We start from the raw sequence: 57671 nt of genomic DNA, 5'->3' as shown, positions 1-57671 counted from the left end.
TAATTAAAGATAGATTTTATGGAAGTGAAATCTTGTAAATTTATTCAACAAGGGGTTTTGGTAATGAAGGAACACGACATGCAAATCACGCTTAGTACAACAAAGAAAGAAAAACCACAGGCGGACCAGCTTGAGTTCGGTAAGCAGTTTACCGATCATATGTTTATTATGGATTACACACAAGGGCAAGGGTGGCATGATCCAAGAATTGTTCCTTATCAACCGCTCTCACTAGAGCCGTCAGCTATGATTTTCCACTATGGTCAATCTGTTTTTGAAGGATTAAAAGCATATGCAACACCAGAAGATGAAATAATCTTATTCCGTCCGGAAAAGAATTTCCAACGCTTAAATAGTTCAAATAGCCGATTGTGCATACCGGATATCGACGTTGATTTTGCATTGAAGGCCTTAAAAACTTTAATTAGCGTTGATAAGGATTGGGTTCCTCAGGCAGAAGGTACATCCTTATATATCAGGCCATTCATAATAGCTACTGAGCCTTACCTTGGAGTTTCTCCATCAGAAAAATATCAGTTCATCATCATCATGTCACCTGTAGGTTCTTATTATAAAGAAGGCATTCATCCAGTTAAAATAGCTGTGGAGTCAGCTTTCACACGTGCAGTTAATGGTGGTACAGGAGAAGCTAAAACAGGCGGGAATTATGCATCGAGCCTTAAAGCCCAGGAAGTATCCGAAAAGATGGGTTATGCCCAAGTTCTTTGGTTAGACGGGGTAGAGAAAAAATATATTGAAGAAGTTGGAAGCATGAATGTTTTCTTCAAAATTAATGGTGAAATTATCACTCCTGCTTTAAATGGAAGTATCCTTCCGGGTATTACCCGTGATTCCATTATAGAATTGCTTAAACATTGGAATCTTCCCGTGACGGAAAGACGTATTTCCATGGAGGAAGTCAAAGAAGCATATAAATCAGGTCATCTGGAAGAGGCCTTCGGAACGGGTACAGCCGCGGTTATATCGCCAATTGGTGAATTTTTATGGAATGGTGAAGAAATGATCGTTCAAAGCGGGGAAACTGGGGAACTATCTAAAAAGCTTTATGATACACTGACAGGTGTCCAAACAGGTAAAATTTCAGACGAGTTAAATTGGACTGCGAAAGTTGAAGAAAAAGTGACTCAATGATACTTAAACAAAAAAACCTTCTTTGAAGGTTTTTTTGTTTTCACATAATCATTTTGTGCCTTATTGCAACAGCCACGGCCTCAGTCCGGTGATTCACCCCTAATTTCCTGATTGCAGAAGAAATATGATCTCTGACAGTAAATTCACTAACGCTCATTTTTGATGCCATTTGCTTTAATCCTAAACCATTGGCTAAATATTGAAGGACCTCCGTTTCACGTTTACTTAGAAGGTAAGTGGGAGGAGCCGAATCCAATGTTGAACTGACAGCCAGTTTCAAATAATGGGACAGCTTCATTAAATCATTCTTGGTAACTGGCTCGTTTGCCTGAATGGGGTCAACCAAAACAAAACCGATGACCATGTCATTTACAATTATCGGTATGATTGCCAATGATGAGATGGAACATTTTTTAACGTATTTTGCAGGAATGGAGGATTGCGCATGTTGAATGGTTAAGTATATGGGTTTGTTATGGATGACAGCTTGGTGGATAGGGTATATATCATGAATGTTTTCTTTAATATTATGTAATGAAAAAGTATCTTCACCAGTACATGCGCATATTCCTTCACCCACTCCTGTTAAACATGAGTAACTGAATAAAGATGCACGTTGAAAAGAAAAAAAATTCACACAGCCCTTTACAATCATTTGTGATTTATTTGCCATATCCTTTTGTTGGGAAATCTTTTTTACATGATTCATCAGGGTTTCCTCAAGCATTCGACTTTATTCCTCCCTACATTTTCAGTGCTAGGATAAATGCTAGTAATATCTTACAATATAATGAAAACTCTTACAAATTAAATAATTCCTTATGGATTCAGAAGTTTTCAAATCATATTTCAAGGAGGCATTTACATGAAAAGAAAGAATTTAACGACCACCAGCCGGAGTTTTAGAGAAGATACCCTACCATTTAAACTTTATCAAAAGGCAAAGAAATTCGGTATATGGAATCCCCGTGACATTGATTTCAGCCAAGATAAAGAAGATTGGAAGTCATTTACTGATAATGAAAGGGAAGTATTATTACGGATCATCTCCCTTTTTCAGGGCGGAGAAGAAGCCGTGACTTTGGATTTGCTCCCCCTCATTATGACGATAGCCAAAGAAGGTAGAATCGAGGAAGAAATGTACTTAACGACATTTTTATTCGAGGAAGCGAAGCATATGGAGTTCTTTCGACATACATTAGATCAAGTTGGTGAAAAGGGAGATTTGTCGGTTTATCACTCAGACATTTATAAATCCATTTTTTATGAAATATTGCCGGAAGCGATGGGGAAACTTTTATCAGACCAATCCCCTGAAGCATTGGCAGAAGCGGCCACTGTTTATAATATGTTTACAGAGGGCGTTCTTGCAGAAACTGGATATTTCGGGTTCTATCAGACTCTCGAAGCTAGTAAAATGATGCCTGGTTTATTAAAGGGCGTGGGTCTTTTGAAAAAAGATGAATCACGCCATATTGCTTATGGGACTTTCCTGCTGCAGAGAATCATCAGTGAACATCCACATATCTTTAAACAAGTTGAAAAGAGGATGGAGGAACTTTCACCATTGGCCATCGCGCTAAATACAGAGGGATATGATCGGTTAGGCAATCCATTTGGTAATGACAAACAAGCTGTTTTCGATTTTACCATGAAACAATTATCAGTACGGATGGAGATCTTGGCAAGGGCAAAAGGAAAGGGAATTGAAGAAATCTATCAAAGTAACGTAAAGGAATATGGGGTTTTGTGAAGCCGATACAGGTTACTATGCTGCATTTCTGATTTTGGATGCTAAAGAAGGATTCCACAATGAATGGACACCAGGAACATGGAAGCTCGAATTGAAAAATCTTAATCGTAAATAAAGACAATTTTATCTAAGGTGAATGGAAATCCTAGTTTCTGGTTAATGCCTTAGATTTACAGTGGTCCCAATACTCGTTCAATCATTCCGGACGTAGTCAATGTTCATGGGGCCCATAGGATTATTCGCGTGAGTGATGTGGGTTTGGATAATGCAGGTGTCGTTAAAAGTTCCGAAATTTTTGAGCAGACTTTAGGCACCAAAGCTGAAATAGTTGGGCAGTTTCTCGATGTTACACAAGATGCAGCAAGTGAATGTGTGAAATATGCACACGAAGTGAATGCCAATGCCATACATGCTATTGGCGGAGTGTCATTGATACCGCATTGAAATTCGGATTATTTAAAGGGATTACAGATATAAATGATGCGATATCAGGAGGTTATCTGTATGAGGGTTTTCCAAAAGCCCCACATATGGGCACACCACATATCCCCATGGCCACAACAGCAGGCACCGGTTCGGAAGTATCCCTAATAACAGTCATATATAATGAGCATAAAAAAAGTTAAATGAATACATGCAATGTTTTCGTAAGTTCGGATGTGGCCATTCTAAATCCCGAGTTAAAAGTCGGGCTTCCGCCTGATATTACGGCGTTTACTGGTGCAGATGCATTGACAAGTGCAATTGAAGCGATCGTTCCACCTACAAAGACATCAATAACTGTTGCTCATGCATTTCAGGCGATTTGGGTTATTGGGAAAAATTACCGAGAGCAGTGAAGGATGGAAAAAGATTAAGGCAAGAATGGAAATGTTGAGTGGAAGCATGATGGGAATCACTGCATTTTGAAGTGCGCTGAATGCGATTCCGGTTCATAAAGGCATATGGAGCGGTATGACGTATTCCGAATGGTTTGGCCAATGCGGTGTTATAACCGGTTGTCATGGAGTAAATTCCCGAAGTAATACCTGCCATAGACCCATTGAGAGCCAAAGCCTTTAAAGTGAAAATACATGATGAAGATTCAAAAGGGATCTTAGCGAAAGTGGTAGAAAAGCTCCGGGTTTCCTATTTGATCTTGGGCATCCTCTGACTTCAGTGATATGGAATTAGCCAGACACATATGGAGAGAATGCTGACTGCAATATTGAGGGATACAGCTGCTACTAACTATCCGAAGTCGTCGGAATTAATAAGCTCAGAAATTTCAAGAGTTTTACCCATGACCATCATTAATTTTTAAAAAAAGCCGCCCAAGAAGGGTAGCTTTTTTGCGAGTGCAATAACTGCCCTCCATCATGATAAGTCCCAAAATATTCGTTTTGTCAGTTTTCGATGATATGCCTACTGAAGCGAGCGTAACATTTTGGATTGAAAGGTTAATGTTTTTTTCCTAAGTTTTCCTGTGCCATCTTTATAAGTTCCTTGACCATGCCGCCTCCTAACTTTCCGCCTATTTTTCCATTCTGCTTGGATGTCAGCTCACCGTTATAGTCTTTTTTCAGCGGTACGCCAATATCTTTTGCTACTTCAAACTTGGCCTCTTCAGGATTCTTTGTACCAGCAACTTTGGCTTTTAAATCATCGAGTCCTTTTCGCGCTTCAGCTACCAGAATTTTTTTTCTCCTTGCCATCAAACATCACTCCTTGTTTTTTGTTAGGTTAACCTAAAGGAAAGAAAATGATTATCATGCGGAGTCAATTGTTTTTTTGCTGAACCGGTATTATATTTCTTGAGTGGGAATTGGAATCACAATGGAACGGGGAGGCACTTATCAAATCTTAAATAAAGAAGAATTTACATGAGGTGTACCTGATTGTGGTGATTGGCAGTTCGAGAGATGTTTTAGTTTATTTATAGCGGGTATCATTTAGTAAAACGATTTAAGGAGAACAATGATGCTGACTGTTAATTCAAATTTGTTAACGAAAGAAGATATGACAAATCCCGATCGAGTGCCGCAATGGCTAATTAAAGAATATCAAACTTTCCATAATACAGTGACGGATAAAACGTTTCCTTGTTATTTTGGTATGAAAGCTGAAAATAAAGGGGAACTTCGTTATGCTTATATCACACAGGAAGATTGGTCCAATCTTCCAAAAGCAGTGGAAAGCTTTCTAGATTTATTTCAAGAACCACCATATATCAGGCATGGCCTGTTTGTCTTTATGGAGCCTGAACAAATAGAGGGAGATATAGGACTGTACCGAAAAAAGTTTTGGGATATCCTGCAATACCTACATAAAGAGGATAAAAAACCTTGGCCAATTAAAAAGCCGAAAGATCCCGAGCATTATTTATGGGACTATCATTTTGCAGGTGAACCAATCTTCGTCTTTGGCAATGCACCTGCTTATAAACAGCGAAAAACCCGTGATTTAGGAAATAGCCTTGTTCTTGGATTTCAACCCCGGATGATTTTTGAAGGATTAGAAGGAACGGAAAAAGGCGGGATTATGTCACGTGAAAAAGTTCGTGAACGAGTAGAGGAATGGGATAACCTGCCTAAACATCCTGATATCAGTCATTTTGGTGATGTAGATCATAATGAATGGAAACAATTTTTCATCGGGGATGATATAGAGCCGATAAAAGGGAAATGTCCCTTCCATCATAAAGAGTTAACTTAACCGAGGGCAAATTGCTCTCGGTTTATTATGACTTTAGGGTTGTAAAAAAACCAAGAGAAAATTCCTGAAATGCCCATTTTAATATAAAAAACATATTTCTTGCCTTCTTGGATTATCAGTCTTATAATGTGAATGTAGTAATTGCAGTTAATTCGAGATATATGGATTGAATATTTATTTTGAAACTGTACTATTTTTTCATGGCAAATATATAAAAATTAACTATTGGGGGAACTGACAATGTCTAAAGTATTATTTGTTAAATCAAATGACCGTCCAGCGGATCAAGCCATTAGCGTGAAAATGTATGAAGCTTTTTTGAACACATACAAGGAAGCGAATAGTAACGATGAAGTAACTGAATTGGACTTATTTAAACTGAACTTACCATACTATGGAAATACAGCAATTACTGCCCTTTATAAACGCAGCCAAGGTATGGATTTGACTGAGGAAGAAGTGGAGATTGCTGATATCGTGCAACAATACTTGAATCAATTCCTTGCTGCCGACAAAGTGGTATTTGCCTTCCCACTTTGGAACGCAACTGTACCAGCTCCACTTGTAACATATATTTCTTATCTTGCCCAAGCGGGTACAACTTTTAAATACACTGCTGAAGGCCCAGTTGGTCTTATTCCTGAGAAAAAAGTGGCTGTACTTAATGCTCGCGGATCGGATTATGCTTTACCTGGAATGGAAGCTGCTGAAATGGCAGTGAAATACGTAACGATGAATTTAAAATTATGGGGCATAACGAACCCGGAAACAGTTGTTATCGAGGGACATAATCAATATCCAGACCGTACACAGGATATCGTTGCAGAAGGATTGGCAAAGGTTGCTGAAACTGCAGCAAAATTCTAATTGATAAAAAGGAAAACCAGTATGTATTTTTAGCATACTGGTTTTTCTATGCAGATTTTTCTGAAAGTCGATTATAATAAAGGGTAAGCCTATAAGCCTGAAAGGAAGTGTCATATGCAAACGTTTAAATCACGTGATGAAATCAAAGAAGAAGAAACATGGAACTTAAAGGATATTTACGATGATCAGGCCAATTGGGAAAAAGATTATCAAGAAGTCCTTAGGATGACAGAAAAATTAAAAACTTATGATGGGCATATTCAGTCTGCTAAAGATTTGTTCGAGTATTTACGATTAAGTGAGGAACTCGGCTACATTTATAACAAGCTATATGTATATGCCATGCTGCAAACAGATTTGGATACACGGGTTACCTCATCGCAGGCATTACAAGATAGAGCAGGTCAGTTAGGGCAAAAAATTAGTAATGCATCTGCCTTTTTCATGCCATTTCTTTTGAGTCTTGAAGAACAAACATTAAAAGGGTACATAAAAGAAATCGAGGGCTTAAAATATTTTGAAGAAGATCTACTGGATTCCTATCGCTATAAATCCCATGTGTTAACGAAAGAACAAGAAGAGGTCCTTTCTCAAGTAGGCGAAGCCTTTTCAGCACCACAAAAAACGTTCGGGATGATCAACAATGCTGATATTAAATTTGGGGAAGTCACGAATGAAGACGGCGAAAGGGTTGAGCTTACACGAGGAATGTATTCCAAATTGATTGAACACGATGATCGTGATAAGAGAAAAGAGGCGTATATCGCATATTATCAGCCATATGTACAGTTGAAAAATACCATCGCTTCCACACTTTCTACGGCAATCAAGAATAATGTGAATCTTTCAAAACTAAGAAATTATCCATCTGCCTTGGAAAAATCCTTATTCGGAGATCAGGTTCCAAAAGAAGTATATGATAATTTGATTATGTCTACTAAACAAAATATTGGACCCATGCATAAATACATCAATTTAAGAAAAAAATTGCTCGGGGTAGAAGAACTACGTGCATATGATTTAAGTATACCATTGGTCGAAGGTGCTAAAGAGGAGATTTCTTACGATGATGGATTTGCTTTGATGATGGAAGCATTGAAACCTCTTGGCGAAGAATATATCACAATTCTGAAAACCTTTAAGGAAAAAAGATACATCGACGTCAGGGAAACACCTGGAAAACGTTCAGGCGCTTATAATTTAGGACTTTATGGTGTTCATCCTTTCATCTTATTAAATCACCGTGATGATTTAGACAGTGTATTTACACTTGCACATGAATCCGGACATGGCATGCATTCATACTATAGCTCAAAGTACCAGCCGCAAATAAGTGCAGGGTATTCCATTTTTGTTGCTGAAGTTGCGTCCACAGTGAATGAAATCCTGCTGATTCGCCATTTAATTAAAACAACAAAAGACGTCAAAAAGAAAAAACACTTACTCAACCATTTCATAGATAGTTTTAAAGGAACATTCTTCACACAGGTGATGTTTGCGGAATTTGAAAAGATCGTACATGAAAAAGCTGAAAATGATGAGCCTCTAAATGCCGAGGTTTTTAACACAGCTTATGAATCGATATTCCGTGCTTATAATGGAGACGAGATAATTTTTGATGAAGAAGTGAAGTTTGGCTGGTCACGCATCCCACACTTTTATCGTCCGTTTTACGTCTACAAATATGCCACTGGTTACGTTTCAGCAATTACAATCGCAGATAGGATCCTTTCTGGGGACCAAAAAACTCTTGAAAGTTATTTGACCTTCTTGAAAAGCGGGAGTTCCGATTTCCCATTGGAGCTGCTTAAGAAAACAGGCGTAGATTTGACTAAACCTGATCCAATCGAAAACGCAATGAGGATTTTCAGTGATCTTGTCGACGAATTCACAGAGTTGTCAGAGGGCTAATCTAAACCATTTCTTCCAAAAGAGCCCATGGTATGTCTGCTATAAAAATGCTATAGTTACACTATTGGCGTATGAGAGGCCCAATCCTTTGATTGGGCCTTCTTTTATATGGTAGAAAAACAGGTGCCTTTGTAAACAAGGCCATATGGACAGTAAATTATTTTACATCAGAGCCTAGCCACTGGGCCAGCTTCTTAATACTTCAATGGCATATTTTGTGAGGAAAGTGAAAAAATGAATTCAACAGTTAATTTTATAAAAGAATGGCAGCAGGCACTTCAGCTTGAAATCCTGCATTTAAAAAAATATGGCAGCACAAAATACCTGGTTTCGAACGGTCATCTGCTTACAAGTGACGGTTCTTTCAGCTATTATTTTGAAACAGGTTCATCGATAAAAGTTCCTGTCGGTTCCGTCGTTCGACTTGAATGGGGAGGAATTAAACAGGATGGCAGGATTCTCTCATCGGAAGGGAAAAGTATAATCATTGTTTTTGATCGCTCGTTAGGCGATATGATCGGCGAAGCCTTTTTATACCATGATCCATGGGAATTGCTTGAACAATTGATTATCCGCTTGGACGAAATCAAGAGAAGCAAAAAGAAAAGGCTTCGGATCAAACGCCTGATGGATCCGTCCATGCCGCAAAAACATCCTGTAAATGAAAAACTAAGCAGTGTGAAAGAATTATATGCCCGCTCGAAGTTCAATCCTGTCACATTTGTCTGGGGTCCACCTGGAACAGGAAAAACCTATACATTGGCACGTACGGTAGCCAATCATTATTTACAAGATAAAAAAGTGCTGGTCTTGTCCCATAGCAACCAGGCTGTCGATGTTTTGATGGCTGAAATTTCTTCATTCATTAAAAAGAAAGATCTTTTCAAAGAAGGCGATGTGCTTCGCTATGGGTCTCAAATCGGTGAATCCCTTGCCATCCATGATGATATTGTTACGGGGCAACTATTAGGTAAACATGAACCGGCATTAATTAACGAAAAAGAACAGCTAGCTGAAGAGAAACGTTTATTAAAACATGACTTGGCTGGCTCCTTCAGCAAAAGGGATACGGATCAATTAATCGAGATAGAGAAAAAACTGGCAAAAGTTTTGGAGAAAATACGCCATAAAGAGATGCAATTCGTAAAAGAAGCAAAAATCATCGGAACGACCTTGGCAAAGGCCGCAAATGATGAAACGGTTTATCAAAAGGAGTATGATCTAGTAATTTTGGACGAAGCGAGCATGGCTTACGTACCACAGGTGGCTTTCGCTGCAGCGTTATCCAAACATATTATCGTTTGTGGTGATTTCAAACAATTGCCGCCCATTGCTTCCGCTCGTGATTCCCTTGTGAAACTTTGGCTAAAGGAAGACATCTTTCATCGGGCGGGTGTTGCTCAGTCTGTGGAGGAAGGGGAACTTCATCCTCATTTATTCCTACTAAAAGAACAGCGCCGCATGCATCCGGATATTTCAGCATTCACTAATCGTGTCGTCTATAACAATTTTGTAGGTGATCATGAAAGTGTTGCCACAAGCAGGGAGAGCATAATGCTGGCGGAACCATTTGCCAATAAGGCGGCGGCACTTGTAGATACTAGCTTATCAGGGGAATATTGCATCACGGAACGCACTTCCCACTCGAGAATGAATATATGGCAATTACTTTTATCTTTTCAACTGATTCATGAAGCTTATGTGGGAGGGACAAGGTCAATTGGTTATGTCGCTCCGTATCGTGCTCAGGCAGACTTGATGGAAAAACTATTGGATGATTTATATGCCAAAGAACGGCAAACGGCCGATATCATCGCTGCAACTGTACATCGTTTCCAGGGAAGCGAACGGGAGATGATGATTTTTGACACAGTTGATAGTTATCCGCAAAACAGGGCAGGAATGTTATTGACCGGAAGAGAAAGTGAAAGGCTCATTAACGTTGCAATAACAAGGACTAAGGGTAAGTTCGTACATGTTAGTGACACTTCATTTGTTAACAAACATGTTTATCGCAGCAAAACACTTCGTCAACTTGTCGATCATCAAATTCAAAATGATCAGATCGTGTCAAAGAAAGACATTGGAAAATGGGTTAAACACCAGCACCCGAAATTAAAATGGATGCATGCCCGTAAGTTAGGCGATTTTCTGGAAGATATTGAATCAACAAAACAAGAGTTGGTAATGGCAGTCCCAGATTTGAACAGTTTGTCGGAAGAATGGCAAGAGTTTTTAATGAAACGAAACCCTGCAGTGAAATTGACGATCATATCAGCAAAAAGGAACCCTGATATCATCTCTGATCATTTTATTTGTTCACCAGTTTCCTTTTCCTTTATCATCTTTGATAAACGAGTAATCTGGTTAGGTTTGCCCGTAGAGTCCAATAATCGGATCCAGCCCCCATTTATAGCGGCTCGTTTGGATTCGCAAATAATGGCTGATGAATTATTATCTCAATTCATAAAAAGTGAATAGCTCTGGAAAGGCCCTATATTAGGGCCTTTCTTCATTTTTCAAAGTGTATATTCCCTAAGTGACCTCGATAGAATAAATATTAATAGGAACACCTTCTAAAATAATAAATATATTAAACCAAAGACCTCGTCAGAATATATATTCCACTCACAAACTCCAGTCTGGATTCAACTCCATATAATTTCCGCTAAAGGTTGCAAACTAAAATAACAAACCAAGCTTTTCAGGCGACTTTCGGCTAATTATGATTTACCATTACGTTACGAAAGAGAAGAAAGGAGGTAACAAAATGAAACTGGGCATTTTAGATCAATCACCAATTGCAACCGGACAATCAGCACAAGAGGCATTGCAGGCTTCACTGCAACTTGCACAAGAAGGAGATAGACTCGGTTATAGCAGGATCTGGTTAACTGAACATCATGATCTGCCGGGATTGCCATGTTCCGTTCCAGAGGTATTGATAAGCTATATTGGTGCGCAAACAAAAAATATCCGAATTGGATCTGGGGCAGTTCTGCTTCCGCATTATAAGCCATATCGGATAGCAGAGATTTATAATATGCTTGCCACCCTATTTCCAGGCAGGGTCGATATGGGCATAGGACGTGCTCCTGGGGGATCTGCCGAAGCTACGATGGCATTATCTGATAATTTTTTGCAGAATGTTTACAAAATGCCTGAACTTGTTCAGGAACTGTTGAATTTTCTTAGAGATGAATTTCCGAAAGAACATTTGTTTTCAAATACCTCTGCTGCTCCTATCCCAAAGGTACCGCCTGAACCGTGGATATTGGGAACAAGCGGGAAAAGTGCAAAACTTGCTGCTGAAAATGGTACTGCATACGCATTTGGTGAATTTATGAGTGAAAATGATGGATTGAAGAGTCTTCAACAGTACCGTGAAAACTTCCAAACAAAAGGTTTTCTTGAGGAGCCAAAAACGATCGTTTCGGTTGCGGCCATATGTGCAGAAACCGAGGAACTTGCGAAAGAAATCGCTCTTAGCAACACCCTATGGAAAATACAAAGTGGACAAAGGAACAGAAAACAGGTTCCAAGTATAGAAGAGGTAAGGAATCATGATTGGACTGAAAAAGAAAAAGTACTGATGGAAACGATGCATGAAAAACTGATTTTTGGTACACCTTCTCAAGTGAAGTATCGCCTTTTGGAAATTCAGGAAAAATATCAAGCAGATGAAATAATGCTGATAACCATCACTCATAAATTGGAGGACAGGCTGAATTCTTATCGCTTGATTGCTAAGGAACTCCTTAACAAATAATCCCCTTCGAGCATTTTATGTGCATTTTGTGTGCATTTTCTATATGATGACTTTGCGTCCAATTAATATCATAATTGAAAGAAGTTGAAGATATGAATGCTGATCAACATGGAAAAGAACTTAGCGACATTTCTTTTTCCGTACTGGACCTAGCTTCAATTGTTGAAGGTGGTACAGTTTCGGGAGCTTTTAAAAATACTATAGATTTAGCAAAACATGCGGAACAATGGAACTACAACCGTTTCTGGGTTGCAGAACACCATAGCATGCCTGGGATCGCAAGCTCTGCAACTTCCGTGCTGATAGGATATGTTGCAGGGAAGACAGAAAGAATTCGTGTGGGTTCTGGAGGCATAATGCTACCAAATCATGCACCACTGGTTATCGCAGAACAATTTGGAACATTGGAAGCAATGTATCCTGGTAGAATAGATTTAGGACTGGGGCGCGCTCCTGGAAGCGACCAATATACTGCCATGGCGCTCCGGGGTGATGTGCGTAATAATGGACAGGATTTTCCTGAACAATTGGCGCAGCTCCGCAGTTATTTAGATGCGGATTCTAAACATAATCGTGTTCGGGCCATCCCTGGCGAAGGACAGGACATCCCGATTTGGCTTCTTGGTTCAAGCGGTTTCAGTGCAGCATTATCAGCACAGCTTGGATTGCCATTTTCATTTGCAAGCCATTTTTCCCCTGAAAATACTCAACCGGCTTTAGCTCGTTACCGCAATAATTTCCAACCATCCGACGTTCTCGATAAACCTTATGTGATGGTTGGTGTCAATGTATTTGCAGCTGATACAACTGATGAGGCACAAAGGATTGCCACATCTTATCAACAGCAGTTTTTGAATTTGATAAGGAACACACCTGGACAACTTGCTCCTCCAGTTGATACGATGGAAGGCATCTGGACAGAATATGAAAAGGCCATTGTCATGAAACAATTGAATGCCTCCATTATCGGAAATCCGGAAGAGGTAAAAGAGCAGTTGCAGACATTTTTAGATGAAACACAGGCGGATGAAATGATTATAAACTCTGCCATTTATGATCAGAATGCACGCCTTCGTTCTTATGAAATCATTGCAGAAGTTACTGGAATGAAATAAGTGTCAATGAATGAGCTTGCAGATCACTTGTCTGCAAGCTTTTTTATAAAATACATACCGATTGACTCTTTAAACAAAGATAGGAGAGAAGAATGAAACGAGAAGATCCTATATCCTTAATATTTCACTTCACAGATAAACAAGGTGAGAGCAGGCCGCTCTATTTTACGAAGCCGAAAAAAGTGTTCACTGCCCATTCCATTGGGGATGTCCTTCCTCAATTTCAAAAAGTCCAGGAAGCGATCGACCAGGGGCATTATGCAGCGGGATATGTATCCTATGAAGCGGCACCTGCTTTTGAAAAATCTTTTAAAGTAAAAGATGGAGCCAAAATGCCATTATTATGGTTCGGTATTTTTGATAAACCGGAAGAATTACCTGAAAAAATGCCAGGGGCTTTTAAGTTAGCTGAATGGCAATCAGAAATGGATTCAACAACCTATCATAAGGGCTTTCAAAAAATAAAATCCGAAATTGAGAAAGGCAATACGTATCAAGTGAATTATACGATGCGTTTGCAATCCAAGTTCGAAGGGGACGACTTCGCTTTCTTTGATCGCTTGAAGAGAGCTCAACGATCGAATTATAGTGCATATTTGAACGTTGGGACACATCGTATCCTCTCGGCATCACCCGAGTTATTTTTCCGCTGGGAAGATGATCAGCTAATTACAAGGCCTATGAAAGGAACGGTAAAGCGGGGAACGACACTGAAAATGGATCAATACAATGCAGAATGGTTAGCAGCCTCGGAAAAGAATCAAGCTGAAAACTACATGATTGTGGACCTGCTCAGAAATGATTTGGGAATGATTGCAGAACCAGGAAGCGTCAAGGTTCCACAACTTAAGGAAATTGAAAAATATCCGACCGTTTGGCAAATGACCTCCACAATAACAGCTGATACGAAACCCGGAACAACAATCATTGATATATTCAAGGCCCTTTTTCCATGTGGTTCGATAACAGGTGCACCTAAAATAAAAACAATGGAAATCATCACTGATATCGAGAATTCACCACGTGAAGTTTATTGCGGTGCAATCGGGTTTATCACCCCTGAATCCGAAGCCGTTTTTAATGTGCCGATTCGTACGGTCGTGATCGAAAAGGAAACAGGTAATGCCGAGTATGGGGTAGGCGGGGGAATCACTTGGGATTCCGAGTTAACCGAAGAATATGACGAAGCCTTTTTAAAGGCCAAATTATTGACGGTGGAAAGGCCTGCTTACGAATTATTGGAATCGATGAAGCTAAGCGATGGCGAATATTATTTGTTGAATGATCATATCGATCGAATGAAACAATCTGCTGATTACTTCAATTATCAGTTCTTTGAATTGAAACTTAGAGATGAACTCCAAAAGTATGCGGATTTAAACCAAGGCAAATTGCAAAAGGTAAGGGTACTGCTTAAAGAAAATGGTGAAATGGAAGTTTCCGGACAAGCAATTAAGCCCCTTGATTCAGAATTAACGGCTATCTTGGCTGAAACTCCAATATCAAGTGGAAATCCCTTTCTTTGTCATAAGACGACTAATCGTGATGTATATGAAGGCTTTCAAAAGAATAATCCTGACTTCGATGACGTTCTACTTTGGAATGAAGAAGGATTCATCACGGAATTCACGAACGGGAATGTAGTGGTGAAGATAAATGGTGACTACTATACCCCTCCTGTGGAATCAGGTCTGCTCGCTGGAACTTTTCGTCAAGAATTAATAAGGAAGAAGGAAATCAAGGAAAAGCCCATTTTAAAAACTGACCTTAATAGCGCTGAGGAAATTTGGTTTATTAATAGTGTGCGAGGGAAATTAAAAGTGAATTTGACATTCTAAGCTGATTTTCCCTAAAAAAATGATTAATCTCCATGGCAGTTTGTTGCGTTATAGCAGATGATGAATACTGTTTTTATACATATTCTAAGAGGGAATGCTATGGAGAAGCAAAAAATTGCATGTTTCATCGATACGGAGTGAAAGCGAAAGATCCATTACTTTAAAATCTTATAAAGATGGATAGAAGTCTTCTTGCTGAATCCAGATTACGGTGCCGCTCAAGAAGATCCAATCGTCCAAGCGGAACAGGGTTAAATCGGCAGAGGACAGATTGGATAGGTTCGCAAATTATATTGTTAATGCCTTTCGTAACCGTCCATATGTCGGCAGATGGAAAACTGTGGAAAAAGGAAAAATTGACAAGTCTTGGTGTCATTGTAAAGGTATATGATGATGATAGTAAAGCTGTAGAAGAAGGCCGTTATGAAGCTCACTTAATCCGATTGCCATTTTATTGATGATGAAAATTCAATGGTTCTGCTGCTCGGTTACGCGACGGCTGCAACACGCCAGAAGAATCAGCTGAAAGATATGCCAATTCCAATTGACGGAGATCACCCTTTATTTGTGTACTTACCATGCGGTGTCGGCGGCGTCCCGGTGGTATCAAATATGGGCTCAAGCTGGCCTTCGAGGATGATGTTCATTGTTTTTTTGCAGAGCCGACACATTCACCATGCATGACGCCCGGATTGATGACAGGTCTTCATGATAAAGTCTCGGCACAGGAATTTGGAATCGATAATTTGATTAAAGCGGATGGACTGGCTGTCGGAAGGCCTTCAGGATTAGATTCCAGTATGATTACTTCCATGTTACTGCTGGATAAAATGAACCAGTCCACACATATCATCTGGGCGACAGGTGGTAGCATGGTACCAAAGGATATGTTGGAACAATATTTATCTAATAGTTATAAAAAGAAGTTCACGACCGTGAACTTCTCAGACTGTAGACAAACTCGAAGAAAAGCGAGTTTGCCTGCAGTATTTTTTAAAAAAAACGTCTCAGTTGTTTTCAGCCGGAGCAAATATTCGGCCGTACACCGTACTTTTTCGTCCTACATCGCACTTTATTCGACCGTCACCGCATTATTCGGACTCCGTAGCATTCTTTTTGCGGTCCACATATTGAAATCGGCTCCTTTCCGCCGGCTCCTTGCCAAGCCTCCTCACCGCAAGCATCTAGCGGTGAGGAGGCTCCAGACTTTTGGCAGGAGTGTCGCAAAATTCTTCAATGTGGTTTCATCACAAATAAAAGTCTTATATTAAAATCATGAAAGGGAATCGGGATGAGAGCATTCCGAACCCCTTTTTAATCGACAAACTTAAAGAAGTTCACGTCTTCATAAACCCCATGATTTCAATAAAAGGTGAATGGCCTTTTCCAATTCATCTTCAGGAATCCCCGCGAAGCCCAAAATGATTTTTGGAGGATTTTCGTCAATTTTTTCGATTGAATATGTGGAAAGTCCATATATTTTAATATGGTCTTTGTTTGCCTTTTGAATAAGTGTCTGTTCGTCCATGCCGTTCTTAACGATGAGAACGATATGTAATCCTGAACGTTCACCAATGATGTTTATTTGTTCATGGGGTTTAAACAGATCGATCACTTTATCCAACTTGCGCCTGTAAACTTTCCTCATTCGATTTAAATGCTTTTCGAAATCCCCTTCCTTCATGAACTGTGTCAACACATGTTGATCAATCCGCGAAACGGTTGAATGGTAAAAGGATAATTCCTGTTGATACATTTGTAACAATGGGGCGGGAAGAACCATATAACTGATCCGAATTGATGGCATCAATGATTTGGAGAATGATCCTAAGTAAATCACCTTTTCACCGGCATCCATACTTTGTAAGGAAGGAATTGTTTTTCCACTATAACGAAATTCACTATCATAATCGTCTTCGATAATATAGCGGTTTGCTGCACCTTGAGCCCAGTTCAACAATCGAGTCCGTCTGTTAACAGATAGGATTGTCCCATAGGGGAAGTGATGTGATGGAGTGACATACACTACGTCGATCTTTGAATCCTCAATAGGGTTGACCTTTACGCCTTCTTCATCAATTTGCAGTGGATGGACTTCATTTGGGTAGCTGCGTAATATCCGGTGAATCAAGTGATACCCTGGATCTTCAACACCATAAATGGTATTTTTATCGAAAAGAAGGACAAGCTGCTGTAATAAAATTTCCATTCCTGCACCAATGATAATCTGTTCGGGAACGCATTGAACTCCGCGTGCATGATACAAATAATGGGCAATTTCACATCGTAATTCATATTCTCCTTGAGAATCCCCCAGTAAAAGAAGTTCTTGATGTGCTTCATCAATTTTATTTTTCGTGTATTTTCTCCATTTTTCAAATGGGAAGTTTTCCGTGTCAATTTGGCTGGGATGGAAATGATACAACAATTCCCCTTCTTTATCATTAATTTTTTCCAAGGAAACTTGGTTGGTTTGAGTATACTCCAGATCCTCAGATGTTTGAATATAGTAACCTTTTCTTGGTATGACTTCAACGTATCCTTCAGCTGTTAATTGTTCATATGCAGTCTCGACAGTGTTTTGACTAATCTGTAGGAACTCTGCCAATTTACGTTTGGAGGGCAGTTTTGTGCCGTAAAGTAGACGGCCATCAATAATTTCTTTTTTAATATGTGAATATAATTGTTCGTACAAAGGAACATCACTAAACCGATTTAAATCACAAGTTAACATATTCATTTTGCTTCCACCTTTTAGATAAAATAAACTGAACCCATTAAATTTATTAAAACTGACACTTTCAATGCGGTCAACATTTTTTTATACTAAGCCTAACAAATCTAAAAAGTGCAAATATTAGGGGGAAGAGAAATGGAAAAATTATTAGGAACTGACACAGTAAAAAGAGGAATGGCACAAATGCAAAAAGGTGGCGTAATTATGGACGTCATTAATGCAGAACAAGCAAAAATCGCTGAAGCATCAGGTGCTGTTGCAGTCATGGCATTGGAAAGGGTACCTTCAGATATTCGTGCTGCTGGTGGAGTAGCAAGAATGGCGGATCCGCGAATCGTTGAGGAAGTAATGAATGCTGTATCTATCCCGGTCATGGCTAAAGCAAGGATTGGCCATATTGTTGAATCAAGGATTCTGGAATCCATGGGAGTGGATTATATCGATGAAAGTGAAGTGCTGACTCCAGCCGATGAAGAATATCATATTTTAAAAAGTGATTTCACAGTTCCTTTCGTTTGTGGTTGCCGTGATTTAGGCGAAGCTTCACGCCGTATTGGCGAAGGAGCATCGATGCTTCGTACAAAAGGAGAACCAGGTACGGGTAATATTGTGGAAGCTGTGCGTCATATGAGAAAGGTACAGTCCCAAATTCGTAAAGTGAGCATCATGAGTGATGATGAATTAATGACTGAAGCAAAAAATATCGGTGCCCCTTTCGAAATTTTAAGAGAAATCAAACGGACAGGAAAATTGCCTGTAGTTAACTTTGCAGCTGGCGGAATTGCCACTCCAGCAGATGCAGCGCTTATGATGGAATTGGGAGCAGATGGCGTATTCGTGGGATCTGGTATTTTTAAATCAGAGAATCCAGAAAAATTCGCATCGGCAATCGTTCAAGCTACTACATATTTCACCGATTATGAGTTGATTGGCCGGTTGTCCAAAGAGTTGGGCAGTGCAATGAAAGGAATTGATATTTCTAAACTAGCTCCAGCAGAACGGATGCAGGAACGTGGATGGTAATATGATAACTATCGGTGTTTTGGGATTACAGGGTGCAGTCGAAGAACACTTGAACCAAATCAAAGCTGCCGGCCAACAAGCAATAATAGTAAAAAAACCCGAACAGTTGCATGAAATCGATGGCTTAATCATTCCAGGCGGAGAAAGCACTACGATGAGAAAGCTAATGGATCGATACGGATTTATGGAACCGATCAAAACTTTCTTCGAACATAAAAAACCTATTTTCGGTACATGTGCGGGGATGGTATTGGCGGCCAAAGAATTGAATGGTGATGAGAAGGCCTATCTTGAACTAATGGACATTTCCGTGAAAAGAAACGGGTTTGGCCGCCAAAGGGATAGTTTCGAGGCCGAACTATCAATCAAAGGACTGGAAGAACCTTTTAAGGCAGTTTTCATCAGGGCGCCATTCGCGGATGGTATTGGAGAAGATGTGGAGATATTGGCTGTTTATGAAGAGAATGTTGTGGCTGCGAGACAAGAACATGTCCTTGTCAGTGCTTTTCATCCAGAATTAACAGGGGATGATCGTTTCATGCAACTTTTCATAGAAATGGTGAAGACATCCATATTTAAAGAAGAATTGAAAACCTGTTAACCAAAGTAAAAGCTGTCCTATCATTAGGACAGCTTTTACTTTTATGCGCTATTGACTGAAAGTGATTAAAATAATATATTGCTTGAATTTACTATTCTATAGTTCTATAATAAAAAAAGTAAGTATTCACTTACATATTTATTTTGGCTTTGAAAGGGGAATGTATATGACAGCAAGAGTTGCAGTTATTACAGGAGGAGCAAGCGGAATTGGCCGGGCAGCATGCTTGAAATTCGCAGAAAAAGGGGACAAGGTCGTTGTTGCGGATTTTAATGATGAAATGGGACAGGAAACCGTTGAACGGATTAAAGCGGATGGCGGAGAGGCCATTTATGTAAAAACGGATGTTTCTAAGCTTGAAGAGGTTGAAGCGTTAATCAATCAAGCGGTGGAAGCATACGGAAGGATCGATATCATGTTTAATAATGCCGGCATCGGGGGCGGTGGGATGATCCTCGATCAAGATATGGAAGGGTACTTCAAAACGATTGGTGTGAACCAGCATGGAGTGGCCTTTGGAATCATGGCAGCGGGACGAAAAATGATGGAACTAGGTAACAATGGTGTCATTATAAATACAGCCTCTGTGTTTGGCTACTTAGCTTCCCACGGGACTTTCGCCTATCAAGCGTCTAAAGGCGCCGTAAGGATGATGACACAGACAGCTGCTTTGGAATTGGGTGCTTACGGAATACGCGTAGTGGGCATTGCACCAGGCGGTGTTGACACTCCAATCATACAAGGCTATAAGGATATGGGAATCATCGATAAATTGCATGCAAGTCAAATGCGCGGTAAATTAATTAAGCCAGAAGCAATCGCAAATGCTGTCTATCTATTATCTTTGGAAGAAGCGGATGCAATCAATGGAAGTGTAGTCATGGTTGATGATGGATATGCATCTTTTAAATGATTTTCTGAAAAAGAAAACATCGTCGCATTCAGACGATGTTTTCTATATATGATATTTGGGAATATTGATTTCTATAGATCAAAGGTAATATTGACCGATTAGCACCATCGAGATATCATGGGAAATAGATTGGTGAAACCGGTCTTATTTTTATAAAAGAAGGTTGATATTTTTGAAAAAAGGGCAGCAAACCAAAGAACGAATCATAAATGTAGCCCGGACGCTTTTTGCCACCAAAGGTTTTGACATGACAAGAACGAATGAAATTGCCTCTGCATGCAATGTTTCCGAAGCTACTATTTATAAATACTTTGAAAGCAAAAAAGATTTGCTTCTGGCTACAATTACTCCTAATGAAAAAGAGGAGTCTGAAGACGGGACTAGCCATCTATCTACGGATGATCTTGTGGAGAATCACGTTTGCACCATGATAAACAAAATTCTGGAAAATAAAGAACAATTTTCGATATTATTTCGGGAAACGCAATTCGATCAAGATATTTCAAAGCAATATGTGGATCAGATTTTCAAGCCGAATGCCAAACATGTAGAAATACAAAAAAGAATAGATAGCGGAGAGATACATTATATTTCTGATATTATTCTATTTAATGTAGGGATCATTTCCTTCACATTGGCGTTATCCACTCATTATGAGATTCATCAACAGAAAAAGGAACCATATTTTACTGCTGAGCGAATTAAGAGCATTGCTCAACTTTTGGTTTATGGTATTCATGGGAAAAACAATCATACATAATAAAACGGTCATATTTAAAGGCATGAGCATCAAGCCGTAAATATGACCGTTTTATTTTTGAATGGGAAGCGATCATTCTTATTGACGAAGTCAATTCGTGAATTAAATAAACAGGTGTGTAAGATTTGACTTATATTTTTCAGACTATTACGATAAATACATGCTGCACGATATGACATTATGAGGATTTTATCTGGAAATCATGTAACATGGAGGGGATTTATAATGAGCGAAATCGTAATTTTATCAGGAAGTCCAGCGGTTCCATCAAGAACGGACATATCACTAAAACATATTCAATCTTTAGTTGAAAAAGAAGGATTTACCACAACTTATTACTCAATTACGGAATTCTCAGCAGATGATTTATTCCAGGGGAAATATAATAGTGAAGAAATTTTAAAGCTTTCAGAAAAAATTCAAGAAGCTAGAGGAATTATTATTGGTTCACCTGTATATAAGGCCTCTTACACAGGCATATTGAAAGCCTTGATTGATATGCTGCCAGAAGGAGCTTTTAAGGGAAAGCCAGTGCTGCCAATTATGATTGGCGGAAGTAACAGGCATTTATTGGCGATAGACTACGCGCTTAAACCATTAATTTCAATATTGAAAGGCGAGCCGTTGCAGGGCATATATTTTGTGGATAAGGAAATAGATAAACAGAATTCAGAAAACCCGATTAATGATTTGAATTTAGTGGATCGGGTTCAGAGTCAGGTTCAGGAATTTGTAGAAGCGATTCAATTAAGGAATTAATGGCTGCAAGCTATCGGCTTCAACAAAAGGACTGGTATTCGAATAATTTTTTTTAAAATAATGCCAGACGTCAATAATAGGCTAATTAATGAAAATAGGCGCATTTTTTTGGAGACTTTAACTAAAAAAATGAGTCTATTTTCGTATTTAAATGAACATAAAATCATTAATGGAATAGTGTGTATAAAAATAACAGTTCATCCAGTATATTAAACCAAGTTAATTTATAAGAAAACTCCATTGACAAGGATTAAATTTATGTTAATATTTAAAATAATAAAACTTATCCAGAGCGACGGAGGGAATTGGCCCTTTGAAGTCCAGCAACCTGCATGATATGCAAGGTGCTACATCCAACAAAATGTTGATCATTTTGGAAGATAAGGTAATGAATATTTACCTTGGAATCTTTCCATCATGGAAAGATTTTTGTTTTTCGAAAAAAATATTGGCAAACCATAGCAATGTAAGGTTGTTAGGAATTATATAAATTTAAGAAATTCGTTTAATCAGCCTCTAAAAAAAAGATATTCCGGAATTCCTTAAAGGGGGAACAGGTTTGGATAAAGAGAATCAGCTTGCAGAAATATTTGAACGACTTCAAGAAATGCTTAATTCAATGAAATATGGATCCATTACACTTATTGTCCAAGATGGTAAAATCATTCAAATGGAAAGAAATGAAAAACTAAGAATTAAATAAGGTATCTGCTGACTAGAAAAACTAGAGGCGGGTTTAACTGATATAAAGAGAGTATTGGTTAGATTCGTCTCTTTTTCCTAGATCATATAACTCGAGAAGATTACAACGGGAATTGATCTACAGTTACTCTAACCTGTGAAACATAGAGCAAGTTCTTAGAGGGGGTAATAAAGTTGGCTGCATTAATAAATTATGAAAATTTCAACACCGGGGATTTACCTGCATTTCCTGAAGATAGTGAGACAAAAGGTGCTTTGGAAGTTCTGCAATGGGCGAATGAACAATATGGAAACAAACTCATTTATGCCTGTAGTTTTGGTATTGAAGGCATCGTGCTTACGGATTTATTGGCGAAGGTCAACCCATCGGCAAAAATTGTTTTCCTGGATACAGATGTACATTTCGAGGAAACTTACCAACTGATCGATCAAGTGAAAAAGAGATATCCAAAGCTTTCGATCGAAATGAAGAAACCTGCCTTGACGCTTGAGGAACAAGCAGCGGAATATGGAGATGAATTATGGCTTAGTGATTCCAATAAGTGTTGTAACATCCGGAAAATCACTCCGCTTACTGATGTGCTTTCAACGGCAACAGCCTGGCTTTCTGGACTGCGGAGGGAGCAATCCGAAACAAGGGCGCTGACCGAGTATATCAACAAGGATAATAAGTTCAAATCGATTAAAATATGTCCACTCATTCATTGGACATGGAAAGATGTTTGGCGTTACGCCCACAAAAATGGACTTCCGTATAATATCCTGCATGATAATGGATATCCGAGCATTGGCTGTAAAACGTGTACGGCACCTGCCATCAATGCCGATGACTTACGCTCAGGCCGTTGGCAAGGTGCGCAAAAAACAGAATGCGGATTGCATTTATCTTAAAATAAATAGAAACCATAGGGGGAAATTAGCATGACAATCAGTCTACCGCACGGAGGAACATTAATCGATCTTTGGGAACCAAAATATGATTTTAGTAAAATAACAAAGTCAATCGAAATTGATGAAATAGCATTAAGTGACCTTGAATTGATAGGCACTGGTGCCTACAGTCCGATTAAAGGATTCTTTACGAAAAGTGATTATGAGACAGTTGTCAAGGATATGAGACTTAGCAGCGGCCATGTTTGGAGCATCCCGATTACGCTGCCTTTGACTGAAAAAGCTGCAGAATCTCTTATTATAGGTGAAGAAGTGAAGCTGACTCATGAGGGTGAAACATATGGGGTCCTCTCCGTTTCTGATATTTTCACTCCCGATAAACAATTGGAAGCGACTTTAGTATATCAAACGGATGATGGGGAGCATCCTGGAGTGAGAAATTTATATAACCGCGGGGATGTATATGTCGGCGGAGAAATAAAGTTAGTCAAGAGAATAGAGCGTCCGCTATTTCAAGCCCATTATTTGGACCCAGTTGAGACAAGGAAAGCCTTTGCTGAAAAAGGCTGGGAAACCGTTGTCGGATTCCAAACGAGGAACCCTGTTCACCGTGCGCATGAATACATTCAAAAGACAGCTTTGGAGATTGTCGATGGCTTATTCTTAAACCCTCTTGTAGGGGCCACTAAATCCGATGACATTCCGGCAGATGTACGAATGGAGAGCTATAAAGTGCTGCTTGATAAATATTATCCCAAGGATCGTGTCTCTCTTGCCGTCTTCCCTGCTGCCATGCGTTATGCAGGACCAAGAGAAGCCATTTTCCATGCGATGGTCCGTAAAAATTATGGTTGCACCCATTTTATCGTCGGACGTGATCATGCGGGTGTGGGCGATTATTACGGCACATATGATGCTCAAAAAATCTTTGGGAATTTTAACGCGGATGAATTAGGGATCACACTATTATTCTTTGAACATAGTTTTTACTGTAAAGCATGTGGCAATATGGCTTCAGCTAAAACTTGTCCGCATGGAAAGGAAGACCATGTCATCCTGTCCGGAACGAAGGTAAGGGAAATGTTGCGAAATGGGGAAATTCCTCCAGCTACCTTTAGCCGTAAAGAAGTCATCGAGGTGTTGATCGAAGGTCTAAAAAAGAATGAAGTTTATAACTGATTGGACATAAATTGAAGGATCACATGATGAGGGGGATTATTATATGAGTAAAAGTACGAATGTCACTTGGCATGAAACGTCATTGACCAAGGAGCTCCGCCGGAAGCAGAACGGGCATGATAGCACAGTTCTTTGGTTTACAGGACTGTCGGGTTCCGGAAAATCAACGATTGCTAACGCGGTCGCTAAAGAGTTATATAATCGGAATATTCGAAGTTATGTTTTGGATGGTGATAATATCCGCCATGGTTTAAATAAAGATTTAGGTTTTTCTGAAGAGGATCGAACCGAGAATATCAGGCGGATAGGTGAGGTTTCCAAGCTCTTCGTGGATAGTGGGCAGTTCGTATTGACCGCCTTCATATCACCTTTTAGAGCTGATCGGCAGATTGTACGTGATTTACTCGAAGAAGGCGAGTTTATTGAAGTATACATAAAATGTCCGATCGAAGAGTGCGAAGTGCGTGATCCAAAAGGTCTGTATGACAAGGCGCGTAAGGGAATCATTAAAGACTTTACCGGAATCGACTCTCCATACGAAGAACCTGAACAACCGGAAATCATTTTAGAATCCGACCAATACAGCATTGAAGAATGCGTTGAACAGGTAATCGGCTATTTGACAGCAAAGAAAGCGATCTAATCAAGGAGGAAATGTAATGGTTTACGAGAAATTTTGGTCGGAAAATCCACTAATCGCTAAAAATAAAACGGAAATCTGGAAATTGGAAAAAGACGGATTGAAGATATTCGATGATATTCCACATTACGCTGCAAATGGTTTTGATTCCATCCCTAAAGAGAATTGGGATATGTTCAAATGGGCAGGCCTATACCTGCAACGGCCAAAAGAAGCTGGTTACTGGATGATGCGTGTCGTTATTCCCGGAGGTATCCTGACTTATGATCAACAAATGGCACTAGCTAACATCGCTAAAGATTATGGGAGGGATGTATATGATATTACAACCCGTCAAGCCATTCAATTTCACTGGTTGACCATCGAACAAGTCCCGGATATCTTAAGCCGTTTAGAACAGGTTGGACTGACTACGGCCGGTGCATGCGGTGATATCACACGTAATATCATCGGGAATGCATTAGCTGGCATCGACCCTGACGAAATTTTTGATACACGTGAAGTCCTTAATGATGTATTTGAGTATTTCCGCCTTAACGAAGACTATTCGAACCTTCCAAGGAAATATAAAATGTCCATTAGTGCTAATATCCATAATGCTTCGAATGCTGAAATCAACTGTGTTTCATTCAATCCAGCTACAAAAGAAATTGATGGAGTAATGGAAGTTGGCTTTCACGTAAAAGTGGGCGGGGGGCTTTCCTCCGTTCCGATGCTGGCAGAAGAACTTGACTTATTCATTTTACCTGAAAAAACAGTCGAAGTAGCAGCAGCCATCACGACCATATTCCGTGACTTTGGCTACCGTGAAAAGCGTCATCGCTCCCGATTGAAATTCCTTGTGGCTGACTGGGGTCCTGAACAATTCAAGGAAAAATTGCTGGAATACACGGGGCCGCTTCCTGAAAAGGGAGAAAGTGCAGTGAAGGGATGGAATGCAGGTTATTTCTATGGCATCCATAAACAAAAACAAGATGGTCTGAACTATGTTGGGGTCAATATACCAGTTGGTCGTCTAAATCCAGACGAAGTGATCGAGTTTGCCGAACTTGCGAAGAAATATGGAAATGGTGAAATCCGCAACTGTAATTCTCAAAATTTAATCATTCCAAATGTGCCGGATGCAAAACTTGAGGAATTAAAACAGGAATCCATCTTTGAAAGATTTCCATATCAACCAAAAAAATTCATTGGTTATTCCGTTTCTTGTACAGGCATCGAGTATTGTAACCTGGCACTCGTTGAAACAAAAAAACGAATGAGGACCATTTCTGAAACACTGGACAAGGAAATAGATCTCGATGTGCCTGTAAGGATGCATATGGTCGGTTGTCCGAATAATTGCGGTCAAAGAGCAATCGCCGAAATAGGGCTTCAAGGCATAAAAATGAAAAATCAGGACAAAAAGATGGTCGAAGCTTTTGAGATATACGTCGGAGGAACGCTGAATGAAGGCGGGAAGTTCAATGAAAAACTTAAAGGGAAAGTGGAAGCTGAACAGCTCTATCATGTTCTGAAAGAACTGATCCTATTTTTCAAAGAAACAAAGCTTCTATCCGAAACCTTCCTTGATTTTGTGGAAAGGGTAGGAATAGCAGAGTTACAAAGTAAGCTTGATGATATAATGGCCGAAGTGGCCGTTTAATAGGGGAAGGTAAGCAATTCATGAATCTATACAGATTTGAAGTCACTATCAAGGAAGAGCCAATCCATGTCATCATTGTTGCCGATTCAGATGAAAAGGCGTTTGAACTTGTTGATATCGAGCTGGAAAAGCATTATTTGAAAATGCCTGAGGTGGACGACATCTCATTATACGAAAAAAAGAAAATTAAAAATGGAGCTGGTTTCATTTTATCGGAATTCGAAACGATTCTCTAAGGGAAGGCAGGTTGCATAAATGGGGAAAGTATATCTAGTAGGAGCCGGTCCCGGAGATCCAGATTTAATTACATTAAAAGGATTAAAATGCATTCAAGAAGCTGATGTCATTTTATATGATCGACTTGTCAATAAAGATCTATTAAATTATGCAAAAGCCGATGTAGAGTTGATTAATTGCGGTAAACTTCCGGATTACCATTTATTGCAGCAAGATACTATCAATCGTTTCCTGATCAAATATGCAAAAAAGGGAAAAGTCGTCACCCGATTGAAAGGTGGCGATCCATTCGTCTTCGGTAGAGGCGGAGAGGAAGCGGAAGCCCTTGCCACAAGTGGAGTGAGCTTTGAAATTGTACCAGGAATTACAGCTGGAATTGCCGCTACAGCCTATGCAGGAATTCCAGTTACACATAGGGACCACGCTTCATCTTTCGCGATCGTTACCGGTCATCGGAAAAAGGATGAAGAGGATAATATCAAGTGGGAAGCCCTTGCAAAAGGAATCGATACATTAGCCATTTACATGGGTGTTAAAAACCTGCCATATATTCAAGGAAAACTTATGGAGCATGGAAAAAGTCCAGAGACTCCGGTAGCTCTCATCCATTGGGGGACTTTAAAAACACAAAGGACAGCTGTCAGTACCTTGGCTAATGTAGTGGATACGGCCAAAAACGAACAGATTTCGAACCCTTGCATGATAGTCGTGGGCGATGTCGTTAATTTGCGTGAAAAAATTAAATGGTTTGAAGCAAAACAAGCCGAAAATTTGTTGGCAAATGAGGCATTTTAATGGAAGCCATTTTATACATTTGCCATGGAAGCCGCGTTAAAGAAGCTTCAGCCCAAGCCATTGACTTTATTAAAGTTTGTATGGCAGCACAGCCAAATTCCATTCAGGAGTATTGCTTCTTAGAATTGGAAACTCCAACGATAGAAGACGCCTACGAACGGTGTGTACAAAAAGGAGCGACGAAAATCATCGCTATTCCCGTTCTATTGCTGACTGCTGTACATGCAAAATATGATATACCAGTCATATTGAACAAAATGAAAAAACGGTTCCCTGCAGTTGACTTGAGATACGGAAGACCGATTGGTGTCAGTGATAAAATGGTTGACATTTTAGTGGAACGGTTGGAAGAAACAAAAGAGCGGGTTACTGAGGATTCTTTGGTTTTATTGGTCGGAAGGGGCAGCAGTGATCCCGATGTGAAAAGGGATTTAGGCCGAATAGCGGATTTGCTTAGGAACAGGTTTCCAAAAAGCCGGGTCCAGGAATGTTATTTGACAGCTGCCACACCAAGCTTTGAAGAAGCATTGGATTTTGCTGAGGAATCCCGACCAAACCAAGTTTTTATCATTCCTTACCTATTGTTTACTGGTATCTTAATGAAGTCAATCGAAAATAGGCTGAGAAAGATCCAAAAAAAGGGAAGGCAAAAAATCATACTTTGCCGTTACTTAGGTTATCATCCAAAGATTGAACATGCAATATCAGAACGAATTCATGAAGTGAGTGGAGAGGGAGCTTATGTATCCAATTACGCTTAATATCGCGAACAAGAAGTGTGTCATTATCGGCGGTGGAAAAATAGGTTACTTTAAAGCCGGCCCCTTGTTGGAAGCTGGTGCTGAAGTGACCGTCGTAAGCCCTGAGATATGCGAGGGATTTCAACTATTGGAAAAAGAAGGCAAGGTTCGAGTTTTACTAAAAGAAGTGGAAGAAACCGACTATAAAGATGCCTTTTTAATCATAGTTGCAACAAACTCTACATTAGTTAATGAACGAGTTTATGAGAATACATCCCAAAGTCAGTTAGTAAACGTAATTAGTAATCATGAGCTGGGTAATTTTCATATTCCGGCTACATTGAATAGAGGCATGCTTTCCATAAGTGTTTCTACCAATGGAGCAAGTCCTACACTGGCAAAAAAAATCCGGAATGACTTAGGGGAAGTATATGATGAGTCATTTGAAGAGTATCTTGAATTCCTTTTTGAAGCAAGGATGATTATTAAGAAGAGTTCATTTTCAAAAGAGGCAAAATCTAAGTTGTTGAAAGAGTCAATAGAGGATGTTTATAAATATTCCCTAAAAGAAAGATATCGTTTTTTAGCTAGGCTTTTGCCAGTAGAAGCTGAATAAGTAAATCATTGGGCTGATCAGAAAAACTGAAGGCACCTAACCAACATGTCATTTCATTTTGGTTAGGTGCCTCTTCGTGTCTTAAAAGAAATTTGAATGATCTATTCAGGCAACTGTAACCGTCTGTCGGGTCGATGTTATCAAGGTTCTATTTTATTGAAAAAGGGGAAGGTCATGAAAAAGTTAATTGTTTTAGCCTTTATCGGGTTTTTAGCCCAATTAATAGATGGTTCACTTGGAATGGGGTATGGGGTGAGTTCCACTTCCTTATTGTTGACATTCGGGATTGCCCCTGCAGTAGCATCGGCATCCGTTCATTTATCAGAAGTAGTGACCACAGCAGTGTCCGGAGCTTCACATATAAAGTTTGGGAACGTGGATAAAAATATGGTCTATCGCTTGATCATTCCAGGTTCGGTGGGCGCATTTGTAGGTGCATGTTTCCTGAGCAACCTTCCTGCCGAATTAGCTAAACCGTATATTGCCATATTTTTATTTGGCCTTGGTGTGTACGTTTTATTCCGCTTTTTATTTATTTTTAAACCGTCAAAGGAAAACGAAACGGTAAACCCATTAACCGCAAAACAATCCATTCCGTTGGGCCTTTTTGCCGGCTTTTGTGATGCAACTGGCGGAGGTGGATGGGGCCCGATTGCAACGCCTGTTTTATTGTCAAAAAAAGGGATGACTGCGAGAAAAGCCGTAGGAACTGTAGATACGAGTGAATTTGCCATCGCTTTCTTCGGAAGTCTTGGTTTTATCCTTTCTCTTGGATGGGAAGCGGTCAATTGGCTTTGGGTGGCCGCGTTGATTATTGGCGGAGTGGTTGCGGCACCAATTGCAGCCTGGCTCGTCAGAATGCTACCTGCTCAATTAATGGGTGTTTTAGTAGGTGGTTTCATTATCTTAATCAATGTACGAACCCTATTAGCCGCATGGATTCCGATTGAAGCCCATATATATATCTATACAGGCATCGTGATTATATGGCTTTCAGGAATTCTTTTTACCATCAATAAGATGTCCACAGCAAGAAAAGATGATCATATCGAACAACAACAGCAGAATGTTTCCTAATTCCCGAGTTAGGCAGAGGTTGATGTACACAAAAGGAAATTCAGTTACCTACTATGAAAACTCGTAGGTACATAAATACCTACGAGAAAAGTCATTAAAGTCATTCAATGAAAACTAGATCCTATTTATAGACTTAATCAGTTCCCAGCCCCATAGCTGTGTCTATTAAGTATACGCTTTTAAGTTATCTTAAAAATCGAGAGACTTATGCCTCCAATATCTATGTAGTTTTATTCTCCTAGCAAAGAATCAAGAGCACCCCTATCCAAGACCATCTTTATCATTGTGAGAGTTTTATATTTCAAAACAGCAGCAGAACCATTAATTGATGGCCTGCTGCTGTTCAAATGATTGAATTGTGCTTTCATATAATTCAATAAGCGGTAATATAATTTTTTTACTATCGAAATGTTCCAATACCAATTTTCTTAATTCTCTGCCTGTTGGAACCCCAATACTTGATTGATGGAGGTTTCGTAAGTCCCGATAAATAATGGCCTGGCTGCTGGCCTGTTTTGCAGCATGATCCCCAAAGTAGCATTCCCACGCTTGTTGAAAGTTATTACTATTCACTTCCCCAAAGTATCCGAGATTTCCACACGAAATAACGGGTCTCTCGCATGCCATTGCTTCCAAAGCAACCCTGCCAGTACCAACAACATAGTCTGCAAGCGCATAATAGTCCTTCACATTTTGTTGTTCCCCGGTGAAATGAATGAACTCTTCCTTACACGAAGAATGGATACTTGCTGCCATATTCTTAATATCCTTTAGTTGGCTTCCGTTGCCTACGATGATCACATGAAGGTTGGGAATATCCTTTTTTAAATCCCTGCAGGCTTTGATTAAAAGCATGCAGATTCTTGCTTTATGTCGAGTTATCCTGCTGCAGTATAGAATTACTTTAGCTTTCGGAGGAATATTCATTTTTTCCCTTAATTCCAATGAAGGGGAAGGGGAAAAATCGGTTGTATCAATACCATTTGCAATTATTGAAATATTCTTAGGGAAAAATGGCTGAATATGTTTTTTTACCGGTTCACTAACCGCAACTGCGGCATCTGTAATCCGTAAGACACTTTTTATATCGGATTTGGGGAAGTATGTCCCGTGAAGAGTGAATATGAACGGAATGTTTGAGAGTTTCGCAGCCTTGGCAGCGATGTTGCCCGATGTAATCTGGTGACCATGCACTAGTGAAATCTGTTCTTTTCGTAACAAATCTACCAAACTGTTTAATAATAGAGATTCTGCCTCGGAATTGATTGTTAATGTTTTAGGAAAATTCATTTGATGAATTTTACATCCCGTTTTTCGTAATCGACTTATCATACTCCCGTTTCCTGTAACAACTGCTGTATAAATTCCTCTAGACTGTAATTCCTTCACAAGACTCAAAACATGCGTTTCCGTTCCACTTACATCCATCGTATCTAACACCATCAGAACTCTTATTGATTTCATGATATTTTCCTTCTTGTGGAAACTTTACCCGACTCAGGAAATGAAAGAAGTTTAATTTGATTTGAAGAAAATGGGGAAATAACGGCGTTTATTTCTTGTCTTAAGAATGAGAGGGGCTCTTGATCCGTTCCAGTTATGGCCCAACAAATAATATCGTCAGTATTAGATTGTCCCCATCTAACATAATAACCTTTATTTAATGCTTCTGAAAAAACAATATTAATAGGAAGTGAACATTTGAAAAATGGGTATGTTGCTTGACTTGACCTTGTATCAGGACATTCTTTGATTGGTTCAGGTGTTTCGTAGCATGAAGGAATTACAAAGCTTATGTAATCCCTTATTTGTCTATATTTCATAGTTATCACCTCAACTGTATCATATTCAGCTTTTAAAGAAATGGACATGGATTTGTAAAACCTTCAAAAAAAAATTATTCAAGTAATTAAAAAAAGGTTATTTAGTCCAAGCCGAAAAGACCAGTCATCAATATACTACTTTTGAAGCGATATAAGAAAGGCGCAGCAAAATGACAAGATCCTCAAAGAAATCAATTTACTCTGATGGATCAAGGAATTCAAGGAGATCGAATCTAGGTAAAATAGTAGAAAAAATCCAGATCGAAATTCATTTTCGGTTCCATACAAGGATACACATTCTCGATCGACAACGAGTTCAGTGCTGTATTAAGGAAAGGAAGGGGGACCGTTGCAAAAAGGAAGAGGAAAAAAAGAAATCCGAGCATTGGGGATGAAGGAAATAAAGAAGTGAACAATGATGAAGGAAATAAAATAGACAATAAAAAAGGTGGTAAAAAAATGAGCAGTGAGAAGCAAGAGAAGCAATGTAAAAAGAATTCCTGCGACTATCTCTACTATAAATGGCTTATTGAAAATGGAACAGCTCCGGGGAGACCTGGATCCCCTGGATCCCCAGGTGCATCAGGAGATCCGTACCATGATTTGAAAAGGGTTTTAAGAAGATTACTAGGAAGAACGGTAACGGTTTCAAATGGTTTTGCCCCTGTGACGGGAATATTAAGTGCGATTGAAGCTGATTATATCGTAATTAGTGAAGCCGCTGGATCTGTTGTATTTGTTCCGCTTAACGCCATCAAATCAGTTAGAGAGCCTATTTAAGGAGGAGAATGCATTGTTAGCTAGTATTTTTTATAGACAACTAAGACATTACATTGGGAACACGGTTGAAGTGGCTACGAGCAGTGATTTATTCGTGGGAGTGTTACATGAAGTAACCGATGAAATAATTCGATTAACAGAAACGGCTCTGGGTTACGAAAACAACTTAGATATCATTACAATACCACTAGATCAGATTGAATATGTTCGCGTTGATAACGCACAATAAGTTATATGTAGAAGCAGCCACCTATCAGGTGGCTGTTTTTTTGGCGTTTGAAATGCCATCGGATTCGTACATGCCAATTGGTTAAGCAAAGGTATATCATATTTATCAGTCTTTCGATTCATTAGGGAAAATAAATGAAAGGGGCTGTGATAATTGGTCGGGGTCATTTGATTCCTTAAACAACACTCATTAGATAAAGAGACGTGAGTGTAGTTTTTCCTAGTTTTATAGCATGTATCTTTCTGTGAAAAAAGAATACTGAATTCAAGAGGTGCAATAGATCTTCAATATTCCATAATTATGGAGTTATCATCCTTCATTCTACTTAGATCGTTGTTAAGTTTTTGGAGATAAGTTTGTGAAAATGGCGGAAAAGGTAGTTAAATTTTTTTCAGTTTTGTACAATAATTATATAAGAGATTTGAAAAGGAGTTTTATAATGGAAGGCATCGCTGATCATTTGAAGGAAAATCTGGATATATTGTTTGTTGGTTTCAATCCAAGCATTCGGTCAGGAGAGACTGGCCACCATTATGCGAATCCAAACAATCGTTTTTGGAAAATCCTCTTCGAGTCAGGGCTGACACCAAGGAAATATCACCCAACTGAAGACTCGTCATTGATGGATCTAGGTTACGGTTTTACCAATATCGTTTCCAGGCCTACAAAAGGTGCTGACGAAATCACTAAAGAAGAGTACATAAAAGGAAGGAAGCAGCTAAAAAGGAAAATTGAAAAATATAAACCTAAACTTGTCTGTTTTGTTGGCAAGGGTGTCTATCAGGAATATCGTCAATTACGGAAGATCTCTTGGGGGCTGCAAGGAGATCCTTCATCGAAGCGGACAATGGAATTCGTTGCCCCTTCTTCAAGCGGTTTAGTGAGAATGCGGATAGAAGAAATCATTGAAATATATAGTGAGTTGCCAATTCTGCTCGGCAAGCTGGGGGGAAATTGAAGGAACTTATTAAAATAAGGGTGGAATTCTTATGAGTCAGGATAGTGCTGAATGGAAAAGTGATGGCTTTTCCGAAGTTAAAGAAGGGGAAGGCTTTTGGCAAGGAGTTAAGGATTGTATACCTACATTGTTGGGATATTTAAGTATCGGTTTTGCTGCAGGAGTCGTAGAAAAAACGTCAGGCTTAAGTATGATTGAAGTGGCACTTATGTCGCTTTTACTCTATGCAGGGTCAGGACAATTCATAGCGGCTGGGATGATAGCTGCAAGTCATCCAGTATCGGCCATTATTTTTACGATTTTTTTTGTTAACAGTCGTCATCTTTTACTTAGTGCTGCATTAGCACCATATTTCAGGCATCAAAGTTTGAAACAAAACATGATAACGGGAGCCCTATTAACGGATGAAACGTTTGGGGTGGCCGTCACATCAGCACAGAAAAAGAAACAACTCGATTTTAAATGGATGCTTGGTTTGAATCTTGCAGCCTATTTAAATTGGTTCATTGCAAATATGGCCGGCGGTTTCTTTGGACAATGGATTCCTGATCCCGAAAAATATGGGATGGACTTCGCCTTGCCAGCGATGTTCATCGGCCTTTTAGTTTTGCAAATTTTAAGTAAAAAAGCCTTTTTTATAGATCTTGCAGTCGCAATTAGCAGCATATTAATCGTTGTTGCAGTAAGCTTCTTCTTTCCTGGCAGTACTGGCGTCATAGTAGCAACGATTGTAGCTTCAACGATAGGGATGGTGATTGGCAGATGGAAATAAGCGGATATATCCTTGTTGTCATCATAGGGACTTCGATTGTAACTTTCATACCTAGAGTCGTTCCATTGATGCTGCTTAGTAAAATGCAGATTCCTGAGTGGGGCATTGACTGGCTGAAGCATGTGCCAGTGGCTGTAATGGCGGCGTTGTTGGCTCAAGAGCTACTATTATCGGAACAGGTCTTTTCAATTAAGGATAATGCATTGAATTTATCCGCAGCTTTACCTGCTTTCCTGGTTGCCATTTTTACGAGGAGTCTCTTGGGTACGGTTATGATTGGAGTGCTTTCCTTGATGATATTACGATTTTTCTTTTAATAAGTACTAAAAATTTAAAGGATGGGCCGATATAACCAGTAATGGATTTTCCATTACTGGTTTTTCATTTCACATAACATAATTTACTATATGCAACTATTTGACTTCGTCCATTTCGGTTAGGCAAATAACGATTTTTAATGAACATTGTCAGCTTGATTATCAAACAAGACAGTGATTACATAAACTAGGGTGATAACTTCTGAAGAGTCGTTTTGGTTAACTGGAATGAAAGCGCTTCTAATTTAAAATGAATGATCCAACGTTTAGAAAATGGGAGTCTGTCAACAATGGGAATAAGTAAATAACTATGGAGGTGTTCAATTAATGAATGTTAATGGTGCCCTAGAGGTTCTTGATCGTATGCGGCTTCCTAATGGCGCGTATACTGCAAGCGTTTCCGATGATTATAATTATGTATGGATAAGGGATGTCGTTTATACAGTACTGCCATTTATAAATGATCCATCCAATCGTTATGAGAAAGCATATCATGCTTTATTCGACTTATTTCAATCCTATGAGTGGAAGATAGATATTCATACTGAACAGAAACCCCAGTATCTTTATGAACATATCCATGCACGGTATTCCACTGAATTGGAAGAACTGACTGATGAGTGGGGGCATGCCCAAAATGATGCGATAGGTGCCTTTTTATGGGGTGTCGGAGAAGGATATAGGCATGGAAAAAAGGTGATAAGAAATCAACGTGATTTACAAATCGTACAAAAGTTGGTCAATTACTTGGAATGCCTGCAATATTGGCAGTCGGAAGATAACGGGATGTGGGAAGAAAATATCGAAATTCATGCTTCAAGCATCGGTGCATGTGTTGCTGGTTTGAATTCAGTCAAGATGCTGGTCAACGTTAAGGAGGAACTGATAATGAAGGGAGAAGAAACACTTCGTTTCCTACTCCCGAGGGAAAGTTATTCAAAAGAGACGGATCTAGCCCTTTTATCCTTAATTTATCCTTATCGACTGGTAGATCGTGAAATAGCCCTTAAAATATTGAAGAATGTCACAGGGCGCCTTGAAAGAACAAAAGGTTGTATACGATATGAAAAGGACCTTTATTATAATGAAGGCCAGGAAGCGGAATGGTGTTTCGGTCTTCCGTGGCTGGGCTTATGCTACCTTGAACTTGGCATGATAAACAAAGTAAAGGAATATACAGATAAAACGAAAATGATCATTCCAGAAAATTGGGAAGTCCCTGAGTTATATATTGGAGGCAGTAATATTCCAAACAGGAATACTCCCCTGGCATGGTCAGTCTCATTATCCTATTTATTCTTAAAGAAAACTCACATGATCCGAACTGAACAAGTAACATGAAGCATTCATACATGATTCCTTAAAGCTCTTTCCTATAAAATGGGGAGGGCTTTTATTGGAATAACAATATTTTTACATTAAATGGTCTTTTTCTACATAAAAATGTTTTAATTTTCAAAAAAAGGGCATTTAATTATAATAAGTTCACCTCCATTTGAAGGATTAATATCATTTCCATCGAATATATATAATAACTGGGGAACGATGGGTAAAATACTATCGAGTTAATACTGATGGAGGGGTTTTATTGAGTACAATTATGGACCAGCTACAAGAGAATTATCCAAGCGATTTCGATTTATATTTGTTTCATGAAGGCACCCTTTATGAAAGCTATAAAATGCTTGGGGCACACATTGTAACATCATTAGGTAATGAAGGAGTACGCTTCGCCGTTTGGGCCCCCCATGCCAAGCAAGTTTCAGTAGTCGGTAATTTTAATAATTGGGACGGAAATGATCATGCGATGAAACGGATCGAGCGTTCAGGCGTCTGGGTGTTGTTCGTACCAGGACTTCAAGAAGGGGAACTTTATAAATACGAAATACATACACCTGGAAATAAACGTATCCTAAAAGCCGATCCATATGCCTTCTATTCGGAAGTCAGACCAAAAACAGCCTCGGTCATTAAAAGGTTGGATAATTTTGAATGGCAAGATTCGAAGTGGATAGCCGATAGGAAAAAGGAAAATATCTATCATAAACCCATGTCCATATATGAAGTACACCCTGGAACATGGAAACAGACAGAAGATGGTGAATTTTATTCGTACCGTGAATTGGCTGATAGATTAGTTGATTATGTGATTGATAATAGTTTTACACATATTGAAATCATGGCCATAATGGAACACCCATTTGATAAATCGTGGGGATACCAGGTCACGGGCTATTATTCCGTTACCAGTCGTTACGGTTCACCGGAAGATTTTAAGTATTTGATTAACCTTTGCCACCAAAAGGGCATTGGCGTCATCCTTGACTGGGTTCCCGCCCATTTTTGTAAAGATGCACATGGACTTTCCCATTTTGATGGTACGCCTCTCTATGAACCAATTGATCATACTAGGGCAGAGCGTCCGTTATGGGGAACATACAATTTTGATTTTACTAAACCGGAAGTAATCAGTTTTCTTATATCAAATGTGATGTTTTGGATGGATATATACCATATTGATGGGGTCCGTGTCGATGCGGTATCGTCAATGGTTTATTTAAATCATGATAATCCCTTGCCGGTTAAGCTGAAAAACCAGTTTGGCGGTGAGGAAAATATAGAAGCCATACAATTTTTGCAAAAACTTAATGAGGTGGTTTTCAAAAAATATCCCAATGCACTAATGATGGCTGAAGAAGCAACAGACAGGCCGCTTATAACATCACCTACCGATATCGGAGGCCTGGGTTTTAATTACAAATGGAATATGGGATGGACTAACGATATTCTTCGTTACATGAAACTTGAAACGAATGAAAGGCCAAATCACCATAGCCTCTTAACATTTTCATTGTTCTATGCTTTTTCAGAAAATTTTGTCTTGCCCTTTTCACATGATGAAGTAGTTCATGGCAAGAAGTCTTTATTGAATAAGATGCCAGGTGACTATTGGCAGAAATTCGCAAACTTACGGTTGCTCTTTGGGTATTTCATGACACATCCTGGAAAGAAACTTCTCTTTATGGGCGGTGAATTTGGCCAGTTCATAGAATGGAAAGATGAGGAACAATTGGATTGGCTGCTTTTGAAATATGAATCTCACGAAAAGCTGGCATATTACTTCCGTACCCTTCAGGAATTTTATAGGCAAACTTCCTCTCTATGGAGATTGGATCATGTCCAGGAGGGATTTGAATGGATAGAACCAAACAATAGTAGTCAGAGTATCATAACCTATATGAGAAAAGGTAAACGCAAAGGTGATTATTGTATTGTTGTCTGTAATTTCTCTGCACAGGCCCATGCTCATTATCAAATAGGTGTGCCTTCCCAGGGGAAATATATAGAGGTCTTCAGCAGTGATTCAGCAGCGTTCGGAGGATCCGGTCAGGTCAATGAAAAACCCATTAATGTCAAAAAAGAATCATGTCATAATCAACCATACAGCATGGAAATAACCGTACCTCCTTTAGGCATATCAATTTATATGAAGCAAACAAAAAAAAGACGGGGGAGAGTGAACGAATAATGGGAGCGAAAAAATGGATAGCAATGTTATTGGCAGGAGGCCAGGGTTCGAGGTTAGGTGAATTGACAATCGGTTTGGCAAAACCAGCGGTTCCCTTTGGCGGTAAGTATAGGATCATCGATTTTCCATTAAGTAACTGCACTCATTCTGGTATTGATACGGTTGGGGTACTGACCCAATACCAGCCATTGATTCTAAATGATTATGTGGGTAATGGCAAAGCTTGGGATCTGGATCTGGATGTCGGCGGAGTTTCCGTTCTTCCCCCTTATCAAGGGAAAGAAGGCGGTGAGTGGTATAAAGGGACGGCAAACGCCGTTTATCAAAATATCCAATACATTGATAACTATAATCCGGAACATGTACTGATTCTCTCCGGTGATCATATTTATAAGATGGATTACAGTAAGATGCTGGATTATCATATCGAAAAAAATTCAGAGGCAACCATAGCTGTCATTCAAGTGCCATGGCAGGAAGCAAGCCGTTTTGGGATTATGAATACCAATGATGATGATAAAGTCACCCAATTCGATGAAAAACCGAAGTATCCAAAAAGTAATCTCGCATCCATGGGAGTATACCTTTTCAATTGGAAGAACCTAAGACGGTATTTAATAAATGATGAAAAAGATGCAAACTCTTCTAATGATTTCGGTAGCAACATCATTCCCAAGATGCTAGAAGATCGAAAAAAACTGTATGCGTATCGTTTTAATGATTATTGGAAAGATGTTGGAACGGTCGAAAGCCTTTGGCAGGCCCATATGGATTTATTGGAGGAAACGCCAAATTTCCAGTTGGATGATCAGCAGTGGAAAATTTTTGCGCGCAATGCAAACCACCCTCCGCAATATATCTCATCAGATGCCGAGGTCAGTCAGTCGCTTATCAATGAAGGGTGCATGATACATGGAAATATTGAACATTCCGTTTTATCATATAATGTACAGGTTGGCTATGGGTCAACCATAAAAGATTCAGTCATCATGCCTAATGTTACGATTGGTGAAAACGTTCATATAGAAAGAAGCATCATAGCAAGCAATTGTGTTATAGAAGATGGTGCAGTAGTTGGCAATTCAGCGGTTACATCCGATATCACCTTAATTGGCGAAAATCAGACCATTGTCAATCCAAACAAAAAGAAGATCACTCTTAACTAGAAAAAGGGGAAGATCCTATGGAAAATGTGTTGGGTATAATTAACTTAATCAATGAAAGACAACATTTAAAAGAGCTGACCGCTCACCGTAATGTAGCATCAGTGCCATTTGGTGGACGCTACCGTTTGATTGACTTTACGATGTCGAACTTCATAAATGCGGATGTATCAAAGGTGGCCGTTTTCCCAAAAGAAAAATATCTCTCAGTCATGGATCATCTTGGCTCAGGAAAAGAATGGAACTTGGATCGGCGTTCAGGAGGATTATACATCTTGCCCCCTATCCATCCGGACGAAACGGTAACAGGCGATATGAAGCAATTCTATGATCACCTCAGCTTTTTTGAACGTGCAGCGGCAGATACTGTCATCATTTCCCCTGGAAGCCATGTATGTAAATTGGATTTCAATGATGTGCTTGATTATCATAAAAAACATAAAGCGGATATCACGGTCGTTTATAAGGATTATGTAGGGGAATTGATAGAAAAGCCAATCTATCACACCTGCTCAGTAGATTCTGATGATGACATCACGGACATAAGCTTTTATACCATCCCTAGACCTGGTGACCATGTTTGTCTCGAAACCTTCATCATAAGTAAAACCTTATTGGTGAACTTGATCAAAAGCTGTGTTGCCAGTGGAGAATATGACTTTTTGAAAGATGCTGTGAAAGCCAATCTTCACCGTTTTACTGTCAAAGGCTACAATTTTACTGGAGATATGCCATTCATCCATTCCATTGAAAGTTTTCATTCCAGTAATATGAATTTCCTGAACCCTTCTGTTATCCGTTCTTTCTTCGGAGACACTTGGGATGTTTATACAAAAATCAAACATGAGGCACCGACCAAATATTCACGATCTTCGAAGGTTACCAATTCATTGATAGCCAACGGTTGTGATATTGAAGGGACTGTCGAAAACAGTATACTCTTCCGTGGAGTAAAGGTAAAAAAGGGAGCGGTTATAAGAAATAGCATCATCATGCAAAAAGGCGTGATTGAAGAAGGTGCTATCGTGGAAAATATCATAACCGATAAAGAAGTGAAAATTACTAGTGAAAAATCAGTTATTGGTTTAAAACAGCCAGTTGTAATAAAAAAAGCGGAAGTCATTTAAAAGAGGAGGTGCGGCAATGAATGTTGTATTTGCTGCTTCAGAATGCGCCCCTTTTATAAAAACGGGAGGGCTCGGAGACGTTATAGGTGCGCTCCCTAAAGCGCTAAAAAAACAGGGAGTCCATGTAAGTGTCATCCTTCCTAAATACGGGGATCTGCCTAACAGATTTAAACAGGAAATGAAACATATGACGAGTATTGAAGTTCCTGTTGGTTGGCGCCAGCAATTTTGTGGTATCGAAAAACTTGTTGCAAATGGAATTACATATTATTTCTTAGATAATGAATATTATTTTAAACGGCATGGGAGTTATGGTTTTTTTGATGATGGCGAAAGGTTCGCCTTCTTTTCCCGTGCAATATTAGAGGTTTTACCCTATTTAGAAAAAAAGCCGGATGTCATACACTGTCATGATTGGCAAACGGGCCTTGTCAGTGCTTTGCTGAAAGCCCATTATCATAACCATCCTTTCTATCAGGATATTAAAACGATATTTACAATACATAATTTACGCTATCAAGGAGTTTATCCTAAAGCTGTTTTAGCAGAATTACTGGATTTAAGTGAATTATATTTTAATATCGATGGTCTTGAATTCCATGGAAATGTCAGTTATTTGAAAGCTGGCTTAGCTTTCTCTAACATAGTCACAACTGTAAGTCCAAGTTATTCCGAAGAAATTCAGAGTCCCTATTTTGGGGAAAACCTGGATGGGTTTTTAAGGAAAAGAAATGGTGACCTTAAAGGGATTATCAATGGAGTGGATTATGACGAATATAATCCTGCGGAAGATGAACATCTTCCTGTTCCATTCGATTCCTACGAGGGTAAGATGGAGAATAAACGTGAGTTACAGAAATCGTTGGATCTTCCAGTCAATGATGGTGTCCCGGTCATATCAATGGTGACCAGGCTTGTTGATCAAAAAGGAATGGATCTTATTCTCCATGTTTTTCATGAAATGATGAACCAAGGAATTCAATTCATTCTTTTAGGTACGGGTGATGAGCAATATGAATCTGCATTTCGCCATTTAGCTGACCAATATCCAAATCAGGTTTCAGTAAATACATATTTTGATGAGGGTTTAGCAAGACGCATATATGCAGGTTCTGATTTATTTCTAATGCCGTCCCAATTCGAACCATGTGGAATTGGCCAACTATTGGCGCTTCGTTATGGTACTCTGCCGTTAGTGAGGGAGACAGGCGGACTTCGTGATACAGTCATTCCGTATAATCAATTTACTGGTGAGGGGAATGGTTTCAGTTTTACGAATTATAATGCACACGATATGCTTCATACAATTGAACAATCAGTTGGGCTTTACAAATTCCAGCCCAAAAGATGGAGGAAGATGGTCGAAAGTGCAATGAAGTTAGACTTCAGTTGGACATCATCTTCCATAAAGTATATTGAGCTGTATGAAAGTCTCATCCCTGTCATGAAGTGATAATTGGATAGGTAATACATAAAACACTTGCGAAAATAAGTCTTCGTAAGTGTTTTGTTTCTTTTACCATCAAATATGGGTATATGTTTGATATATATAAAATATTGTTGTGTAGGAGAATGAAAAGATGAGAAGAAGAAGAATGGAATTTGTATTTTTATTTATTTTAATTGCCGCAGTTTATATGATCCTTTTCACTCATGTTAGCTTCAACGTGAAGCTATTTTTTATTGGATTATATATTTTTGTCATGGTTGTTACCATGTTTTCACTCATGCTGGAAAATAGATTTGCTCACGAGACCCTTTTATGGATGTATGTACTTTTGTTTTTCCCGGTATTTGGATATGTATTTTATCTATTTTCAGGTCAGCTCTATTTAAAGGGGTATTTGTTTCGAAGTAAAAGGAAAAGAGATCGGGAAGAATGGAAGAGTCTTGTCACTCATGTATCACCGCCAGATCTTTCGTTCTTGAATAATCATCAGCAATCATTCGCAGCTTTTGCCAAAAATGCTTCTGAGACAACTATAAGTACATCTTCGCAAACGGAAGTTTTGAAAAATGGAAACGAAACGTTTACGGAAATCATTAAACAGTTAAAAAAGGCTGAAAAATTCATTCATATTGAATATTATATTTTTCGTTCAGACAGGCTTGGTACCGAAATTATAGATATCCTAATTGAAAAAGCAAAAGTTGGTGTGGAAGTTTTATTCATTTTTGATGCGGCGGGTAGTTTAAGCCTTTCAAATAATGAAGTTAAGCGGATGAAAAATGCGGGTATAAAAGCTTATCCATTTTCGCCATTGAAACATGGTTTTTTCAATCAAAAGTTCAATTTTAGGAATCACCGCAAAATCATCATCATTGATGGTGAAATTGGTTTTGTAGGCGGTTTAAACGTAGGTGAGGAATATTTAGGACGAAATAAAAACATTGGTTTTTGGAGAGATACACACATGGTCCTGAAAGGGGAAGCGGTATATATGCTTCATACCGTTTTCCTTTTGGATTGGGAATATGTTAGTGGGGAAGATGTATTGCAAGAACGTCCAGCATTCAAAAATAAAGTTGAACATGGGGATGGAGCTGTCCAGGTTGTAGCAAGCGGACCTGATACACAACAGGGAATAATGAGTGATTTTTACTATTCGCTTATTACTAGCGCCACTGAATCAATCTGGATTGCAAGCCCATACTTCGTACCTAATCAAGCCATTAAAGCAGCAATTAAACATGCAGCCATTAAGGGGTTACAAGTTAGGCTTATGGTTCCGGCAGTAAATGATGGGTTTTTAACCCAATATGGCAGTCGCTCCTATTTCGGGGAGCTGCTTCAATTCGGTGTAGAGGTATACTTGTATAAAAAGGGCTTTTTACATCAAAAACTTATTATCGTAGATGGTGATATGGCCTCTATAGGGACCGCAAATATGGATATGAGGAGTTTTCATCTGAATTTCGAAGTCAATGTCTTTCTTATGGGCAGCCTTACCATTGATGATCTTGTCACTCATTACAAAGAAGATATGAAAGATAGTGACAAACTAGATTCAATCAGGTATAACGATCGTGGCTTCTTGGAACGTTCAAAAGAATCATTTGCCAGATTGTTTTCGAATGTACTCTAATGGGAAAAAATGAAGATAAATAGTATAGTTGAAATGTAATGAAATTAGTTGGCCATAAGGAGAATTAAAGAGAATATGAAATTGGTTTCCTGGAATGTGAATGGTATTAGGGCTTGTGTTAAAAAAGGATTTTTAGATTACTTTAAAGATGTGGATGCAGATATTTTTTGTCTTCAAGAAACTAAGCTACAAGAAGGGCAGATTTCACTTGATTTGGAAGGGTACCATCAATATTGGAATTATGCACTGAAAAAAGGATATTCCGGAACAGCCATTTTCACGAAGGAAAAACCGCTTTCCGTGAAATATGGTGTAGGGGAGCTGGACGAGGAGCCGGAAGGCAGGATCATAACACTGGAATTCGAGAAATTCTATATGGTGAACGTTTATACACCCAATGCCAAAAGGGATTTATCTAGGCTTGATTACCGTCTCGAATGGGAAGATGGGATGATTGATTATCTTAAAAAACTGGATTTGGTGAAACCGGTAATTTTTTGTGGTGACCTGAATGTCGCACATCAGGAAATCGACTTGAAAAACCCAAAACCTAATATTGGGAATTCGGGTTTCACTAATGAAGAACGTGGGAAGATGACTGAATTACTTGATGCAGGGTTTATCGATACATTTCGCCATTTTTATCCGAACCAGGAAGGTGCCTATACTTGGTGGTCATATATGAGTAAAGTAAGAGAGCGGAATATTGGCTGGAGAATCGATTATTTCATTGTTTCTAAACGGATGGCGGATTCTTTAATGGAGGCTAACATTCACTGCGATGTTATGGGTAGTGATCATTGCCCGGTCGTCTTGGAAACGAACCTCTAAATCGAATAATTTCGTTTAAATGGGGATACTATTGGTTATCCATATTTAACAGGAGGTTAGGATTATGAACACATTTATCGTGGGCTTTCATCAAGAAGATAATGTAGATAGCATGCAAGTGCAAAAACTGACGGCGGCTGAGTTTGAAAAAACAACATCACGCGGTTTTCGCAGATTATTTGAACTGGATACAAATATCGGGTATTTCGTTTTTTTTGATGCAGAAGATGATGAGGGTGATTTATCTCATCTTGTTTTGCAGTATGAAGAAGATAATCAGGATCCAAGTGATTGTTATTCCTTTTCTAAAAATGACTTTTATGAATTCATGGCACTTTATTTGCAAGGCATGGATGAAGTGGAAGATGTAGAAGATGATGAGGACAACGAAGAGTATGGACCAATCCATCATCTTGCCCATTTGATGTTTCATATTGTTGAAGAAGGAAAATCCGTAAAGCCTTAACTGCCGGGTGATGAGATGAAAGGGACTTGTGGGCTTTGTGGCAGTGTTGAGATTGAACTGACCATCTCCTAGGGAGTTAAGCGGCAGCCATTTACCAGTTGCTTATCTCTGTAAATCTTGTCATAAGCAGATTCACGCACGCCTTGTATTCAAACCGAAAGCTCGCCATCCGACTATATAACGTTGTATTGCTAAAAGACGATGAAGCATTGAAAAAATACTTAAAGTGGATAAAAAAACAACCGGTTACCAGGGCAGTCAAGATTAGAAAATCAAAAACCAAATAATGCAAAAGCCCATCTTTATAAAGATGGGCTTTTGCATTTCGTTCAGCTTGCTTTATTTTTCAACCGGTCCAGTAAAAATCCACCTTTAAAATAGCGTGGTTCATATGAAATGATGAAAGCCTTAGGTTCAAACTTTTCAACGGTTGCTATTAATTCTTGTTCCCGGTTTCGTTTTGTCAAGATTTCCATCCGATAGCGGTTGCTATCCCTGCCCTCGCCCGTATAAAGAGTGACACCAAATCCGTTGTTCCTTAGGGTATCAACTAACTGTTCATTTTTGGTTTGGGTATTAACGGTTACATTAATAAAACCGATGGCGAGTTTTTGCTCAATTTTCGTACCAAAAATTATTCCGATTCCAAAACCGACTGCATAGACAACCATGGCGAGTATGCTTTGGTCACCGCCAAATACAAGGGATAAACCAAAAACGTATACTAACATTTCTGCGATACCCAGTATCGAGGCAAGTATGGTAATATTTTTTACTAAGAAAATGGTTCGCAGCGTGTATATCGGAACATAAATAAGTTGCAATAGCAGAATCAGAAGTATTTCTTTCAATTGAGCACCTCACCAATATCTTCTAGTTAAATTTAGATGTTTCATCCTCGGGAATGTTCATACTATATGTAACATCTTCCATAATCTAACCACACTATAATAGAAGAATTCAATGGGAAATATTAAGTATTTTTTATGGAATTTCCATTGTGAACGAATTAAGTATTTATAAGATTTTTCAATACTCTTTTTTTTATTAATTTGGTATCATTATCCTTATTGATTAATATGGGGGAATGAATATGATTAATTATGATGGACGGATATTCAGAGCAAAAGTCAACTCTGAAAATGGGGAAGTATCAGGAAATACTTCCTTTCACTATTCACAAGAAGGTTCTATTCTTTCAGCAAGTTATCAGGGTGGAGAGATTGTTAAAGGTACGTTAATAGGGCTTGTCCATATGGATGGATCTCTTGAATTCAGGTATAATCATATCAATGAAAAAGGTGAAATAAGAGGAGGAAGCTGTCTTTCCACCCCTGAAATGCTGCCTGATGGAAGGATACGTTTGCATGAAAAATGGAAATGGTCAGATCTCGAGCATAGTGAAGGACACTCCATCATTGAAGAAGTGAAAAAATAAGATTCTGCATAGAGGGGTTTGAGGACAATTACTACTATTTGTTTAGTGCGGCATGGTCAAACAGATTGGAATGCACTAGGGAAACTGCAGGGGCAGACTGATATCCCTTTAAATGAACTAGGAAAGATACAGGCACGGCAATGTGGTGAATTTTTGTCTAAAGAGGATTGGGATGTAATCATATCAAGCCCACTAAAAAGGGCAAGGGAAACGGCTGAAATCATTTCCAATTATATCGAAGTTCCGGTAATTGAAAAAATAGCATTCATTGAAAAGAATTTTGGCGTCGCTGAAGGAATGACAGCAGCTGAAAGGGAAGCAGCATTCACGGATAAGTTATATCCCGGTCAGGAAAATCAGGATTCTTTACGAAACAGGCTGATGAATGGGCTTCAGGAAATTCAAAAGGAGTATCCTGACAAGAAAGTGATACTTGTTGCACATGGCGCTGTCATTCATTTCATTTTACGATTGATGTCAAACGAGTCAATCGTTTCCATAGAAATGCGGTTGTTTAATGCATGTTTGAGTACGATTAGATTTGATGCCGATTCCTGGATTATTGATGATTTCAATCAAGTGAATCATTTATCTTAGTCCTATATTGGTTGTGGTTAAAAATGGGTATGGTTGATATTCAGGAGCTAATGAAGGAAAGAAGGAAATCATGACTAAAAAGACGGCATTGATTTTAGGGGCTACAGGTGTGGTCGGTACCCAGTTGGTTAAAGAGATAAGCAGTAGCAAAATCTATAAGGAAATCCATTTTATGACAAGAAGGGAAACGGAATTCACAGAGCCCAAGTGCACAGGGCATATTGTGGATTTCGAAAATTTATCCAGGTATGCCGATTTGTTCAACGTCACGGATGTTTTCATTTGTTTAGGTACAACGATCAAGAAGGCTAAATCCAGGGAAGCTTTTCGTAAAGTTGATTATAATTATGTAATCGAAGCAGCTAAAATGGCGAAAACATCCAATGTTGAAAAATTACTCGTCATAACAGCCATGGGAGCCGATTCCAAATCAAAGTTTTTTTACAGCCGTGTTAAGGGCGATGTGGAAGGAACACTACAACACCTAGATTTGAATTCTGTACATATTTTCCGTCCTTCCTTACTTCTTGGAGAACGAAAGGAATTTAGGGCAGGTGAAAAGATTTCTAGTATGCTAAGCCCATTTGCTAAATTTCTCTTTATGGGCCCTTTACGCCCATATCGTGCCATAGAAGCAAACAAAGTAGCTGCTGCAATGTATGCTGCAGCCCAAAAGACGACAAGGGGATTTCATCTTTATAATTCTGATGAAATAGAGAGACTTTCAACAAGGAGTTAATCATAAATTCATGAAATGAGCCTCCAATAGGCTCGTTTTTTTATAATATTAAAGCCGTTTTGGATGCATCTGACAGCGGATGAACATTTGTAGCTGAAAAAAGGAAGTGGAGTATAACAGTGAGAACCTGGATAAATTGGAAAGTCCAGGCCAAAGGGGTCTGGAAAGGTAATTAAAGTCAATCAATAGAGAAATTCATGATACTACTTCATTTCTAATCTTCCGGATGAAACTTGATTCCAACAAGGTTTTCCACTACAATTCGTAGTGGGAGTGATAAAAATGAATATTAAAAATTTTAAATATGATGAAGTTGGACTAAATCGTTTCTTTGGTCCCTTGGAAGCTAATATCATGGAATATTTATGGGATAAAAATGAACAGAGTATTAAAGCTGTCCAGCAATCCTTGGAGCTTGACAAGCCTATCAACTTTAATACTGTAATGACAGTCATGAACCGTTTAGTTGAAAAGGGCATTCTTGAAAAGAGGTCCGAAGGAAGGCTTTCATTATTTCGCCCCGTGCAGTCTAAAGCCGAGTTTTTAGAAGAGCAGTCAAAGAAACTGACTGAGAATTTGCTGGATGAGTTTGGCGGGGCTGTCATTAGCCATATGCTTGATGCCATGAAAGACGCTGACCAAGGTTTAATTGAAAAATTGGAACAAAAAATTCAATCGTTAAAAAAGGATAAATTATAATGTGGAAGAAAAAGTCTTATTTTGTGATAAGCCTGAGTCTTTTAATTGCTTGTGTAGTATGGAGCCAAATGGGAGCGTTTTTGGTACATATCTTTTTTGGAGTAAATATTAAAGCCAACTTTTTTAAATTTTGCTTTAGTCTATTCAAGGAAGGTTCAGTTTACTACTTTGTAGTCATCACACTTCTCAATATAGTAATATCCTATAGTATATTGAGCACCCTTTTCAAAATTGCAGAGCAATATCTTCTATCCAGAAGGTTTAAACAAAAGCTTTTTACCTACAAAAACGTTGAAAAGACAAGGACAATAAATGAAACATTCAAACAGGTCAACAAAGATATCTTAGTTGTTAATGCTGATCAACCACTTGCGTTTACGCTTGGTTTCAGGCGACCTTTCATTGTTTTAAGCACTGGTTTAATTCAATTATTGGAGCTTGACGAGCTGGAAGCGGTAGTGGAGCATGAAGCATTTCACAAAAAAAGATATGATCCACTGGTAATCTTTATTTTACAGTTGATCTCGCATTCGTTATGGTTTGTTCCACTGACAAAATGGTGTTATAAAAATTACAAAATAATAAGTGAATTATTAGCCGATGAATATGCGATTAATAAAATGGGCACTGATTTAGGCATAAGCGCTGCTTTGTTGAAGTTAATTAAACATTTTTGCTCTGATAAATCAACTCCTGTCATTGTCCACTTCTCAAATGAATCGGTAAACTATAGACTTCAGCAATTAGTTGATCCTCATAAAACAATTCCTTTGAGGGCTGATAGTACCACGATTTTTGTTTCTATATATGTTTTGGTGATATTATTGGGAATGACTATAGTGATTGTCGGATGACTTTCACTTGATTTTTTTGCAAGTTTACACTACACTTTGTAGTGTAAAATAAATAAAAGGAGATGTGTCATGAATAAACAAGAAATTGGTACCTTTTTATTAAGAATAATGTTGGGAATTACATTTTTGTTACATGGTTTGTCAAAGTTCCAAGGTGGATTGGATAACACTTCAGGATGGTTTCAAAGTATGGGCATTCCAGGGTTTTTGGCCTATGTTGTTGGTACAATTGAATTGGTTGGAGGATTAGCTTTAATTTTAGGTCTTGGAACAAGAATAATTTCTGCTCTCCTTATATTCATTATGGCTGGTGCAATTGTTTATGTGAAATTTCCAGCAGGTTTTATGGGGAATGGAGAAGGTACAGGTTTCGAACTGGACCTAGTTCTTATGATTATTGCACTTCACCTAGTATTAAATGGAAGCCGATTCCTATCTATAGACTCTAAGCTACCAAACCCTAAAAAAACGAAAAATTCAGAAAAAATAGCGAGTTAATAAGGAAGCTTACCAAATTGAAACGAATGGATTAAAGTCAAAAAAAAACTTTTCTACTGAACGGATTCAAAAAAATTAGTCAAGGAGCTTGAGGGCATGAATCCGATAATTTACTTGGGTCATGCCTTTTTCATTTCACCTTGATTCGTTGGTGTTTCTTTAGAAATCCCGATATAATCTTCTATTTCTTGTTTGAAGTGATCCATGCTCTGAAACTGATGTAAAATCAAGCATTTCAGATATAAGTAATTTACTATAAACGAATTGTCAAAACACATCCTTTCTTAATCCATTATAAAAAGGTCAACCAATTACCTTGGAAGTTTAAAGAACAGTCTTCAATTGTGGAGGATACCTTGGATTATGCAGTAAAAAAGGCATAGTATATACTGGATTGCCAATGAACGTGGTAGTTTTGACGAGAATTTCCCTTTAAGATCCAAAGAAATTGATAAAGCGCTACAACCCATTGAATAAAATCGATAACCTACTAACAAATACTTCATATAAGCCCCCCTAATCTATTCACATTAAGAAATACCATTATTTTTATAAAGCTATACTCATTAAAAAGGTGACAAACGTTCCCTACAGAAGGATAAAAATACGAAGACTCCTCCTTAATTACACTTGTTTTATTTGATTCAGGGGATAATGAATATATGTTCTTCCTAATTTGATTGTTAAAGAAATGCAAATGGTTCTTGAACCTTTCATAGATATACAGATGGACGAGGAACCTACTAGCTTGAGAGCTCTTGTGGAACTTCCAGCTGCTGTTGAATCAAGTATTAGAGAATTATTAAATGATCAAAATGAAAACCAACAATTGTTGAAGCATACATACACCGAGATAGGATAACAAATTGGTTTTGAGTGATTTTTATTGACGAACGTATGTTCCTTGTTATAAAATATATTCATGGGTAATAATGGTATAGTGGGTATTGCCACTGACAATTTCAAAAGGAAGCTTGGAAGTTACTCATGCCGTGTAAAAAAATTAGAACAAAAGGAGCTATTTAACTATGACAATGAGATTGTCTCCCTATTTAATGATGAACGGAAATGCGAAGGAAGCGATTCAATTTTACGAAAAAGCATTGGATGCGAAAGTCCTTTTTAATCAAACTTTTGGAGAAATGCCAGAAAACCCGGAATTCCCTTTACCAGAAGAAGCAAAGGAACTTGTTTCACACGCAATGTTAAAGGTTGGAGAAACGGACCTCATGTTTTCAGATACGTTTCCGGGTCAAACCAGTCAAACTGGAGATCAAGTTACGATCTGTATTTCAACTAACGATATCGAAGAATCAAAACGAATTTTTGAGTCCTTGTCGCAAGACGGACAAGTGAAAATGCCGCTCCAGGAAGCATTTTTTAGCCCTGCTTATGGTATAGTATTGGACAAATTCGGTATTACCTTTCAAATTTACACAGAGGCTCATCAATGAATTTTCTCTAGGAAAAAAATATCCCCAAGCTATAGTAGCTGTTTTTTTGAATCTTAGTTGCAACAGAAGGCACAATAGTTGAAAAATCAAACCCCAATTTCTCATTGTTATCACTGAGAGATTGGGGTTTTTAATATGGAATATCCCTTACCGCATGGATGAAACTTTAGATGCATTTTAAAAGCTCCCTTCTTAATGAAGCATCACACAATGGAGTCCCGCAAGTATTACGCGGATTCACAACAATAATTAAGGGGAGTTTTATTAAATCAAAATACCCCTCACAGTACTCACTCTTCATTAATAATGTTTGTACTCAACTAATATAAGGCTGCCTAATAACCGAAGACCACCATTTGTGTCATGTCTTGGAAAGGAAGGGAGATATCGTTAATTATTCTTTGCCATCTTAAATTTTGATACCTTTTCGTTATCCTTCTGTGATATCTGTCATCTATTCTTTAACTGTTTGTTATTTGTATAGGAATTAGCTATGCTATTATTTAAAACATTAGCATACATACAAGCCAAATAGGATGTAACAAATTACAGATGGTACAGGCAGTGCTATAGAAATAAAGTAGATAATTTCTTCCTAATCAGCATGATACCTTAAATAGGGGCATTAAAATCGAGAAAAAGCAGTCTTAAATAACTCACTCATATCATTTATCGTTTAGAAAATATATACACTTCAATTGAAGTCGGTTTGAATCGTTCCTTTTTATTATATTTATATCTATTAATTTCCCGCCAAAATGCCACATCATCCATAGCCTGCTATTTACCAGAGTTAAAATGATTCATTTTTTTCAATTAATAGGGTAATATCACTCAATTTAACATTGCTTGGCGTAATAAGATGAAAAGGGGGAACTTTGTGAACACAGATCAAGCTTTCGACCTGTTAAAGGATGCAGGTGTTACAGAAAGTAGTAATATTCAAACTGTTCGGCGATGGCTGCGTGAAGGAAAGATTAAATACGAGGGAGGAAACGGGAAAAGAAAAACTGGATATATTCTGGATGATACAGACCAAGCTTTCGACCTGTTAAAGGATGCAGGAATAACAGAAAGCAGTGGTATTCAAATTGTTCGACGTTGGTTACGAGAAGGTAAGGTTAAATACGGGGGAAACGGAAAGAGTAACACTGGATACATAATCGATGACAAATCCTCAAGGCTGGCAATAAATGATATATTAGATCAAAATAAGGACGAAATCATACACCGATTAAAATTAAAAATACAAGCCCAAGATAAGCAAATAGAAGGAATTGAGGAACTTAATGAGACTGCAAAAAAAATATTAATTCAGCAAAGGGATATGTATAAAAAGGAAGTAGTCATTCTAAAGAATGAAAAAAGTGAATTGCAAAATGAAACAAAGGATTTATTAAAAGAAAATATTGAATTACGTAATGAATTGATAAAAGTAAAAGCCAACATAAGAGATAATTACAATTACGGCTCCACTGCCCAATCAAATGATTATAGTGAAAAATTAGGGCTTTCAAAAATGGCGAGTTATAAAGAATTGTTAGCCGAATATAAAGGGTTATTAAAAATAACTCATCCAGACCATAACGGCAACGCAAAGGTCTTTCATTACATTAAGACTGATTTCGATAGTTTTAGAAATAGCAACAAAGGTAAATGATTTAGGGTTTAAATTCAAGCAAGAATGCTGAATAAGGTAAGGACTGTAATGTAAAAACTAATAAGAGGTTGAATTCGAATTTAATAAAGAATCCTTGTTCTATAGTGTATTTATTTTAGAGGTTCCATGGTCTTGACAGATACATCAAATCTTATTAACCAAAGGATTTTCTCTAAGTCTAAAACGTGTTCAACGCTTAATGAGCAAGGAAAGTATTCGTTCTATCACGAAGAAAAAATATCGTTCTTATCCACTTCTGTATTGGATCTTCATTCAAAGAAAGTAGTAGTAGGGTATTTCTTTTCAAGTTCTATGACGACAGAACTGGTCTTAAAATCTTTTGAAAACGCTCATTTTTCACAAAAGCCCTTGGTTGCTTAGTTCTTCATACGGACCTTGGCTTACAATATACAAGCAGTGAGTTTAAATTCATCTTTTCCAAAACCACCTTTTTAAGCAATCCTTTAGTCAACAAGGCTGTCCGTACGATAATGCCTGTATTGAATCCTTTCAAATGGAAACAAAGTCAATCACGTGCGATATCTCGAATATCAAACAGCTAAATTAGTGATGCTTCAATTTATTGAAGGTTGGTATAACCGAAAAAGAATTCACAGCAGCTTAGGATATAAAAGCCATTGAAGATAAAATTAGAAATACAGCTTAAGGTTTAACTTTTTGTGTCCAAAATATTGACTCAAATCCACAGTACATAGAAAAAGTGTGTTTTGAAATTAATCGAAACACGCTTTTTTATATTCAATTGAATCATCCTTTTATAAAAAAGTTTAATAATTTTTGTGATCCTTATTCAATTAAAGCTTCCGATTATGGAAGATCTCATTGAAGATAAGCCCCTGTTACTTTGATTAATTCACAATATTTTCAAGTGGGTTCCCTTTTACTTCCAAAAATGCGTTGAAATCCATAAAGTAAAAAACTCCTTATAAAAAGAAATAAGCGGAAAATTGAAACTTATTTAATCGAACTAATGTAAATCCCTTTTAATAACACCAGTCAATATAAATGCAAAAAACAACATCTATGACTGCGTTTAGTAATATAAACAATTTGAAATTTTTTTTTATCAATTTTAATATCCGCATAGAACATACCAAAAACGGACCATTATTAAAAGGAAATTTCCCCAATTCCTTGGCCCTAAATGATACTAATAGAGCATCCCTAATCATATTCTTATAATAGAAAACAATAAAAAGGGGTGTAAAGTTAGTTGATAAAAGAAAAGGTTAGCTTACGACCCATTGTAAGTAAGATAAATTTACCCACCGTTTTGAAAACAACTATACTTCCGGGTGACTCAATTGAAAGATTATTTATTGCAACTCAGGTAGGAGAGATCTTTTACATAGGAAACGGAGTTATTAGGATTTTTTTAGATATTCGCTTGCGAATCTTAAAATTAGGTAGTTCTGAACAAGGTGTTTCAGGTAGAGGATATGATGAACGGGGATTAATAGGGCTAGCGTTTCATCCGGAATTTTATTATAACGGTTTGTTTTATCTTCATTATTCAGTAGCTGGAACACAAGGTCCAGGGGCCCTTACTGAACATTTTATGCCTAACCCGTGTGATCCCAGAACTTTAAACCTAAAGTGGATAAATAGAGAAACTCAATATGATCATATTGATACAGTTGAAGAATGGATTTTACAATCGAATGGTCAACCTCAAAAACGACGGACATTACTTAACATAAGAAGACCATTTTTTAATCATAATGGTGTCAATAGCTTAAACTTTTCACCTGAAACCGGAAAACTTATTTTAACAACTGGAGATGGTGGAGCAGGCTATGATCCATTTAATTTAAGTCAAGATGATATGGAGATAGCTGGTAAAATAATTGAAATTGATGTAATTAAGAATACATTTATCGATGATCCACCCGTAGTCACACGTTTTAATGAACTTCCCTCACATATTCAGGAAACGCTTACGGTAATCGCAAAAGGGGTTCGCAATATAACAGGCATTTCATTTCAAAAGTTTTATAATCAGTATATCAAATATGTGGGGAATGTCGGACAGGATTTGGTAGAGTCAATTTTTTCATTCGTTAATTATAAACCAATACCGGTTACTCAGCTTATTCAAGCTTCTTTAATGAGAATTAAACCTGACCAAGAAGGATTTATTAACTTTGGTTGGCGAGGGTGGGAAGGTGCTTTTCCTACTTCGTTTATAAAGGGCTGTTCTGAAAATCCGACTTTGAATGAGAAAACGATTGCTTATTACAATGACACAGTAAAAACTTCTGTGAGGCGTCTACAGCCTTTAACTAGTTATTTTCATAAAGATCCTCGACCCGATAAGTTTGGAGGAACTGCACTTACAGGAGTGCAAGCCTATATGGGGAATAGAATCCCAAATTTAACGGGAAGCGTTGTGTTTACCGATCTTGCCCGGAAGGAAGAATCTCGACCTCCGGTTAGAGGGGTTTTAGCTTATACCAGGGTAAGTTCAGATTGTAAACTAAACGATTTTAGTGTTGTTGAAACTGATTATAACTTTGGGACGCAATCAGCTTATTATGTTAGTTTGGGAACGAATCTGGATCAAACCAGACTATATTTAGGGGTTTATGGCTCTATGAAAGCGACTGATTTTAACCAAGGTACTGTTTTTGAAATTGTTCCATGATTTATTAAAACTATCGACGGCTGGAGTATTTATCATATATTTACTGTATTTGTGACAATAAAGACAAAGTAGAAAATTTCAAAATAGAGCTAATTGTAGTTTCGTAATAAAGTTTGTTCAAAAATACCTTGCACACCCATGCCCATCAACTTAAGGAATTCATTGTTCCCCCAAATGAAAAATAGGAAGGAACACCAAAGGAATGTGCCTGTCCAAACTTGCTCATTTGAAACACGGGAATTTGTAGCTGTTCCTTGCCAAAAATAAATTTTTTTATCGGGACCAAGATAACACCGTTTTATGATGATCTCCAATCTAGGTAAATCCTGAACTAATATCCTTCTTGGAGCCATCTGGTCTTACAATAATAATTAATCCCTGGTGTGCAACATAGATATTAAATTTGTGAAAAAAGTGAAAAACTGGCAAGTGGGGGGATCCCTCAGCTATTACTCTTGTTCCGCTTGGAGTAAGCATAAATACTTTACCATTTCCAGAAGAAATTTTAGCATCTGCAATTAGCATTTCCCATCGATCCGTAAACGTTAATTTAATTGGAGTTGTAGACGTTTGCAAATACTTTAATTTTTTAAATAACCATGGAGGGGCAATCCTCATTCCAATTGATTACTAACAGGAAATATAGCATAAAGCGAAAGGGAAAGAATAGTATAGAAAGTGACAAATTGGTTGTTTTTAGGGGGTGGTTTTAATCAATCGGTTTGTTCGTTATTGGTATCAATCGATGATAGGGACAGCTGCAAACTATGTTCCTGTGAGAAAAATGACCCTTGCAACCAAGTTAGTTATTACAGCCTTATTGAGTACATTTTCCACTATGCTTCAATCAGCAGGGGGCTTTATGCCTGGTATAGGCTTTCTAATTAGTTTTCTGGCGACATTACCAATTTTTTTAGCTACTTGTTTTTCTATCCGCCAGGGAATCCTCTCTTATACCCTTACGATTTTCCTTTTATTTATTATTCAGCCGAGTGAACTAATTATCTTTCCCTTTACAACAGGTTTATTAGGTCTTGCGATGGGTGTGGCCTTTTTACAATTGAAGAGGAGAATTGTGGTTGTTTCCTTTTCATCAATATGTCTACTTACGGGTATCATGGTGATTCTGTATGTATTCCGTTTTCCAGTGCTAGGCCCTACTGTTGATCCAACTATGGATCCAAAGGTTATTGCAATAATATTTATATTGAGTTTTCTGTACTGCTGGATCTTCGCGGAACTTTGTAGAATACTCATGAATAGATTGTGTCGGGCATTGCCTTAACAGTTGAGTAAAATCTTTTTGAACGAATAATCAGAGTTTGGACGTTTGGGGTATAAGGGCGTGGAAACTCTAGCGGATGTTCCTCATGCTTTTCCACCTTTACATACTGCCCGTTGGGTAAGTGGTGTGCAAATACATAACATAACTGCATGGTGAAAAGAAATGCAAAGTTAAGCTAATAAGAACTTGGATATCCGGATTGCCAAACAATGAATCGTCTACACTTATCTGGACAGATATTTTAAGGGCAGCTACACTTAACTTATTACAGATAAGGAGCACTCAAA

55 protein-coding genes, 1 pseudogene and 1 riboswitch are annotated in these 57671 nt (G+C 38.3%); of the genes and pseudogenes, 50 read left to right on the top strand and 6 right to left on the bottom strand.

Going from position 1 to position 57671, the window contains the following annotated elements; genetic code table 11:
* Positions 1-63 precede the first annotated feature (63 nt).
* Positions 64-1152: a branched-chain amino acid aminotransferase gene (locus tag N9I19_RS12100; protein WP_317777923.1), complete on the top strand. Its 1089-nt coding sequence runs from the start codon at positions 64-66 to the stop codon at positions 1150-1152.
* Positions 1153-1192: 40 nt separating this feature from the next.
* On the opposite strand, the gene N9I19_RS12095 is transcribed toward N9I19_RS12100, so the two are convergent.
* Positions 1193-1879: a response regulator transcription factor gene (locus N9I19_RS12095; RefSeq protein ID WP_317777922.1), complete on the bottom strand. Its 687-nt coding sequence runs from the start codon at positions 1877-1879 to the stop codon at positions 1193-1195.
* 138 nt (positions 1880-2017) lie between these two features.
* On the opposite strand from N9I19_RS12095, the gene N9I19_RS12090 reads away from it, so the two are divergent.
* The 3 genes from N9I19_RS12090 to N9I19_RS12080 all read left to right on the top strand — a co-directional run bounded on the left by N9I19_RS12090 (position 2018) and on the right by N9I19_RS12080 (position 3744).
* Positions 2018-2905: a R2-like ligand-binding oxidase gene (locus N9I19_RS12090; protein WP_317777921.1), complete on the top strand. Its 888-nt coding sequence runs from the start codon at positions 2018-2020 to the stop codon at positions 2903-2905.
* Between the two features lie 243 nt (positions 2906-3148).
* The gene (locus N9I19_RS12085; protein WP_317777920.1) at positions 3149-3349 is read left to right on the top strand and encodes a hypothetical protein; all 201 of its coding nucleotides are present in this window, start codon (positions 3149-3151) and stop codon (positions 3347-3349) included.
* A 182-nt stretch (positions 3350-3531) separates the two neighbouring features.
* Entirely contained in the window at positions 3532-3744 is a 213-nt protein-coding gene (locus N9I19_RS12080; protein WP_317777919.1) for an iron-containing alcohol dehydrogenase, read from the top strand.
* Positions 3745-4344: 600 nt separating this feature from the next.
* On the opposite strand, the gene N9I19_RS12075 is transcribed toward N9I19_RS12080, so the two are convergent.
* Entirely contained in the window at positions 4345-4599 is a 255-nt protein-coding gene (locus tag N9I19_RS12075; protein ID WP_061463398.1) for an alpha/beta-type small acid-soluble spore protein, read from the bottom strand.
* Between the two features lie 265 nt (positions 4600-4864).
* Here N9I19_RS12075 and N9I19_RS12070 point away from each other — a divergent pair, with 265 nt between their 5' ends.
* The 8 genes and pseudogenes from N9I19_RS12070 to dsdA all read left to right on the top strand — a co-directional run.
* A complete protein-coding gene (locus tag N9I19_RS12070) occupies positions 4865-5599 on the top strand; it encodes a YqcI/YcgG family protein (protein WP_061463397.1) in 735 nt (244 codons plus the stop codon).
* A gap of 225 nt (positions 5600-5824) precedes the next feature.
* The gene (locus N9I19_RS12065; RefSeq protein WP_411730431.1) at positions 5825-6466 is read left to right on the top strand and encodes an FMN-dependent NADH-azoreductase; all 642 of its coding nucleotides are present in this window, start codon (positions 5825-5827) and stop codon (positions 6464-6466) included.
* 114 nt (positions 6467-6580) lie between these two features.
* Positions 6581-8377 carry an oligoendopeptidase F gene (gene pepF, locus N9I19_RS12060; RefSeq protein ID WP_317777918.1) on the top strand — a complete coding sequence of 599 codons (1797 nt, stop codon included), beginning with the start codon at positions 6581-6583 and terminating at the stop codon, positions 8375-8377.
* A 234-nt stretch (positions 8378-8611) separates the two neighbouring features.
* The gene (locus tag N9I19_RS12055; protein WP_289320297.1) at positions 8612-10858 is read left to right on the top strand and encodes an AAA domain-containing protein; all 2247 of its coding nucleotides are present in this window, start codon (positions 8612-8614) and stop codon (positions 10856-10858) included.
* A 289-nt stretch (positions 10859-11147) separates the two neighbouring features.
* Positions 11148-12146: an LLM class flavin-dependent oxidoreductase gene (locus tag N9I19_RS12050; RefSeq protein ID WP_317777917.1), complete on the top strand. Its 999-nt coding sequence runs from the start codon at positions 11148-11150 to the stop codon at positions 12144-12146.
* A 92-nt stretch (positions 12147-12238) separates the two neighbouring features.
* The gene (locus N9I19_RS12045; RefSeq protein WP_317777916.1) at positions 12239-13261 is read left to right on the top strand and encodes an LLM class flavin-dependent oxidoreductase; all 1023 of its coding nucleotides are present in this window, start codon (positions 12239-12241) and stop codon (positions 13259-13261) included.
* Between the two features lie 92 nt (positions 13262-13353).
* A complete protein-coding gene (pabB, locus tag N9I19_RS12040) occupies positions 13354-15099 on the top strand; it encodes an aminodeoxychorismate synthase component I (protein WP_317777915.1) in 1746 nt (581 codons plus the stop codon).
* A 308-nt stretch (positions 15100-15407) separates the two neighbouring features.
* A pseudogene (gene dsdA / locus N9I19_RS12035) lies at positions 15408-16001 on the top strand (D-serine ammonia-lyase); the annotation flags it as partial.
* 443 nt (positions 16002-16444) lie between these two features.
* Here the strand turns inward: dsdA and pdxR are convergent.
* On the bottom strand, positions 16445-17839 hold the full coding sequence (gene pdxR, locus N9I19_RS12030; RefSeq protein WP_317777914.1) for a MocR-like pyridoxine biosynthesis transcription factor PdxR: 1395 nt from the start codon (positions 17837-17839) through the stop codon (positions 16445-16447).
* A 132-nt stretch (positions 17840-17971) separates the two neighbouring features.
* Between pdxR and pdxS the strand changes: the two genes are divergently transcribed.
* From pdxS to N9I19_RS11955, 15 genes are all read left to right on the top strand, one after another.
* Entirely contained in the window at positions 17972-18859 is an 888-nt protein-coding gene (pdxS, locus tag N9I19_RS12025) for a pyridoxal 5'-phosphate synthase lyase subunit PdxS (protein ID WP_089364659.1), read from the top strand.
* A 1-nt stretch (position 18860) separates the two neighbouring features.
* Entirely contained in the window at positions 18861-19460 is a 600-nt protein-coding gene (gene pdxT / locus N9I19_RS12020; RefSeq protein ID WP_061463386.1) for a pyridoxal 5'-phosphate synthase glutaminase subunit PdxT, read from the top strand.
* A 166-nt stretch (positions 19461-19626) separates the two neighbouring features.
* Positions 19627-20373 carry an SDR family NAD(P)-dependent oxidoreductase gene (locus N9I19_RS12015; protein ID WP_317777913.1) on the top strand — a complete coding sequence of 249 codons (747 nt, stop codon included), beginning with the start codon at positions 19627-19629 and terminating at the stop codon, positions 20371-20373.
* Between the two features lie 172 nt (positions 20374-20545).
* Positions 20546-21133, top strand: coding sequence for a TetR/AcrR family transcriptional regulator (locus N9I19_RS12010; RefSeq protein WP_089364662.1), 588 nt, complete (start codon positions 20546-20548; stop codon positions 21131-21133).
* 225 nt (positions 21134-21358) lie between these two features.
* Positions 21359-21892: an NADPH-dependent FMN reductase gene (gene ssuE, locus N9I19_RS12005; RefSeq protein ID WP_284470628.1), complete on the top strand. Its 534-nt coding sequence runs from the start codon at positions 21359-21361 to the stop codon at positions 21890-21892.
* Positions 21893-22172: 280 nt separating this feature from the next.
* A riboswitch (SAM riboswitch) is annotated at positions 22173-22279 on the top strand.
* A gap of 199 nt (positions 22280-22478) precedes the next feature.
* Positions 22479-22595, top strand: a complete 117-nt coding sequence (locus N9I19_RS12000) for a YezD family protein (protein WP_375166291.1) — start codon at positions 22479-22481, stop codon at positions 22593-22595.
* Positions 22596-22780: 185 nt separating this feature from the next.
* Positions 22781-23485: a phosphoadenylyl-sulfate reductase gene (locus tag N9I19_RS11995; RefSeq protein ID WP_284472054.1), complete on the top strand. Its 705-nt coding sequence runs from the start codon at positions 22781-22783 to the stop codon at positions 23483-23485.
* 30 nt (positions 23486-23515) lie between these two features.
* Positions 23516-24664, top strand: coding sequence for a sulfate adenylyltransferase (gene sat / locus N9I19_RS11990; protein ID WP_061463381.1), 1149 nt, complete (start codon positions 23516-23518; stop codon positions 24662-24664).
* Between the two features lie 43 nt (positions 24665-24707).
* Positions 24708-25307, top strand: coding sequence for an adenylyl-sulfate kinase (cysC, locus tag N9I19_RS11985; RefSeq protein WP_284470629.1), 600 nt, complete (start codon positions 24708-24710; stop codon positions 25305-25307).
* A 16-nt stretch (positions 25308-25323) separates the two neighbouring features.
* Positions 25324-26949, top strand: a complete 1626-nt coding sequence (locus tag N9I19_RS11980) for a nitrite/sulfite reductase (RefSeq protein WP_284470630.1) — start codon at positions 25324-25326, stop codon at positions 26947-26949.
* A 20-nt stretch (positions 26950-26969) separates the two neighbouring features.
* Positions 26970-27185, top strand: coding sequence for a DUF3906 family protein (locus tag N9I19_RS11975; protein ID WP_061463378.1), 216 nt, complete (start codon positions 26970-26972; stop codon positions 27183-27185).
* A 19-nt stretch (positions 27186-27204) separates the two neighbouring features.
* A complete protein-coding gene (cobA, locus tag N9I19_RS11970; RefSeq protein WP_317777912.1) occupies positions 27205-27981 on the top strand; it encodes a uroporphyrinogen-III C-methyltransferase in 777 nt (258 codons plus the stop codon).
* The gene (locus N9I19_RS11965; protein WP_061463376.1) at positions 27981-28742 is read left to right on the top strand and encodes a sirohydrochlorin chelatase; all 762 of its coding nucleotides are present in this window, start codon (positions 27981-27983) and stop codon (positions 28740-28742) included. The genes cobA and N9I19_RS11965 overlap by 1 nt, the downstream gene beginning before the upstream one ends.
* Positions 28723-29337, top strand: a complete 615-nt coding sequence (locus N9I19_RS11960) for an NAD(P)-binding protein (RefSeq protein WP_317777911.1) — start codon at positions 28723-28725, stop codon at positions 29335-29337. The genes N9I19_RS11965 and N9I19_RS11960 overlap by 20 nt, the downstream gene beginning before the upstream one ends.
* A 174-nt stretch (positions 29338-29511) precedes the next feature.
* Complete coding sequence (locus tag N9I19_RS11955; protein WP_089364668.1) at positions 29512-30414, top strand: sulfite exporter TauE/SafE family protein; 903 nt, start codon at positions 29512-29514, stop codon at positions 30412-30414.
* 321 nt (positions 30415-30735) lie between these two features.
* On the opposite strand, the gene N9I19_RS11950 is transcribed toward N9I19_RS11955, so the two are convergent.
* Together N9I19_RS11950 and N9I19_RS11945 are read right to left on the bottom strand one after the other, a co-directional pair.
* Positions 30736-31878, bottom strand: coding sequence for a glycosyltransferase (locus N9I19_RS11950; protein WP_317777910.1), 1143 nt, complete (start codon positions 31876-31878; stop codon positions 30736-30738).
* The gene (locus N9I19_RS11945) at positions 31875-32237 is read right to left on the bottom strand and encodes a hypothetical protein (RefSeq protein ID WP_317777909.1); all 363 of its coding nucleotides are present in this window, start codon (positions 32235-32237) and stop codon (positions 31875-31877) included. The genes N9I19_RS11950 and N9I19_RS11945 overlap by 4 nt, the downstream gene beginning before the upstream one ends.
* A 459-nt stretch (positions 32238-32696) precedes the next feature.
* Between N9I19_RS11945 and N9I19_RS11940 the strand changes: the two genes are divergently transcribed.
* The 13 genes from N9I19_RS11940 (at position 32697) to N9I19_RS11880 (ending at position 45495) form a co-directional block, all read left to right on the top strand.
* Positions 32697-33017, top strand: coding sequence for a DUF2642 domain-containing protein (locus N9I19_RS11940; protein WP_317777908.1), 321 nt, complete (start codon positions 32697-32699; stop codon positions 33015-33017).
* Between the two features lie 13 nt (positions 33018-33030).
* Positions 33031-33246, top strand: coding sequence for an LSm family protein (locus N9I19_RS11935; protein ID WP_317777907.1), 216 nt, complete (start codon positions 33031-33033; stop codon positions 33244-33246).
* Between the two features lie 439 nt (positions 33247-33685).
* Positions 33686-34204, top strand: a complete 519-nt coding sequence (locus tag N9I19_RS11930; protein WP_089364673.1) for a mismatch-specific DNA-glycosylase — start codon at positions 33686-33688, stop codon at positions 34202-34204.
* A 31-nt stretch (positions 34205-34235) separates the two neighbouring features.
* Positions 34236-34976, top strand: a complete 741-nt coding sequence (locus tag N9I19_RS11925; RefSeq protein WP_089364674.1) for an AzlC family ABC transporter permease — start codon at positions 34236-34238, stop codon at positions 34974-34976.
* On the top strand, positions 34967-35293 hold the full coding sequence (locus tag N9I19_RS11920) for an AzlD domain-containing protein (protein WP_061463367.1): 327 nt from the start codon (positions 34967-34969) through the stop codon (positions 35291-35293). Before N9I19_RS11925 ends, N9I19_RS11920 begins: the two co-directional genes overlap by 10 nt.
* Positions 35294-35620: 327 nt before the next feature.
* Positions 35621-36634 (top strand): glycoside hydrolase family 15 protein, encoded by a 1014-nt coding sequence (locus N9I19_RS11915; protein ID WP_317777906.1) that lies wholly within the window; start codon positions 35621-35623, stop codon positions 36632-36634.
* Positions 36635-36893: 259 nt separating this feature from the next.
* Positions 36894-38822, top strand: coding sequence for a 1,4-alpha-glucan branching protein GlgB (gene glgB / locus N9I19_RS11910; RefSeq protein ID WP_317777928.1), 1929 nt, complete (start codon positions 36894-36896; stop codon positions 38820-38822).
* Positions 38822-39988, top strand: a complete 1167-nt coding sequence (locus N9I19_RS11905) for a glucose-1-phosphate adenylyltransferase (protein ID WP_061463364.1) — start codon at positions 38822-38824, stop codon at positions 39986-39988. Before glgB ends, N9I19_RS11905 begins: the two co-directional genes overlap by 1 nt.
* A 17-nt stretch (positions 39989-40005) precedes the next feature.
* A complete protein-coding gene (gene glgD / locus N9I19_RS11900; protein ID WP_061463363.1) occupies positions 40006-41112 on the top strand; it encodes a glucose-1-phosphate adenylyltransferase subunit GlgD in 1107 nt (368 codons plus the stop codon).
* Positions 41113-41128: 16 nt separating this feature from the next.
* A complete protein-coding gene (gene glgA / locus N9I19_RS11895; RefSeq protein WP_317777905.1) occupies positions 41129-42565 on the top strand; it encodes a glycogen synthase GlgA in 1437 nt (478 codons plus the stop codon).
* A 127-nt stretch (positions 42566-42692) separates the two neighbouring features.
* The gene (gene cls, locus N9I19_RS11890; RefSeq protein WP_317777904.1) at positions 42693-44198 is read left to right on the top strand and encodes a cardiolipin synthase; all 1506 of its coding nucleotides are present in this window, start codon (positions 42693-42695) and stop codon (positions 44196-44198) included.
* A 75-nt stretch (positions 44199-44273) separates the two neighbouring features.
* On the top strand, positions 44274-45029 hold the full coding sequence (locus N9I19_RS11885; protein WP_317777903.1) for an exodeoxyribonuclease III: 756 nt from the start codon (positions 44274-44276) through the stop codon (positions 45027-45029).
* Positions 45030-45093: 64 nt separating this feature from the next.
* Positions 45094-45495 carry a hypothetical protein gene (locus N9I19_RS11880; protein WP_061463359.1) on the top strand — a complete coding sequence of 134 codons (402 nt, stop codon included), beginning with the start codon at positions 45094-45096 and terminating at the stop codon, positions 45493-45495.
* A 329-nt stretch (positions 45496-45824) separates the two neighbouring features.
* Here the strand turns inward: N9I19_RS11880 and N9I19_RS11875 are convergent, their stop codons facing one another.
* Entirely contained in the window at positions 45825-46346 is a 522-nt protein-coding gene (locus tag N9I19_RS11875) for a DUF2179 domain-containing protein (RefSeq protein WP_061463358.1), read from the bottom strand.
* A gap of 242 nt (positions 46347-46588) precedes the next feature.
* Here N9I19_RS11875 and N9I19_RS11870 point away from each other — a divergent pair, with 242 nt between their 5' ends.
* From N9I19_RS11870 to N9I19_RS11825, 10 genes are all read left to right on the top strand, one after another.
* The gene (locus tag N9I19_RS11870) at positions 46589-46933 is read left to right on the top strand and encodes an avidin-fold protein (protein WP_176432046.1); all 345 of its coding nucleotides are present in this window, start codon (positions 46589-46591) and stop codon (positions 46931-46933) included.
* A gap of 27 nt (positions 46934-46960) precedes the next feature.
* Positions 46961-47530, top strand: a complete 570-nt coding sequence (locus tag N9I19_RS11865; protein ID WP_317777927.1) for a histidine phosphatase family protein — start codon at positions 46961-46963, stop codon at positions 47528-47530.
* 70 nt (positions 47531-47600) lie between these two features.
* Complete coding sequence (locus N9I19_RS11860; RefSeq protein WP_317777902.1) at positions 47601-48269, top strand: NAD(P)H-binding protein; 669 nt, start codon at positions 47601-47603, stop codon at positions 48267-48269.
* Between the two features lie 282 nt (positions 48270-48551).
* On the top strand, positions 48552-48968 hold the full coding sequence (locus tag N9I19_RS11855; RefSeq protein WP_061463356.1) for a BlaI/MecI/CopY family transcriptional regulator: 417 nt from the start codon (positions 48552-48554) through the stop codon (positions 48966-48968).
* Entirely contained in the window at positions 48968-49822 is an 855-nt protein-coding gene (locus N9I19_RS11850; protein WP_317777901.1) for a M56 family metallopeptidase, read from the top strand. Before N9I19_RS11855 ends, N9I19_RS11850 begins: the two co-directional genes overlap by 1 nt.
* Before the next feature lie 69 nt (positions 49823-49891).
* Positions 49892-50320, top strand: coding sequence for a DoxX family protein (locus tag N9I19_RS11845; RefSeq protein ID WP_317777900.1), 429 nt, complete (start codon positions 49892-49894; stop codon positions 50318-50320).
* Positions 50321-51348: 1028 nt separating this feature from the next.
* Positions 51349-51774 carry a VOC family protein gene (locus tag N9I19_RS11840; protein WP_317777899.1) on the top strand — a complete coding sequence of 142 codons (426 nt, stop codon included), beginning with the start codon at positions 51349-51351 and terminating at the stop codon, positions 51772-51774.
* Between the two features lie 880 nt (positions 51775-52654).
* Positions 52655-53434 (top strand): hypothetical protein, encoded by a 780-nt coding sequence (locus N9I19_RS11835; RefSeq protein ID WP_317777898.1) that lies wholly within the window; start codon positions 52655-52657, stop codon positions 53432-53434.
* 1234 nt (positions 53435-54668) lie between these two features.
* Positions 54669-56099: a PQQ-dependent sugar dehydrogenase gene (locus N9I19_RS11830; protein ID WP_317777897.1), complete on the top strand. Its 1431-nt coding sequence runs from the start codon at positions 54669-54671 to the stop codon at positions 56097-56099.
* A 712-nt stretch (positions 56100-56811) separates the two neighbouring features.
* A complete protein-coding gene (locus tag N9I19_RS11825) occupies positions 56812-57384 on the top strand; it encodes a YybS family protein (RefSeq protein WP_317777926.1) in 573 nt (190 codons plus the stop codon).
* Positions 57385-57671: the final 287 nt, after the last annotated feature.

The sequence above is a fragment of the Peribacillus sp. CSMR9 genome, assembly GCF_033141925.1.
Lineage (GTDB): Bacteria > Bacillota > Bacilli > Bacillales > DSM-1321 > Peribacillus > Peribacillus simplex_A.
Note: the sequence above shows the minus strand (reverse complement) of the source record. Positions and strands in the feature narration are given on the sequence as shown.

What these genes read in the sequence shown, in the direction of transcription:
- N9I19_RS12100 (WP_317777923.1), top strand. Translation starts at nt 64, where the DNA reads ATGAAGGAACACGACATGCAAATCACGCTTAGTACAACAAAGAAAGAA.
- N9I19_RS12095 (WP_317777922.1), bottom strand. Translation starts at nt 1,879, where the DNA reads ATGCTTGAGGAAACCCTGATGAATCATGTAAAAAAGATTTCCCAACAA.
- N9I19_RS12090 (WP_317777921.1), top strand. Translation starts at nt 2,018, where the DNA reads ATGAAAAGAAAGAATTTAACGACCACCAGCCGGAGTTTTAGAGAAGAT.
- N9I19_RS12080 (WP_317777919.1), top strand. Translation starts at nt 3,532, where the DNA reads ATGAATACATGCAATGTTTTCGTAAGTTCGGATGTGGCCATTCTAAAT.
- N9I19_RS12075 (WP_061463398.1), bottom strand. Translation starts at nt 4,599, where the DNA reads ATGGCAAGGAGAAAAAAAATTCTGGTAGCTGAAGCGCGAAAAGGACTC.
- N9I19_RS12070 (WP_061463397.1), top strand. Translation starts at nt 4,865, where the DNA reads ATGCTGACTGTTAATTCAAATTTGTTAACGAAAGAAGATATGACAAAT.
- pepF (WP_317777918.1), top strand. Translation starts at nt 6,581, where the DNA reads ATGCAAACGTTTAAATCACGTGATGAAATCAAAGAAGAAGAAACATGG.
- N9I19_RS12055 (WP_289320297.1), top strand. Translation starts at nt 8,612, where the DNA reads ATGAATTCAACAGTTAATTTTATAAAAGAATGGCAGCAGGCACTTCAG.
- N9I19_RS12050 (WP_317777917.1), top strand. Translation starts at nt 11,148, where the DNA reads ATGAAACTGGGCATTTTAGATCAATCACCAATTGCAACCGGACAATCA.
- N9I19_RS12045 (WP_317777916.1), top strand. Translation starts at nt 12,239, where the DNA reads ATGAATGCTGATCAACATGGAAAAGAACTTAGCGACATTTCTTTTTCC.
- pabB (WP_317777915.1), top strand. Translation starts at nt 13,354, where the DNA reads ATGAAACGAGAAGATCCTATATCCTTAATATTTCACTTCACAGATAAA.
- pdxR (WP_317777914.1), bottom strand. Translation starts at nt 17,839, where the DNA reads ATGAATATGTTAACTTGTGATTTAAATCGGTTTAGTGATGTTCCTTTG.
- pdxS (WP_089364659.1), top strand. Translation starts at nt 17,972, where the DNA reads ATGGAAAAATTATTAGGAACTGACACAGTAAAAAGAGGAATGGCACAA.
- pdxT (WP_061463386.1), top strand. Translation starts at nt 18,861, where the DNA reads ATGATAACTATCGGTGTTTTGGGATTACAGGGTGCAGTCGAAGAACAC.
- N9I19_RS12015 (WP_317777913.1), top strand. Translation starts at nt 19,627, where the DNA reads ATGACAGCAAGAGTTGCAGTTATTACAGGAGGAGCAAGCGGAATTGGC.
- ssuE (WP_284470628.1), top strand. Translation starts at nt 21,359, where the DNA reads ATGAGCGAAATCGTAATTTTATCAGGAAGTCCAGCGGTTCCATCAAGA.
- sat (WP_061463381.1), top strand. Translation starts at nt 23,516, where the DNA reads ATGACAATCAGTCTACCGCACGGAGGAACATTAATCGATCTTTGGGAA.
- cysC (WP_284470629.1), top strand. Translation starts at nt 24,708, where the DNA reads ATGAGTAAAAGTACGAATGTCACTTGGCATGAAACGTCATTGACCAAG.
- N9I19_RS11980 (WP_284470630.1), top strand. Translation starts at nt 25,324, where the DNA reads ATGGTTTACGAGAAATTTTGGTCGGAAAATCCACTAATCGCTAAAAAT.
- N9I19_RS11975 (WP_061463378.1), top strand. Translation starts at nt 26,970, where the DNA reads ATGAATCTATACAGATTTGAAGTCACTATCAAGGAAGAGCCAATCCAT.
- cobA (WP_317777912.1), top strand. Translation starts at nt 27,205, where the DNA reads ATGGGGAAAGTATATCTAGTAGGAGCCGGTCCCGGAGATCCAGATTTA.
- N9I19_RS11965 (WP_061463376.1), top strand. Translation starts at nt 27,981, where the DNA reads ATGGAAGCCATTTTATACATTTGCCATGGAAGCCGCGTTAAAGAAGCT.
- N9I19_RS11960 (WP_317777911.1), top strand. Translation starts at nt 28,723, where the DNA reads ATGTATCCAATTACGCTTAATATCGCGAACAAGAAGTGTGTCATTATC.
- N9I19_RS11955 (WP_089364668.1), top strand. Translation starts at nt 29,512, where the DNA reads ATGAAAAAGTTAATTGTTTTAGCCTTTATCGGGTTTTTAGCCCAATTA.
- N9I19_RS11950 (WP_317777910.1), bottom strand. Translation starts at nt 31,878, where the DNA reads ATGAAATCAATAAGAGTTCTGATGGTGTTAGATACGATGGATGTAAGT.
- N9I19_RS11945 (WP_317777909.1), bottom strand. Translation starts at nt 32,237, where the DNA reads ATGAAATATAGACAAATAAGGGATTACATAAGCTTTGTAATTCCTTCA.
- N9I19_RS11940 (WP_317777908.1), top strand. Translation starts at nt 32,697, where the DNA reads ATGAGCAGTGAGAAGCAAGAGAAGCAATGTAAAAAGAATTCCTGCGAC.
- N9I19_RS11930 (WP_089364673.1), top strand. Translation starts at nt 33,686, where the DNA reads ATGGAAGGCATCGCTGATCATTTGAAGGAAAATCTGGATATATTGTTT.
- N9I19_RS11925 (WP_089364674.1), top strand. Translation starts at nt 34,236, where the DNA reads ATGAGTCAGGATAGTGCTGAATGGAAAAGTGATGGCTTTTCCGAAGTT.
- N9I19_RS11920 (WP_061463367.1), top strand. Translation starts at nt 34,967, where the DNA reads ATGGAAATAAGCGGATATATCCTTGTTGTCATCATAGGGACTTCGATT.
- N9I19_RS11915 (WP_317777906.1), top strand. Translation starts at nt 35,621, where the DNA reads ATGAATGTTAATGGTGCCCTAGAGGTTCTTGATCGTATGCGGCTTCCT.
- glgB (WP_317777928.1), top strand. Translation starts at nt 36,894, where the DNA reads ATGGACCAGCTACAAGAGAATTATCCAAGCGATTTCGATTTATATTTG.
- N9I19_RS11905 (WP_061463364.1), top strand. Translation starts at nt 38,822, where the DNA reads ATGGGAGCGAAAAAATGGATAGCAATGTTATTGGCAGGAGGCCAGGGT.
- glgD (WP_061463363.1), top strand. Translation starts at nt 40,006, where the DNA reads ATGGAAAATGTGTTGGGTATAATTAACTTAATCAATGAAAGACAACAT.
- glgA (WP_317777905.1), top strand. Translation starts at nt 41,129, where the DNA reads ATGAATGTTGTATTTGCTGCTTCAGAATGCGCCCCTTTTATAAAAACG.
- cls (WP_317777904.1), top strand. Translation starts at nt 42,693, where the DNA reads ATGAGAAGAAGAAGAATGGAATTTGTATTTTTATTTATTTTAATTGCC.
- N9I19_RS11885 (WP_317777903.1), top strand. Translation starts at nt 44,274, where the DNA reads ATGAAATTGGTTTCCTGGAATGTGAATGGTATTAGGGCTTGTGTTAAA.
- N9I19_RS11880 (WP_061463359.1), top strand. Translation starts at nt 45,094, where the DNA reads ATGAACACATTTATCGTGGGCTTTCATCAAGAAGATAATGTAGATAGC.
- N9I19_RS11870 (WP_176432046.1), top strand. Translation starts at nt 46,589, where the DNA reads ATGATTAATTATGATGGACGGATATTCAGAGCAAAAGTCAACTCTGAA.
- N9I19_RS11860 (WP_317777902.1), top strand. Translation starts at nt 47,601, where the DNA reads ATGACTAAAAAGACGGCATTGATTTTAGGGGCTACAGGTGTGGTCGGT.
- N9I19_RS11855 (WP_061463356.1), top strand. Translation starts at nt 48,552, where the DNA reads ATGAATATTAAAAATTTTAAATATGATGAAGTTGGACTAAATCGTTTC.
- N9I19_RS11850 (WP_317777901.1), top strand. Translation starts at nt 48,968, where the DNA reads ATGTGGAAGAAAAAGTCTTATTTTGTGATAAGCCTGAGTCTTTTAATT.
- N9I19_RS11845 (WP_317777900.1), top strand. Translation starts at nt 49,892, where the DNA reads ATGAATAAACAAGAAATTGGTACCTTTTTATTAAGAATAATGTTGGGA.
- N9I19_RS11840 (WP_317777899.1), top strand. Translation starts at nt 51,349, where the DNA reads ATGACAATGAGATTGTCTCCCTATTTAATGATGAACGGAAATGCGAAG.